Source organism: Longicatena sp., assembly GCF_982403165.1.
The window spans coordinates 1-49,479 of the sequence record NZ_CEVYEL010000016.1; the positions used below are offsets into that span (position 1 = coordinate 1).

Annotated in this window: 46 protein-coding genes, 1 tRNA gene and 2 pseudogenes; 12 read left to right on the plus strand and 37 right to left on the minus strand. The window is 36.8% G+C overall.

Annotation, left to right across the window (positions count from 1 at the left end):
- Positions 1-40: 40 nt before the first annotated feature.
- From AC1VS3_RS05170 to AC1VS3_RS05180, 3 genes are all read right to left on the minus strand, one after another.
- Complete coding sequence (locus AC1VS3_RS05170) at positions 41-448, minus strand: PTS transporter subunit EIIB (RefSeq protein ID WP_481275540.1); 408 nt, start codon at positions 446-448, stop codon at positions 41-43.
- A gap of 72 nt (positions 449-520) precedes the next feature.
- Positions 521-1,381: a PRD domain-containing protein gene (locus AC1VS3_RS05175; RefSeq protein WP_008688183.1), complete on the minus strand. Its 861-nt coding sequence runs from the start codon at positions 1,379-1,381 to the stop codon at positions 521-523.
- A gap of 5 nt (positions 1,382-1,386) precedes the next feature.
- Positions 1,387-1,878, minus strand: coding sequence for a PTS sugar transporter subunit IIA (locus AC1VS3_RS05180; RefSeq protein WP_008688181.1), 492 nt, complete (start codon positions 1,876-1,878; stop codon positions 1,387-1,389).
- Positions 1,879-2,489: 611 nt separating this feature from the next.
- On the opposite strand from AC1VS3_RS05180, the pseudogene AC1VS3_RS05185 reads away from it, so the two are divergent.
- Positions 2,490-3,430: pseudogene (locus tag AC1VS3_RS05185) on the plus strand (M20/M25/M40 family metallo-hydrolase).
- A 57-nt stretch (positions 3,431-3,487) separates the two neighbouring features.
- On the opposite strand, the gene sigK reads toward AC1VS3_RS05185, so the two are convergent.
- The 16 genes from sigK to sufC all read right to left on the minus strand — a co-directional run bounded on the left by sigK (position 3,488) and on the right by sufC (position 18,056).
- A complete protein-coding gene (gene sigK / locus AC1VS3_RS05190) occupies positions 3,488-4,222 on the minus strand; it encodes an RNA polymerase sporulation sigma factor SigK (RefSeq protein ID WP_008688178.1) in 735 nt (244 codons plus the stop codon).
- 588 nt (positions 4,223-4,810) lie between these two features.
- Positions 4,811-5,863, minus strand: a complete 1,053-nt coding sequence (locus tag AC1VS3_RS05195) for a hypothetical protein (protein ID WP_008688175.1) — start codon at positions 5,861-5,863, stop codon at positions 4,811-4,813.
- A 3-nt stretch (positions 5,864-5,866) separates the two neighbouring features.
- Positions 5,867-6,505 (minus strand): GNAT family N-acetyltransferase, encoded by a 639-nt coding sequence (locus AC1VS3_RS05200; RefSeq protein WP_008688174.1) that lies wholly within the window; start codon positions 6,503-6,505, stop codon positions 5,867-5,869.
- 469 nt (positions 6,506-6,974) lie between these two features.
- Entirely contained in the window at positions 6,975-7,700 is a 726-nt protein-coding gene (locus AC1VS3_RS05205; RefSeq protein WP_119957456.1) for a SigB/SigF/SigG family RNA polymerase sigma factor, read from the minus strand.
- A complete protein-coding gene (gene spoIIAB, locus AC1VS3_RS05210; protein WP_008688038.1) occupies positions 7,681-8,115 on the minus strand; it encodes an anti-sigma F factor in 435 nt (144 codons plus the stop codon). The genes AC1VS3_RS05205 and spoIIAB overlap by 20 nt, the downstream gene beginning before the upstream one ends.
- Positions 8,112-8,429 (minus strand): anti-sigma factor antagonist, encoded by a 318-nt coding sequence (locus tag AC1VS3_RS05215; RefSeq protein WP_008688037.1) that lies wholly within the window; start codon positions 8,427-8,429, stop codon positions 8,112-8,114. Before AC1VS3_RS05215 ends, spoIIAB begins: the two co-directional genes overlap by 4 nt.
- A 129-nt stretch (positions 8,430-8,558) precedes the next feature.
- Entirely contained in the window at positions 8,559-8,720 is a 162-nt protein-coding gene (locus AC1VS3_RS05220; RefSeq protein ID WP_008688036.1) for a hypothetical protein, read from the minus strand.
- Positions 8,721-8,799: 79 nt separating this feature from the next.
- Complete coding sequence (locus AC1VS3_RS05225) at positions 8,800-9,978, minus strand: D-alanyl-D-alanine carboxypeptidase family protein (RefSeq protein ID WP_008688035.1); 1,179 nt, start codon at positions 9,976-9,978, stop codon at positions 8,800-8,802.
- A gap of 86 nt (positions 9,979-10,064) precedes the next feature.
- The gene (locus tag AC1VS3_RS05230; protein WP_008688034.1) at positions 10,065-10,694 is read right to left on the minus strand and encodes an SGNH/GDSL hydrolase family protein; all 630 of its coding nucleotides are present in this window, start codon (positions 10,692-10,694) and stop codon (positions 10,065-10,067) included.
- A gap of 347 nt (positions 10,695-11,041) precedes the next feature.
- Positions 11,042-12,499, minus strand: a complete 1,458-nt coding sequence (locus AC1VS3_RS05235) for a GntR family transcriptional regulator (protein ID WP_226906207.1) — start codon at positions 12,497-12,499, stop codon at positions 11,042-11,044.
- Positions 12,500-12,840: 341 nt separating this feature from the next.
- Entirely contained in the window at positions 12,841-13,371 is a 531-nt protein-coding gene (locus AC1VS3_RS05240) for a 5-formyltetrahydrofolate cyclo-ligase (protein WP_008688031.1), read from the minus strand.
- Positions 13,368-14,765: a Fe-S cluster assembly protein SufB gene (sufB, locus tag AC1VS3_RS05245; RefSeq protein ID WP_008688030.1), complete on the minus strand. Its 1,398-nt coding sequence runs from the start codon at positions 14,763-14,765 to the stop codon at positions 13,368-13,370. The genes AC1VS3_RS05240 and sufB overlap by 4 nt, the downstream gene beginning before the upstream one ends.
- A complete protein-coding gene (gene sufU, locus AC1VS3_RS05250) occupies positions 14,762-15,208 on the minus strand; it encodes a Fe-S cluster assembly sulfur transfer protein SufU (protein ID WP_008688029.1) in 447 nt (148 codons plus the stop codon). The genes sufB and sufU overlap by 4 nt, the downstream gene beginning before the upstream one ends.
- 14 nt (positions 15,209-15,222) lie before the next feature.
- Positions 15,223-16,455 carry an aminotransferase class V-fold PLP-dependent enzyme gene (locus AC1VS3_RS05255; protein WP_008688028.1) on the minus strand — a complete coding sequence of 411 codons (1,233 nt, stop codon included), beginning with the start codon at positions 16,453-16,455 and terminating at the stop codon, positions 15,223-15,225.
- A complete protein-coding gene (locus tag AC1VS3_RS05260) occupies positions 16,448-17,236 on the minus strand; it encodes a SufB/SufD family protein (protein WP_008688027.1) in 789 nt (262 codons plus the stop codon). The genes AC1VS3_RS05255 and AC1VS3_RS05260 overlap by 8 nt, the downstream gene beginning before the upstream one ends.
- A gap of 1 nt (position 17,237) precedes the next feature.
- Positions 17,238-18,056, minus strand: a complete 819-nt coding sequence (sufC, locus tag AC1VS3_RS05265; RefSeq protein ID WP_008688025.1) for a Fe-S cluster assembly ATPase SufC — start codon at positions 18,054-18,056, stop codon at positions 17,238-17,240.
- A 191-nt stretch (positions 18,057-18,247) separates the two neighbouring features.
- Here sufC and AC1VS3_RS05270 point away from each other — a divergent pair, with 191 nt between their 5' ends.
- The 3 genes from AC1VS3_RS05270 (at position 18,248) to AC1VS3_RS05280 (ending at position 20,614) form a co-directional block, all read left to right on the plus strand.
- Positions 18,248-19,249: a peptidylprolyl isomerase gene (locus AC1VS3_RS05270; RefSeq protein ID WP_008688023.1), complete on the plus strand. Its 1,002-nt coding sequence runs from the start codon at positions 18,248-18,250 to the stop codon at positions 19,247-19,249.
- Between the two features lie 12 nt (positions 19,250-19,261).
- Complete coding sequence (locus AC1VS3_RS05275) at positions 19,262-20,146, plus strand: peptidylprolyl isomerase (protein ID WP_008688021.1); 885 nt, start codon at positions 19,262-19,264, stop codon at positions 20,144-20,146.
- A gap of 69 nt (positions 20,147-20,215) precedes the next feature.
- Complete coding sequence (locus AC1VS3_RS05280; RefSeq protein ID WP_008688019.1) at positions 20,216-20,614, plus strand: HIT family protein; 399 nt, start codon at positions 20,216-20,218, stop codon at positions 20,612-20,614.
- 123 nt (positions 20,615-20,737) lie between these two features.
- Here the strand turns inward: AC1VS3_RS05280 and AC1VS3_RS05285 are convergent, their stop codons facing one another.
- From AC1VS3_RS05285 to AC1VS3_RS05300, 4 genes are all read right to left on the minus strand, one after another.
- Entirely contained in the window at positions 20,738-21,619 is an 882-nt protein-coding gene (locus tag AC1VS3_RS05285) for a hypothetical protein (RefSeq protein ID WP_008688017.1), read from the minus strand.
- A gap of 233 nt (positions 21,620-21,852) precedes the next feature.
- On the minus strand, positions 21,853-22,344 hold the full coding sequence (coaD, locus tag AC1VS3_RS05290; protein WP_008688011.1) for a pantetheine-phosphate adenylyltransferase: 492 nt from the start codon (positions 22,342-22,344) through the stop codon (positions 21,853-21,855).
- A 188-nt stretch (positions 22,345-22,532) separates the two neighbouring features.
- Positions 22,533-23,129, minus strand: coding sequence for a 16S rRNA (guanine(966)-N(2))-methyltransferase RsmD (gene rsmD, locus AC1VS3_RS05295; RefSeq protein WP_318250316.1), 597 nt, complete (start codon positions 23,127-23,129; stop codon positions 22,533-22,535).
- 25 nt (positions 23,130-23,154) lie between these two features.
- Complete coding sequence (locus AC1VS3_RS05300; protein WP_008978507.1) at positions 23,155-24,390, minus strand: FtsW/RodA/SpoVE family cell cycle protein; 1,236 nt, start codon at positions 24,388-24,390, stop codon at positions 23,155-23,157.
- 168 nt (positions 24,391-24,558) lie between these two features.
- Between AC1VS3_RS05300 and def the strand changes: the two genes are divergently transcribed.
- From def to AC1VS3_RS05320, 4 genes are all read left to right on the plus strand, one after another.
- Positions 24,559-25,116 carry a peptide deformylase gene (gene def / locus AC1VS3_RS05305; protein WP_008688008.1) on the plus strand — a complete coding sequence of 186 codons (558 nt, stop codon included), beginning with the start codon at positions 24,559-24,561 and terminating at the stop codon, positions 25,114-25,116.
- Between the two features lie 141 nt (positions 25,117-25,257).
- Entirely contained in the window at positions 25,258-27,099 is a 1,842-nt protein-coding gene (gene rnjA / locus AC1VS3_RS05310; protein ID WP_008688007.1) for a ribonuclease J1, read from the plus strand.
- A gap of 78 nt (positions 27,100-27,177) precedes the next feature.
- Positions 27,178-28,044 carry a metallophosphoesterase gene (locus AC1VS3_RS05315; RefSeq protein ID WP_008688006.1) on the plus strand — a complete coding sequence of 289 codons (867 nt, stop codon included), beginning with the start codon at positions 27,178-27,180 and terminating at the stop codon, positions 28,042-28,044.
- Positions 28,045-28,088: 44 nt separating this feature from the next.
- Entirely contained in the window at positions 28,089-28,976 is an 888-nt protein-coding gene (locus tag AC1VS3_RS05320) for a DUF3658 domain-containing protein (RefSeq protein ID WP_213540024.1), read from the plus strand.
- A gap of 395 nt (positions 28,977-29,371) precedes the next feature.
- On the opposite strand, the gene pheT is transcribed toward AC1VS3_RS05320, so the two are convergent.
- The 8 genes from pheT to AC1VS3_RS05360 form a co-directional block, all read right to left on the minus strand.
- On the minus strand, positions 29,372-31,777 hold the full coding sequence (gene pheT, locus AC1VS3_RS05325) for a phenylalanine--tRNA ligase subunit beta (RefSeq protein WP_008688002.1): 2,406 nt from the start codon (positions 31,775-31,777) through the stop codon (positions 29,372-29,374).
- Positions 31,778-31,789: 12 nt separating this feature from the next.
- Positions 31,790-32,833, minus strand: coding sequence for a phenylalanine--tRNA ligase subunit alpha (gene pheS / locus AC1VS3_RS05330; RefSeq protein WP_008687999.1), 1,044 nt, complete (start codon positions 32,831-32,833; stop codon positions 31,790-31,792).
- Between the two features lie 275 nt (positions 32,834-33,108).
- Positions 33,109-35,229, minus strand: a complete 2,121-nt coding sequence (gene feoB / locus AC1VS3_RS05335; RefSeq protein WP_008687998.1) for a ferrous iron transport protein B — start codon at positions 35,227-35,229, stop codon at positions 33,109-33,111.
- Positions 35,219-35,461 carry a FeoA family protein gene (locus AC1VS3_RS05340; protein WP_008687996.1) on the minus strand — a complete coding sequence of 81 codons (243 nt, stop codon included), beginning with the start codon at positions 35,459-35,461 and terminating at the stop codon, positions 35,219-35,221. The genes feoB and AC1VS3_RS05340 overlap by 11 nt, the downstream gene beginning before the upstream one ends.
- Before the next feature lie 181 nt (positions 35,462-35,642).
- Entirely contained in the window at positions 35,643-36,761 is a 1,119-nt protein-coding gene (locus tag AC1VS3_RS05345) for an aldo/keto reductase (RefSeq protein WP_008687995.1), read from the minus strand.
- Positions 36,762-36,825: 64 nt separating this feature from the next.
- A complete protein-coding gene (locus AC1VS3_RS05350; protein ID WP_008687993.1) occupies positions 36,826-37,746 on the minus strand; it encodes a homoserine O-succinyltransferase in 921 nt (306 codons plus the stop codon).
- Between the two features lie 11 nt (positions 37,747-37,757).
- Positions 37,758-39,023: an O-acetylhomoserine aminocarboxypropyltransferase/cysteine synthase family protein gene (locus AC1VS3_RS05355; protein ID WP_008687992.1), complete on the minus strand. Its 1,266-nt coding sequence runs from the start codon at positions 39,021-39,023 to the stop codon at positions 37,758-37,760.
- Between the two features lie 64 nt (positions 39,024-39,087).
- The gene (locus AC1VS3_RS05360) at positions 39,088-40,056 is read right to left on the minus strand and encodes a Gfo/Idh/MocA family protein (protein ID WP_008687991.1); all 969 of its coding nucleotides are present in this window, start codon (positions 40,054-40,056) and stop codon (positions 39,088-39,090) included.
- A 111-nt stretch (positions 40,057-40,167) separates the two neighbouring features.
- On the opposite strand from AC1VS3_RS05360, the gene AC1VS3_RS05365 reads away from it, so the two are divergent.
- The 3 genes from AC1VS3_RS05365 to AC1VS3_RS05375 all read left to right on the plus strand — a co-directional run bounded on the left by AC1VS3_RS05365 (position 40,168) and on the right by AC1VS3_RS05375 (position 41,470).
- Complete coding sequence (locus AC1VS3_RS05365) at positions 40,168-40,845, plus strand: TIGR00266 family protein (protein ID WP_008687990.1); 678 nt, start codon at positions 40,168-40,170, stop codon at positions 40,843-40,845.
- Positions 40,846-40,972: 127 nt separating this feature from the next.
- Positions 40,973-41,046: transfer RNA gene (locus tag AC1VS3_RS05370), tRNA-Gly, on the plus strand.
- A gap of 127 nt (positions 41,047-41,173) precedes the next feature.
- Positions 41,174-41,470, plus strand: a complete 297-nt coding sequence (locus AC1VS3_RS05375; protein ID WP_117547522.1) for a hypothetical protein — start codon at positions 41,174-41,176, stop codon at positions 41,468-41,470.
- A 42-nt stretch (positions 41,471-41,512) separates the two neighbouring features.
- On the opposite strand, the gene AC1VS3_RS05380 is transcribed toward AC1VS3_RS05375, so the two are convergent.
- On the minus strand, positions 41,513-43,225 hold the full coding sequence (locus AC1VS3_RS05380) for an oleate hydratase (RefSeq protein WP_008687988.1): 1,713 nt from the start codon (positions 43,223-43,225) through the stop codon (positions 41,513-41,515).
- 250 nt (positions 43,226-43,475) lie between these two features.
- On the opposite strand from AC1VS3_RS05380, the gene AC1VS3_RS05385 reads away from it, so the two are divergent.
- Entirely contained in the window at positions 43,476-44,156 is a 681-nt protein-coding gene (locus AC1VS3_RS05385; protein WP_008687987.1) for a peptidoglycan-binding domain-containing protein, read from the plus strand.
- A 247-nt stretch (positions 44,157-44,403) separates the two neighbouring features.
- Here the strand turns inward: AC1VS3_RS05385 and AC1VS3_RS05390 are convergent, their stop codons facing one another.
- From AC1VS3_RS05390 to AC1VS3_RS05410, 5 genes and pseudogenes are all read right to left on the minus strand, one after another.
- Positions 44,404-44,817, minus strand: a complete 414-nt coding sequence (locus AC1VS3_RS05390) for a DUF3788 domain-containing protein (RefSeq protein ID WP_008687986.1) — start codon at positions 44,815-44,817, stop codon at positions 44,404-44,406.
- Between the two features lie 66 nt (positions 44,818-44,883).
- Positions 44,884-45,942: a type IV pilus twitching motility protein PilT gene (locus AC1VS3_RS05395; RefSeq protein ID WP_008687985.1), complete on the minus strand. Its 1,059-nt coding sequence runs from the start codon at positions 45,940-45,942 to the stop codon at positions 44,884-44,886.
- Between the two features lie 8 nt (positions 45,943-45,950).
- Positions 45,951-47,624, minus strand: coding sequence for a GspE/PulE family protein (locus tag AC1VS3_RS05400; RefSeq protein ID WP_008687984.1), 1,674 nt, complete (start codon positions 47,622-47,624; stop codon positions 45,951-45,953).
- 82 nt (positions 47,625-47,706) lie between these two features.
- Positions 47,707-49,176: a PulJ/GspJ family protein gene (locus tag AC1VS3_RS05405; protein ID WP_008687983.1), complete on the minus strand. Its 1,470-nt coding sequence runs from the start codon at positions 49,174-49,176 to the stop codon at positions 47,707-47,709.
- 24 nt (positions 49,177-49,200) lie between these two features.
- A pseudogene (locus AC1VS3_RS05410) lies at positions 49,201-49,479 on the minus strand (pilus assembly FimT family protein); the annotation flags it as partial.

Sequence of the window (49,479 nt, forward strand, 5' to 3'; positions counted from 1 at the left end):
CCCCACAATAATTTAGAGCCTTTTTTCGCTCAACCCCACGTTAATTTAGAGCCCCAATGAAACCGGCTGCCAACATTGCCGGTATAATAGGACTGACAATTCCGGATAATAATGCTATCAGATTTTCAATGAATTTACTTTTTTTAGGAACATCCGCATCTAAATTTTCCTGAATCATTTCTTTATTTACATCTACAGTATCACCAACTAGTGTACTTGCTTCTGCAAACACCTCATCTACAATTCCACCCAATACGACTTGATATTGTCCACCTATGACGACAACCCGCATCACACCCTCAATTTTTTCCAATTCATTCTTTTTAACTTTCGCATCATCCTTCAAATTAAGACGTAGTCGTGTCATACAATGTGACATTTCTTTGATATTATCTACTCCACCAATACAATTCAAAATTTCCTTTGCCATGTTTTTAAAGTCTGCCATGTTTTTACACCTCTCTCTTTCTACTGCTAACCTTTTTATGACATCAACATATAAACATACTGTATAATTTTTTTATTTTCCTCCCTTCTGTTTTAAAATGGGGACGATGTGCATTGTCAAATATGCCGCTTCTTCATCACTTACATTTAAGTGCAGTTCAGATTTCATAAAATCAGATATCTTAGCAGCATATTCCCATTCTTCCCCATGTGCTATCTTTAAAGAACGTGAAACCTCATCCATAAACGTCCTGTCGAATGTTTTCTTCTCATCCGTAATAAGACGATTGAATAAACATTTTAAATGAATCAATAATCTTCCATATAAATATGAATTTTTATCAAGTGTATAATCTGTTAATGTATCAATATAATTTACCGTCCTTTCCAAATCCTTCATAATTGTTTTGTTTTGCAAACTGCTTAAATTAGATAACGCATTGATATAGTGAAAAGCAAGAAAGGCTGCTTCATGTTCATCAAAATCTGTATGTAACGCTTGATTGATGATAGCAATGGAATGTAATGCGGCATGAAACTCATTCGTATGAAACATCTTAATTTCATTTAGCAATGGATTCTCTATTTTCTGTTTATCTTGCCATGTCGTATAGGCGAAGTATATGTGATCTAAAAGCGATAGATACAACACGTCTTTAAATTTCGTTTGTAAATCTTCTTCCGCTGTTTTAATGACTTTCTCAACGATCATAAATAATGCATAAGGCATTTTATTCAAAATGGTTTCGATATATTTTTTATTACTAGTATCACTAACAAAGATACGCTCGATAAGTTGTTTATCCACAAGTGAATGGATTGTTCGATTACATTTAATACCTATTGCTTTCCCTAAGATAATCACTTCGTGATGATGTTCATCCATTGCGCTAATAGCATTATTGTTAATCGATTTTAGATAGAAGTATTTCATTGTAATTACCTCCTAATACATTTCAATACAACATCCCCCTCATAAATATCCTGTTCTTCTCTAATTGCTTTGATATCATATTCAGCACTGTTTGTGACAAATACATAAACATCCGGTAGTATCCCCAATTTTTTAAATGTGATAAGATCTATCTCACATATAGGCTGCATTTTTTTTACTACGTCATGTACCTGTAACCTACTTTCAATCGTATTTTTCTGTAGTTTTACTGTATCTACACCAATATGTAACATTACATCCATTCCATTCTTTGTTTGTATTCCGATGGCATGTTTAGTCGGAAAGATTGATGTAACAACACCTGAAACAGGAGCATAAATCTGTGAATCACTGGCTCTTACAAAGAATCCTTCGCCAAGTGTTTTTAATGCAAAAACTTCATCATTAGATGTTTCTAAACGTTTTAACTTACCTTCACACGGTGAAACGATTTCTGTTTCGTTTACTTTTTGATTTTTAAATATCGAAATTCGCATTCTTCATACCTCCAGAGAACAAAAAAAGGCTACACTACATCAAATATATGATGTGGTCTAGCATTAAGTAAATGGATTGATTCCTTAATTCGCTAACCTTTATACATGTATAGTATAGCAAGGTATGGAAGCGTTTGCAACACCTATTTTTTATTTTATGAAATATCCAAGAATACAACAAAAATAATCCTATGATCACTTCTATATCACAGATACTGATATAGTTAATACATGGCTTTTTCATGGTGCTGCTTTTAAGCATATGGCAAAAGCTTATTCTATTGCAATATACATACATTAGACTACTATTTTCAGGATCAAAGCTCCCCTGTGGTTTTAACAAAAACTTACCTTTTCTTTCCTAAGGCTCTCTTATCAAACTACGTAGTTTCACATTGAGAAAAATTGGATATCGCGTAATTTTAACAATTGTTAATAATCACCATCACAGCTTTCAGCTTTACTTGTATCTCCTCTGAAAAACTGTTAAAATAATCTTCAGAAAAGAGGTAATCTGTATGGAAATTAATAAGAAAACAATTGAGCGTGTAACCAAAAAACTGATAGAAACGCCAAGCCCTGTCAGCTATTATGAAGAAATCACACCCGTCATGGAAGCCTTAGCTACAGAATTTGGCTATGCGGTCAGTTATGATCGCAAGCGCACCATCTATATTAAAGTAGAAGGTGAACATCCAGAAAAAACCATATGTGTGGGTGCACATTTAGATACCATTGGTTTGATGATACGTCATATAAATGAGGATGGTACATTGGCACTGCGTAATTTAGGTGGCATTAACTATAATAACATTGATGGAGAATGTGTGCATGTTCATACTCGCGATGGCAAATGCTATAGCGGATTGGTTGCTTGTACTTCACATTCCACACACGTATTTGATGATGCACGAAGTGCTGTTCGCGAAGAACGTAATATGATGGTCGTATTAGATGAGCATGTCAAGTGTGCACAAGATGTTCGTGCCTTAGGTATTGAACATGGTGATATCATCTCCATTGATCCAAATTATCATTATACCGAAAAAGGGTTTATCAAGTCACGCCATATAGATGACAAAGCGGCAGTAGGTGCTGTCTTTGCCGTACTGGAGAATTTACAAAAAGCGCAGAAAAAGCCATATTACAATGTGCTCTTTGCTTTCCCCTTTTATGAAGAAATCGGACATGGTGGTGCTTGGCTGCCTCCTGAAGTTGAAGAATATGTAGCTTTGGATATCGGCTTGATTGGCCCAGATCATTTAGGAGATGAATATAGCGTATCCATTTGCGCAAAGGATAATTATACACCCTATGATCGCGGCTTGACCAGTAAGCTTATCCAATTAGCAAAAACAAACAATATTCATTATTGTGTGGATGTTTTTATCATTATGGAACAGATGCCAGTGCCGCAATACGTGCTGGTAATAATGTATATGCTGCCGCCTTTGGCATGGGATGTTTTTCAAGTCATGGATTGGAACGCTGTCATATTGATAGTGTTGTTGAAACGGCAAAATTATTATATGCCTATCTGTTAAGCAAATAAACTATATAAAAACCTGAGAACAGAGACATTTCAAATGTTATACTGTTCTCAGGTTTTTTATTCTTTAAATATATTAATCCGTGGTTCTTTTTCGCCATGCTTTGCTTCTTCTTTTTGAAACTCACGATACAATTTCATAAAAGCTCTTTTTTCAATACGTGAAACATATGATCTGGAAATATGCAATTGCTTGGCAATTTCTCGCTGCGTTTCTTCTTCTACACCGTATAAACCAAATCGTTTCGTAATGATTTCCAATTCCCTGGAATCTAAAACATGTAGAAATTGTTTTAGTTTACTGATATTATCTTCAACGACCATATCTTCAATGATACTTGTTTCTTGCGGAGAACTGATTGCATCAATCAGCGTAATCTCACTTCCATCCTTATCCGTTGCAATAGGATCATTAAGCGATACATTCTGAAAATAATTTTTAGAACTACGTAAATACATCAATATTTCGTTTTCTATACAACGCGAAGCATACGTAGTTAATTTATGCCCTTTTTCTGGTTTAAAAGAGTCAATTGCTTTGATTAAACCTATAGTTCCAATGCTTATTAAATCTTCTGTTTGTTCTTTTTTGATATCATACTTTTTTACGATATGAGCTACTAGTCGCAAATTATGTTCAATTAATTTATTACGACATTCCTCATCCTGCAAGCTTAAGCCGGCAATACAATGTGCTTCTTCTTCTTTATCTAAAGGTTGTAAAAAAGAATTTGAACGTATATAGCCGACATATCCAAGAGCACTGCTTAAAATCTCAAATATCGGAAACAGCATTTCCATCACCTATTGTCAGTATATGAAAAATCTTATCAAGATATGTCTAATCAAGATTCGTGATAATGTGTCGTAAGTATGTAAGTAAGCTATTTGAAACAAGCTTTTTATACTATTGCAAAATATAAAATAGAAACGCTGATATCGCTTAAACGCTTGGTTTTAAGTAATACTTACCAAGCTGCTATCCTATCTCATAGCTGCTTTTTGTAATTTCATAAAAATTCACTGCAGCTTTTTCCAAAAAATCATTACTTCATTTCCATTTCAAGAATATCAAAACTGATGTTCTTTTACATGATCTTTTGTACTGTTTTGTTAATAAGTTTGCTTTCATCCCCTATGTCAAAGCTAGCCTTTTTCATTTATCCCATACAATAAAAGATAATAAAAAGTCTTATGGATAGATAACAAACTCGATAAACGATCCATCCTTAAGACTTATATGCTTTGATAAACCACAAAAAATTACAATTAGGTATCGTATTTACCATATACGTTACGCATCAAATAACTTAATGGTCTGTCATTTTCTTAATACTTACTTATTAAATGAAAGTTCCATGATCAATACCCATTACATGTAGCTTATTTCAAAAAAGGTTGATAATAAACTTTAAAATTCATCTTTTCATTGATTTTTGCTAATGCGATAGCAAAAGCATCTTTATCAAAAATAGCTACATCAATATAAGAATAATAAATACCAACAGCGCCACCCATCGTTCTGGCAATCGACATCTCATATAAAAGTTCATTTATTTCCTTTTCCAGTTGTTGACGAACCAATGCTTCTTTTTCATCCTCATATAGCTTTTCATAATAGAAGTATCCATATTCTCCACCACAGTCTTTGAACTCCTTACACATTTCATAGCTATCGCTTAAGAGTTCTTCTTGTAGCTGTGGATTCGTCGTTACGATTAATTTCATATCTTTTCGCAATGTTTCGCTAACTGGCTTTTCATCAAGTTTATAAGCCATGTAAATAGATAATGGATCATGATATTCCATCCAATCTTGATCAATGATAATATCACAAATATCTTCATACAGGTTTGGCAATAAACAGAAATTTTCTGCCTCTTCATCTGGTGTATCTATGATTTCGATGCTTGATATGCGTGCTTCAAATTCTAACTCACCAATGAATAACTCCAACATAAAAGCAACCATCGACTCACGACGCTTTTCCTCCACATCTTTTAAAGCCTCGCAATATACTTTGATATCGAGCGTTTTGCTTATTTCATTTATCGTATAATAAACATGAAAATCAGCACCAGTAACTTCTTTATCTTTTATACGTAATATCGTATGCATAGCACGCTCACTTAATGGTGGTCGTACGGCATTAATGATCCAATCTTCACTTAATGCTTGCGGAGCATCCTTTTTTAATAATGCTGTGGCAAACTGCGCATTCTTATTTCCTTGTGGTGTAAAGGTCATTTCATAAAAACCTGTATCACTCATCTCAACTTCCATGCCACACGCACAAATCGTTTTTAAATGTTCATTTAAATCTTGTAAGAGATGTGTAATCTCATGGTGATCATTTTCTCGTAACGCATGCTCTAGTTCTTCACGGTTTAATATAAAATATTTCCAAAAGTTTTGTACACGATGTTTGATATACATAAGCTATTCCTCACTTGTCCTAAGCAGCATACAATACTGCGTTAAATCATATTCCTCATGAGTAATGGTACTCATCAGATGAAAACCAATTTGTTCATATAATGGTAAATTATCTTTATGATGTGTCTCTAACGTGATATCGCGATGTTCTTTGATTGCTTCCTGTTTTACTTCCTGTAAGAGATGTCCCGCCAAACCATGATGACGCATTGCTTTATCTGTGTATAATAAATCCACATGATAATATGCACCATTCACAAATTCTCTCGTCCATTTGCTAGTGAACATATCCATACAATCAAGAGCATGATGAATACTGCGAATAGAGTGAACACCTACAGCAATTGGTATAAGCTTTATAATTAGATGTAATAATCGCAAACGATATAACAGCGTTTTTTCCAAAGTACTGTCAAAGAGAACCATAACACAATTCAAGTCTTTACTATCCGCTATAAAATAACAATATGGTCTTACTGCCTGTAAATAATGTTTCAGCAGATATGGCAAAGCCCATCGACGTGATGGTTCTGAAGGAAAAATCGTCCGATACAAGTCATCATGAAAGAAATTATCCGCAAAACTATGGTAAATTTCGCTGATTTCATCATCACTTAAATGATATACATGTTCCAAATTCATCTTTTCACATCCATTTCTGCTACCGTTTATTATATCACAGGTGTTAAAACCAGCACAAGTAAGGATAAAGAAAAGATCTTGCGCGCAACAAAACAAGAGCTTTCTTTTTATATTGAGTAATCAATCATGCTACATATGATCAACAGATAAAATGAAGTCTTACACGATAAGATGATGTAAAAAGCCTAAGTCCTCTACTTAATTTAAGCATCAAACGCTAAAGCTAACACACGCAAAACATAAGAAAAAACTTTTATAGCCAAAGACTTATAATAAGAACACCGAAAATGCCATAAGCCCATATACACATTATGTTTTTTGCAAAAAGAAAGATACTGTCTTTGGTTGCTACCGTAAAAGCATAACCAATTAAGATTCGTTTCTTTCATCAATACAAAAACCAAAAGACGATGATCAAACCATTACATTCTCTATCCATCAACTCCTTTTCTTTCGAAAAGGAATTTCATCATGTTACCATAAGGCGCTCTTTTAATTTTAATAATATCTTTTTTTCTAAACGTGATACTTGTACTTGAGATATCTGTAATTTTTTGGCAATTTCTTCCTGTTTCATTCCCAGATCATATCGATAGTGCAATAACAATTGTTCCCGTTGTTCTAAATGCGCAATCTCATTTTGCAAAGACACCTTCATAACAACATCTTCTTCTTTGCGATTACTCACCTTATCCTCTAGCAATATCGGCGATCCATCGTTTTCATAAATAGTTTCATCTAAAGAATAAACAAACTGATTCGCTTCAAAGGCTAAGATAACATCTGCAACATCCATTGACAAAGCGTCGGCAATTTCCTGATAAGTTGGTTCGCGATTCAATTTCTGCAAAAGTTCTTCCTTCTTTTTTGACATTTGCAAATAACCTTCTTTTAATGAACGCGATATGCGCATATTTCCATCATCACGAAAAAAGCGTTTGATTTCACCCATGATGATGGGCACTGCATATGTTGAAAATTTAACTTGATAACTTGTATCGAAATTGTTCAAAGCCTTCATTAATCCAACACATCCAATTTGAAACAAATCATCAATGGCTATGCGTTGACGAGAAAAACGACGAACTATAGAATATACTAACGGTGAGTTCTTTTCTACAAAAATACTTTTTGCTTCTTCATCCCCATCTTTGATTCTTTGAATCAATTCTTCATTATTCGCTGACACATTCATGTTGAATCCGTTTACGTAATGTGACGACAGTCCCTTTTCCCTTTTCGCTTGTAATATGAAAATCATCAGCAAATGTCTGCATAATTGTCATACCCATACCACTTCGTTCTAAGTGTTGTTTGCTGGTGAATAATGGTTGCATAGCTTGTGATATATCGTCGATTCCACAGCCTTCATCTGCAACGATAATTTCGATCTGATTTTCATCATAAGATACATGCACACGAACAATCCCTTCATGATTTCCCTCATAACCATGAATCATCGCATTGACAACAGCCTCTGCCAGCATCGTCTTGATTTCCATACAATCTTCCATGGATAAATTTAATGGCATTAAAAAAGCGATAGCACTCGTTCTGATAAATGCCTCATTTTCCAGATGCGCCAAACATTCCAATGTCATCTTGTTCATAGTTTTACCCCATTTCTTTCCTCTTTCATTAACTGAAAAATTCCACTCATCGCAAAAATGCGATGATTTACTTTTGATAAATTACAAATAATCAACTCACCATGATATTTTTGCAACTGCTTATAGCGAGCTAAAACAAACCCTATACCCGTGCTATCTACAAAACTCACTTCTTCAAAATCCAGTTTGACAGTTTTTGGTTGATACTGATCGATTAAATCGATACATATTTGCTTCAAATTACAAACTGTCAGATTATCCAGTTCCCCATAAAAATAAAAATATAGGGTACCATCTTTAAATTGATGTTTCATCTTTTATCCCTCCGCAGCTCATCTTAGCATGAATTCTCTTATCCTTGGGGATATTCGACAAAGGATGTTTCACTTCGACAATTAGTAATTATTCTGTCACACGAAAAAACGGATATATCTTATCCGTTTTTAATACATATCATCTTCTTGTTCATCAAAGAAATCACTTGCATATTCTTCATCATAATTAGGCATATGATCTGATTGTGCTGCTGATCTTACAACAGCAAATATTAAGAATAGAAATGCTAATATCGCTATAAATCCAATAATGGTCCACATAACACTCATCAATTATCCCTCTTTTCAGAAGTAGTATGCCTTTAATTAGCATCGTTATGATGAGCGTAGCAAACCTTTTTTTGGATATTTACGCAAAAACATCTTTTAAGGCTTTCATAAATAAATCAGTATAATCTAGCGCGGCTACATCATGTGCAGCTTTCAATGCCGTTTCCATAGTATAACCATCACTCATTTTAATTTGCACCTTACCAATAATTTCTCCCTTTTTAAAAGGCGCATGTGTTTTACGTAAGGAAATTTCTTTCGCCGTTTCCTTTGGCTCACTGCCTTTTTCAAACACATAAACTAAATCTTTATCCGTTAACACATCTACTTTTTGCGGCTTTCCATTTTCAATTGGTATTGTTTTCATCTTAGTACCTGCTGCATATAATAAGCCTTGCTGATATTGTGAGAAACCATAATCTAGCATTTGCTTGATTTCCCCATTGCGAACTTTTGAACTAGGCTCTCCCATAACGACCGCTATTAATCGTAAATCTTTCTTTTTTGCGGTAATAGTGATACAGGACATCGCTTGTGAGGTGAAGCCTGATTTCAAGCCATCAACGCCAGGATATTGTTTTAATAATTTATTTGTATTTACCAACCAGAAAGCTTTTTCACTATCTTCGCGAATATAGGCATCATATGTTGAAGTGATTTTTAACAAATCATCTCCGCCTTCCTTAATTAAAGCTTTCCCAACAATTGCCATATCTTTAGCACAGGTATAATGCTGTGGATCATGTAAGCCAGTAGGATTCATGAAATGGGTGTTACAAAGATTTAATTTTTTGGCTTTTTCATTCATCATCTCAACGAAATGTTCAGCACTTCCTCCTACTTTTTCGGCCATGGCAACCATAGCATCGTTGGCTGAGGCAATACAAATACTTTTTATCATATCTTTTACACTCATGGTTTCATTTTCTTCCAAGAATACCTGACTGCCTCCCATGCTAGCAGCATATGCACTCGTAGTAACCTCATCTTTCCAATCCAGTTTACCATCGTGCAAAGATTCAAAAATAAGTAATAGACCCATCATTTTCGTCATACTAGCTGGATATAATTTCGCCTTTTCATTTTTAGCATAAATAACTTTCCCACTTGTATATTCCATTAAGTAGGCGGATTTCGCGTTCTGAGCAATTTGGGGATCGTTTTTTGTCGTTTGTTTTGTTTTCTCATCTGCATGTATACTTGTCAGCATCGTCATGCTCAACACTGCCACCATACAGCAAAGTATCATTTTTTTCATGGTATCAACCTCAATAAAGCCTATGTGAAAGAATAGAAAGATATACCTAAACCCCCTGCAGAAAATAAAAACCGCAAAATATGCGGTCATATAATAAAATTTCTTTTTAAAAGTCCCAAGATGTCAGCCATATGATACAGCCATTTGGGATAGAATGGATATTTGGGATGAATACCATCAAATTCAAACAATTCATCTTTCCATTCGATTAATGCTGTGTTGTCAATAAATCCTATACCCTCTTTTTCACACATCAATTGTAATAGACTATTACACGTTTTAAATACTTCCAGACCACCAATGCGTTCTAATTGACATTGTCCCATAGGAATTAAAGAGTTGACATATAATGTTGTTTCCGGCAATTCTTCCTTTAATGTATGGATATGCTTACGATACAAGGTAATAAAAGAAGTAAAATTATCCCGAAAATGTAGGATATCATTTTTTCCATACTCCAAAATAATCATTTCCGGAGCCATACAAATGGCCCGCTGAATATCCCCCTCAATCATATCCACACAGCGCCCTCGCTTCGCTATAACATTTTTCTTTCGTAATAATCGATAATCCAGAATTGACTCTGCTAATGAATCCCCTAAGATGATGACATTTTCATAATAAGGCAACATCGCATAAATGGCCTTATTTCGTTTTTTTTCTGAAAGATAATTTACATATGTTTTTTCTTTTTTTGCAGTTGTTGTTTCATTCATGCCACCATTCACCTCAATTCTCCCTAACAACGCACCTTGAACTATATAGTACTGCTTAAATTATATAATATATAGTTGAATTTTCAAGCAATTTGTAGATTTTTGACCGTAAAAAGCAATTATATATAAAAAACATAACAAGAATTCTAAAAACAAATGGTTATATTTTTACCAAATAAATTCTTTTTGTTGTATGATATACTGTTGTTATAATTTAACAAAGCAATATAAAAACAGATGCTTACTAACATCTGCCTTTCACATAATATAAAATATCGTAATGTCTACTGCCGTTTTGGAGTTATGAGTATCATATTATTCTAAATAGTATTTCAAAATAAGGTGTCTTATTGGAACGCTTTTTGACAAGCAGCAATTGCCATATCTGCCATTTGCAAGCGTATTGCGAAAACCTGATGCATGATTTCATTCATCTTATGAAAATGTCGTTTTCGTAGATGCTCACAATAAAGTGGTTGCAGGGCTTTAATTTCATTAATCATCTCCTGTTTATCAGCCATGATACAAGCTATCAAATTCCAATTCATAGGTTTATTCAGCTCTTCATAAATTACCCGCAGGCAATCATTTTCTTCTGTGAAAAGAAGCTGGAAGTATTCATCGAATGTAAACACATCCAATTCACCTATTTTATCAGCTAATGATTGACAACGTTCTTTATTAAATTGATTTTGTACATGCGGAAATATAAAACCAGCAAATAAATCCAACAGCTGCAAACTATGGCGATAATGCTGTAACCCATTCAACATATGATCATCTGCACTCTTCATGAAATCTTTAATCGTTTGATCATCGAGTTGAATACGACTGCCAATGCCGTTTATTGTATTGACAATATGAAATTCATTCAGTTTTTTGACCGCTTTACGGCTTGTCCGCTCACTGACTTCATACAGTGTCGCAAGCTTTGCCAAAGATGGCAATAAATCCCCATTATGATAAATACCTGTTTTGATATCGTTCATGATGTCCGTTACTACACGTGTGTATAAATATTCTTGTGAGCGATTGCTGACCCAACTGAATTTCGCCTTTTCCTTTATCGTCATCCCCTGAGTCAAACGTTTGGTATAACTTAAAGTAATATTCTTTATTCCTTTACATAATGCATAGATTAATTTACGAAGCATGAAATCATTTCCCTTTAATACAAAACGCAGAGCTATCGTAAAGGTTTTCTTCATAGCATCAAAATTGTTTGTTAATTTTTTATGCTCTTCTTCGTTTTGAACAAGCGGTAAAGTAAGAGAATTCATTAATGTTAAAAACAAATCATTTAATATCGGATTATCTAAAAAAGATAATACATAAAGATAAAGATCATATAGGTACTCATAGACGTCAATTTCATTCACCAACTGACGTTGTGATAACGCAATGACCTTTTCTTCTAATCCCTTTATTTGTTCTTTGCTTGCATTACGCATACAAATAACACTAATATCCGGCATGATCCATTCTATTACCGTGAAAACATCATAAATCATTTGATAAGAGTCTAGCATAGTCTGGCGATATTGTACATTGTTATCAAAATCATTAATATCAAACAACACTTTAGCCGGGCTGCCTTTTTCAAGCACAACATAACCATGACTTTGCAATTTTTGTAATGCTGTGCGCATGGTATTACGCCCAACACCATACGCTTTACATAAGGTGTTTAAAGATGGAAGTTCTTCATTATAACGATATTTTCCATTATGAATCGTATGCAAAATCATGCGGTAAACATACTCATATAATGTCTTTTCTTGTTCCATCTCTACACCTCTTTCCATATATTTCTAATTGTTATAACATATAGTAATATATACCACTCATTTCTATAAAAAGCAACACAGAAACATAACATAAAATAAAAATTACATATTCTGTAAACACATATTTGCGATTACTGCCTTTTCTTTCGTTTTATATTGCTTTCACATGGTATTCCTTACTACCTTTTGTCGTATAACTATATATAATTTTTTAGTAATGTATGGTTGAACATTTGATAGTTTCTAAACATGTGTATGTCGATTGATAATAAGTCTTGCATCAAACTTGAAAATGAAGAAAACTTAAAGTCTAGCATAGCACTGCTATGTATGCTTTGTCTTTTAGCATGAAAAAAAGATCATAAGTGATCTTTCTTACGTATGCATGTTTCTGTAATAATCATATCCAAACACACATCATGTGGTTCTATTGGTACTTTTTCAACCTGTTGACAGTCAAAAGCCACACCAATTTTAAGAGCCCTGCATTGTTTCAAATAACGATCATAATATCCTTTTCCATGTCCCAAACGATATAGATGTTCATCAAAGGCTACAATTGGCACGACGATCACATCCAGTTCATCAGCCAAAAGCACTTTTCCTTCGATTGGCTCTTGAATTCCATAAGCTCCTTTTTTCATTTTACAACCTTTATACCACATGCGAAAACACATGGAAGTATCGTGTAATACTACTGGAAGCCCATAGCTCTTTAGATGTACATCATCTATGCAAACTTCATTGCCATAACTACGATATAAGGCAATGGTACCTTTTAAATATGGTTCTAAGCGTTGGACAATGGCTTTACTTTTGCATGCTATCTCCCTTTGCGTCAAAGCATTACGACGAGCAAGAGCAAGCTTTCGCACAGTTTCTTTCATCATCCGATAGAATCACTCATATCCAGTTTTAACAGCTGGTTTAATTCAACTGCATATTCCATTGGTAATTCTCTGGTAAATGGTTCTAAAAAGCCCATTACAATCATCTCAGTTGCCTGTCCTCGTGATAAACCGCGGCTCATGAGGTAAAACAGCTGTTCCTCACTGATATTAGAAACCGTTGCCTCATGTTCAATCTGACTTGTCTTATTCTTTGAAACATTCGTTGGAATCGTATCACTGCGAGATTGTTTATCAAGAATTAAGGTATCACATTCCACTTTGCTTTTCGCCCGTTGTGCCTTTGGACCATGGAATACCAACCCGCGATAATTTACTTCACCGCCATTTCGTGATACGGATTTTGAAATAATGTTGCTATACGTATCTTCTGCCAGATGTATCATTTTCGCACCAGCATCCTGGATTTGCTTTTTCCCAGCTACAGCAATAGAAACACAAATTCCCTTTGCATATGGTTCCGCTAATATACAAGCAGGATATTTCATATTGACACCTGATCCGATATTGCCATCGATCCATTCCATACTGCCATTCGCAAAAACTTTTGCACGTTTTGTAACTAGATTGATAATATTATCACTCCAATTTTGAACAGTGGAATAGCGACATCTGGCATTTTTATGAACGAAAATTTCAACAACCGCCGCATGCAATGAATCTTTTGAATAAATCGGTGCTGTACAGCCTTCTACATAGTGTACATCTGCACCTTCATCTACAATGATCAGCGTACGTTCAAATTGCCCCATACGTTCGGTATTGATACGGAAGTAAGACTGTAGCGGCTTTTCTAAATGAACGCCCTTAGGCACATAAATAAAACTTCCTCCGCTCCAAACGCAACTATTCAAAGCTGCAAATTTATTATCGGTATACGGTACGAGCTTACCGAAATACTTTTTAAAAAGATCAGGGTGTTTTTTTAAAGCTGTATCCGTATCAAGAAAAATCACCCCTTTTCTCTCTACTTCCTCTAACATGTTATGATATACAGCTTCGGAATCATATTGTGTTGTCACTCCGGCTAAGAATTCCTTTTCTGCTTCTGGTATTCCCAGCTTGTCAAACGTTTCCTTAATCGTTTCTGGTACATCTTCCCAACGTTGCTCTGTTTTATCACTAGGCTTGATATAATATGTATATTCATCAAAATTCAGTCGCGAAAGTTCTGGTCCCCAATCCTGGATTGGCATTTCCATAAATTTAGCGAATGCTTGTAAACGATAATTCAGCATCCATTCTGGTTCTTGTTTAATACGAGATATTTCCCGTATTGTTTCCTCTGTTAATCCTTGTTTCGTTTTATAAAGGCTTATATCTTCATCATGAAAACCATATTTATAATCTTCACTAGGTATCTGCATATCACTCATTTTTTAGCCTCGCTTTCCTCAATCAGCTCTTCCATTGCTTTCCAGCCGATCGTAGCGCATTTGATGCGATTTGCTTGCTTTCCTACGTTATGAAAGGCAATCGCCTCCTGTAAAACATTTTCATCAAAATCTTTGCCATCAATCATCTGATAATAATTAGCAATTATTTTTTTTGCCTCATCGATGGTTTTCCCTTGTAAAAGCTCACTCATGATGGAAGTTGAGGAAGTTGAAATGGTGCATGCCACACCATCAAAACGTATATCCTCAATGATTCCATCTGTTATCTTGCTTTGCACATAAATATCATCGATACAAGATTCACTGGCCATATGTTTCTGTAGATAGCCATCCTCTTTCTTCAATTCATGATTTCTGGGATATTCGTAATGATCCATGATGATCGAACGTAGCATCATGGGATCGTTCATGAAATTATTCATCTTACTTCCTCCTGCTAGAAAAATACATCTAAACATGTTTCCATAGTTGCATTTGCGCATACAGCTAAGAAACGATCAATCTCTTCTTTGGTATTATAGAAATACAAACTGGCACGAATCGTCGCACTTGTCTGTAATACTTCATTTAATAATTTAGCACAATGTTGTCCACTTCTTACGGCAATACCATTTGCATTAAAGAAGGTAGCCGCATCTTGTGCAAACACCCCTTTCACATTAAAGGTGATGATGCCGGTATCATTGTTTTCATTGTAAAGGATAATATTATCCATCTGTTTCAATCTGGCTACAGCATACGCATGCAATTGTTGTTCATAACGATGGATTTCTTTCATCCCAATTGCCTGCAAATAACGTATGGCTGCATGCAATCCAAAAATACCTTCGATTGGTTGTGTACCACTTTCAAATTTATAGGGGGCATCCTTTAACTGGATATTTCCACAAACATCAAAACGTGCATTACTGTCACCGCCCAACAGCATTGGTTCCATTTGCGCAAGTAATGCTTTCTTGCCATATAGGATACCAACACCAGTAGGTCCACACATCTTATGCGCAGAAAACGCCAGAAAATCACAATCCATATCTTTAACATCGATTGGCATATGAGGCGCACTTTGTGCAGCATCAACAACAACGATAGCTCCATAACGATGGGCCAGGGCGCAAATTTCCTTCATTGGTGCGATATAGCCAAGTACATTGCCAATATGTGCTAATGCAATAACCTTGACACGCTCATTCATCATTTGTTCCAGCATGTCCATATCGATGCGTCCATCTTCTTGTAAAGGGATGTAGGCTAAGCTAGCATGACATTTGGTAGCCACACGCATCCACGGCAATACACAAGAGGCATGCTCTGCCTCACTGCTTAAAACGATGTCGCCTTCTTGCAGCAAACGTTCTCCAATACCGTAAGCCACCATGTTTAAGCCAGCTGTAGCACCTGATGTGTAGACAATTTCTTCACTTTCCGCATGTAAGAAAGCTGCCACATCTTCTCTTGTCTGCTGATATTCCTGATCTACAAAATAACTGAGATCATAATCTCCACGGTGTGCATTGGCACCATACTCTTCATAATATTTAACAACAGCATCAATCACAGCACGTGGTTTTAACGTCGTTGCTCCATTATCTAAATAAATTAATGGATGTTGTTGCATCATTTTTCCTTGCAACATTGGAAAATCCTGACGGATGTTTTCTACATTAAGCATGCAATCCCACCCTCTTTTCGATTTCATTTTTCATTTCATCATGATATGTCGCATCATCAAACAAATCACTGATAGGCATTAAATAGCCGACTGTCAAAAGACCTAATGCTTGTGAACGGCTTAATCCGCGTGATTGTAAATAATATAATTGATTTTCATCCGGTTGCCCAAGCGTCGTCGCATGACTTGCCTTTACATCATTTTCATCAATGTAAAGCACAGGCACAACTTCACTGTTGTGATGATCACTCAAAGTCAAAACGCGTGTTGTCTGATGCGATTCGCTGGCATGTGCACCCTTAACGATCTTACCAATAGCTTCCATGCGATAATTACCTTCATCTTCGACGATCGCATAATGCTCCATTTGACTTTTCGTATGTGCTACCTCATGATGACATTTCACATAAAAGTCTTTTTGTTCTTTGGCAATACAAGCGCTGCGCACCATTACCTGCGCACCACTTTCCATCAATTGTACATCCAGTCTAATCTGTGATGCCCCATCCTCAATTTCCCAATAGGCGATTGTTAATATTGCATCTTTATGTAAAACAGCCTGCTGATTCAACATATTCTTTTGCTGTTTTACATTCTTCATCAAGATCGTAAGGGAAGCTCCTTCTTCTAATTCAATACAAGAGGTTCTTAATGCCTCTATACCACCATATGGAATTGCCAGTTTTACGTTCAGGTGTTTGTCTACATGAAGATTAAATTGTGTTTCGTTATCATCAAGCGTTATCACCTGAAAGCCAGATGTTGATACATGCAGTTCCATATTAAACACCTTTGGTTCCTGCAGCACATTGCTGCAACAACGCAACTTTTTTCTTTTCTTCCTTTACGACCTGCACATGATATTCCTTTTCAATCCAGTCATAACCTTCTTGATCGATTTTTTCTATTAACTCACTGCCACCGCTGACCACAATAGCACCATCCACTAAAACATGGGCGTGTGTTGGCTTTAATAAATCCAAAAAGCGTGCATAATGACTTACTACGACCAATCCCATGCCTTGTTCGATTTGCATTTCATGGATCATTTTAGCTACCAATTTCAATGCATCGACATCTAAGCCTGAATCTATTTCATCAAGCATTGCAATTGATGGTTTCAACATCTTCATCTGAACAATCTCATTACGTTTCTTTTCACCACCAGAAAACCCTTCATTTAAGAAACGATGTGCCAAATCCGGTTTCATTTCCATTTCTTTTACTGTTTTTTCCATTTCACGGATAAACGTGAATAAAGGAATCGGACGTTCTCTTCTTGCATTCATTGCCGCTCTTAAAAAATCAGAATTCGTAACACCGCTAACCTCACTTGGATATTGCATACCTAAAAAAAGTCCAGCTTTACTACGTTCATCTACTTCCATGGCTAAGACATCCTGACCATCTAACGTAATACTACCACGTGTTACATGGTATTTGGGATTTCCCATAATGGCAGCTAACAATGTACTTTTTCCATTCCCATTTGGACCCATCAACGCATGTGTTTCATGCTCATGTATTTCCAAATTTACACCTTTTAATATCTGTTTTCCATCCACATCTACATGCAGATCATCTATTTTTAAACAACTCATGTATATCATCCTTTCAAACAGTATTATCATACCAAATTTTCTTTTGATTCACAATTGTAACGATTATAAAGTCTTATGCAATGTGAACGATAAGTGAAGGTTTATGGGAAATTGTCGTAATCCTTTTGAAAAAATTGCAATTTATCTCCATATTTATTATAATAAAACAGTATGAGTTTAGGAGGACCTATATGATAGACACATTAAAGAAGCAATGGTTCGTTGTATTGATTGCACTTATTTTCATCGGATTTACCGTATTTATCATCTATGATACAAATAAGGGCAAGCTCCCTGGTAAAAGCGAAAATGGTAAAGATGTCATTGCAACGATCAATGGAAAAAGTATTTCAGCTGATGATCTGTATGATTCCATGTACAAATCAAACGGTGGTAATACCCTTTTATATCTGCGTTTCCAAGCAGCTGTTATTGATGAAAGCGTCAAATCTACAGATGAAATTGAAAAAACTGCAGATCAATTAAAAGAGTATTTGAACAGCAATGCGCAAAATCAGGCGAGCAGTTCTGGTCAGAGCGCTGAAGAGTATTTGAAAACAGAATTAGCAAAATATGGATTCCAAGAAGATGAATTAGATTATTTCTGTAACGTACAAGCAAAAATGTCAAAAATGCAGAAAGACTACATCGACAAACATATGGAGGAATTATTTACACCGCTCTATGAGAAAAACAAGGGACGTACGGTTTCTCATATCTTAGTGAAAATGAAAGATGCTAACAATCCTACTGAGGAAGAGATGAAAACCGTCAAAGCAATTGAAAAAGATTTAAAGACCATGAGTTTTGCCGAAGTCGCTAAGAAATATAAGGATAAAGGCGACACATCAAGTGCTGAAAAAGGCGGCTATCTTGGATACATGGACTCTACAACAGGCTTTGTAGACAGCTTTAAGAAACAGGCGTTGAAGATGAAAAAAGGTGAAGTTAGCAATTGGGTCAAAGAAAGTAATGACAATTACAATGGTTGGCATATGATCAAGGTAGAAGAAACCGATAAAGATGCTATCCTAAAGGATAAAAAAGCAAAAGACTCCATCTATAGCGCTATTGAAAACGCAAATAGTGATTTAGCAAGCAAATACATCAGTGAAGCCATGAAGAAATTAGATGTAACATATGGTAATGATGATATCAAAAAAGACATCCAGGCATCCCTGGAAAGCAAATAAGGAGGCATGGAAATGAAAAAAGCAGGACTTATCGTATGTGCATTCGCCATGCTGGCAACTCTTACAGGATGTAAGGATGCCGTTGCGGATATATCGAATGGCAGTGAAAAATTAGTAAGCGTTGGCGATACGACAATAACTAAAGATAAATTGTATAATCTGCTAAAAGGCAGCAATGGTGGCAGTGCTACAATAGAATTAGTACAAAATAAAATATATGAAAAAGAAGGTATCAAGCTTAGCGAAGATATGAAAAAAGAGGCCAAAAAGACATTGGCATCCACGAAAAAAACGTTTGGCGGCGAAGAAGCCTTTCTAAATGCTATTAAAAGTTATGGATTCAACAGTGAAGAAGAATATTTAGAAAAAGCGAGCTACCCTTCTTTATTAAACAAAGAATTATTAAAGAAATATGCAAAAGACAATCAAAAAACATTATTTGAAAAATACCATCCGGTAAAAGCGAATGTGATTCAGATAGAAAAGCAAGAAAATGCCGAAAAAGCACTTGCTGCCTTAAAAAAAGGCGATAGTGCGAAAACAGTAGCTAAAAAATATGGCAAGACAGGAACCTATGATGGAAGTGAAAAAATCTACTTCAGCGGATCTGGACTTCCTGATGTTGTTTTCAGTAAAATTACTGCAACATCCAGTAAGGGACTTATCAAAGAAGTGATTGAAGATACAGAAGGTAAAACCTATTATCTTGTCAATTTAACAAATATTGATCCTAGTAGTTTTGCTGATGAAGCAAATGACGCTTTAGTTGCTGGTGTTAGTGATTTATCAAACACCATGATGGAACATTATTTGAAGAAGTATAACTTTACAATCTATGATATTGATATCTTAAATCAGATTAAGAGCACAAACGAAAGCTATATTACCCAGAAATAAGAGCGTTGCCGCTCTTTTTCTTTTATCTGAATTCTGTTATAATGACGTTACAGAAAGGATGATCATAAGATGTGTATTTTTTGTAAGATTGCCGCAAAGGAAATTCCCTCCTATTGCCTTTATGAAGATGATGAGGTCATGGCTTTTTTAGATATCTCACAAGTAACCAAGGGCCATACTCTGGTAATTCCTAAGCAACATTATGATAACTTTTTAGAATGTGACAGTAAAACCTTGAAACACATGATGGAAGTTGCTCAAAAGCTGGCTAATAGAATATGTAAAACATTGCAAGCAGAAGGAATGAACATTCTTAGTAATGTAAATGAAGTGGCTGGACAAAGCGTTCCGCATTTCCATATCCATTTAATTCCACGTTATTCAAAGGAAGATGCTTGTGTCATTCAATTTCATGAAAGTGAAAAACAAGATCTAGAGGCTTTGGCTGAACTCTTAAAGACTGTATGACTTTGTTATCACGATAGCACTTAATAAAGGTATAAAAAAGGATCCATTAATTGTGAAATGAATCCTTTTTTTATTACGCTTCGTATCATGCCATTCCATATAAGAAGCTATCCATGGTCATTGTTATTTGTCATCGGTATACACAGGTAAATCTAAAAATGTTATATGGAATTGTTTCCCATATTTATTCTGAATGACTTTTTCAAACACTTTTTGATTTGTTAAATCTTTTGTACCACTATAAATCAGTTTTTCACCATAGATATTTTCCTCACGTAACATGAAAGAGGTATTAATTTCATTATATGTAATCATATAATAAATCGTACTTTCCTTCTCTTCTAGCTTTTCACCTTTTGCGGAAACATTGACCTGACCTTTTGCCGTTATGGCATAAATATCTAAGATTCGGTCTTTATTACTTTTCTTGTTTGCATCCATAAAAATACGATACATTAATTTTTGCTCTTGTAGTTCTGGTTTCGAATTAATGTAGAAATCAGTGAAATCTTCATTTAAAATCTGTTCCATATTCTTTTTTAAATAACTGGTTCCTCTTTGATTGATTTCTTTCAAAAAAGCTGGTTGCAATTCATCGACACTGCTTAAACGTTCCGGTAAATTTTCTACTGTTATCTTTCGTATCGTATGAATGGGATGAATATGGTATTGATCCGCCAAATCTTCATCATAGGTGCTGCTTATCAAAAGCGTATCGCCATTTTGCAAATTCTTCTTAGGTGAAACCTTATACGCAACGGAATCCATAAATTCTTGTTTCCGTTGATTGTAATCCGTAATACTATTAAAAACCTTAACACTGGCAGAACCACTTTCTCCATCATATACAATAGAAATGTCCTTTGTTAAATCAACATCAACTGTTCTAAAAAACAACATATAACAAGTCGCATACAAGCTGATGATAATTGCCAGCATACAGATTGAGGTAATGGTTTTACTTTTCATTGCCTCTTTTCCAGGCGGTTTAAAGTGTGTGCTCATACACTCATCCTTTCTGTTGACTTCCTATTTAGTATACCATTTTTTATGAATCGTTACCATGCTTTCTTCTTACGTATTTCTTACTTATTACGTATCGCATATTTGATTTCTCCTTTATCAAGTCTCAACAAGACCATCTTTTTATATAATCATACGATGTTGATGAATATATGAAATAAAAGAATCCAACACTGCTATGATCAATCCTAAGCGTGTTGGATTTCTTCCCTTTTCTATTTACCTTCTTCATCTTTTAAACGTTGTACACATGCCTTCCTTACTTCATCATTCACAAATGCGGAAATATCTTGACCATAGCGTACCATTTCCCGAATGATGGTACTAGATACAAAAGATTGTGAAGGAGAAGCAAATAAAAGGATTGTTTCAATATCTTCAGCCATATGCTGATTGATACTAGCAATATCGCGTTCGTACTCATAATCCTTCACACTGCGAACACCGCGAATGATGGCAGAAGCTCCATGTTTTCTTGCATATTCTACCGTCAGACAGGTATCGTGATCAATGCGTACGTTCGCTAATTTCGCACAGGCTGCTTTCATAAACTGTAGGCGCTCTTCTAAAGTGAACGCAGAACGTTTTTCTGAATTCTCTAATATGACAACAATAACTTCATCAAACAAATGGCTAGCTCTGGTGATAATATCCAGATGTCCATTGGTGATTGGATCAAAGCTGCCGGGAAAAATGGCTTTTTTCATAATGGCCTCCATTCTTTCGCTACATGCGGGCACAAATTTTCTAAACACACTTACCACTAGTTGTTTTATAGTTTTTAGGAAAGAACACTATAGAGCATGTGGAAGTAAATGGTATTTCTTATTTGCTTAATTTAAATAAGTACCTTTGCCGTATTTTTAAGTTCCCCATTTTTATCAAGTTTTCACCCTTACCTCTTCTTATAATATGTAATACGCGTAATGCCATAGGTGGCATCTTTTACCTGCTCTAATGTTCCATAATACTCTTTAAAGGAATCCTCTTTAAGACTTTCGCAAACAACATCAGCTCCTGAAGAAAGCAGATCATGTTCCTCCAAGTAAGTTAAGATCCAATCAATCTGTTGTTTTTGATAAGGTGGATCTAGATAAACAAGATCAAATTTTCTTCCTTGTTCACTAGCAGCTGCTAGAGCTTTCTTGTAATCCATCTTCCATATTTCACAATTTTGCTGAATGCCTAATGTTTTAATATTCCGACGTATAGTCGCAATCGCCTTGCCATGAATATCACAAAGGATGGAATGGGATATGCCACGACTGATAGCTTCCAAAGACATATTTCCACTACCACCAAACAAATCCAGCATCTCACCACCATCAAAATATGGTCCAATTCTTGAGAATACTGCCTCTTTTACTTTATCTAAAGTAGGCCGTGTCGCATCCCCATCTACTGCCTCTATAACACGAGAACGAAATTTTCCTGCAACTATTCGCATTTTTTTCAACTCCTTATGTATAAACCAAAATTGGATGGGCATCATACTAGTGCAACCAAGTAAATGGTTGCTACCCCCCAATCTTTGTTTCTCCTCTTCCCTTTCTTAAAGAGTCCCTACCCCTTGGGGCTCTTTTTTTATCTACGCCTACTTTCACACTGCCCTGACGTCGAATGCGTGAGATGACCCCCTGAGATATTCCTATGGCACTCATGATAGACATCAAAGAACTACCGCCACTGGATATAAACAATAATGGTACACCAGTCAACGGTATCAATCCGCTGACACCACCGACATTCAAAACAAAATGTACAAAAATATACATGCCGGTACCAATCAAAATAATTTTATAGCCTTCACTTTGCGTATGAAAAGCATAATAGAATAAGCGTTGTAAAATAAGCAAGTAGCCGATTACTACGATACCTAATCCAAACACGCCTAATTCTTCTACAACGATAGAGAGGATGAAATCATTATCGGACTGTGTAAGATATCCATATTTTTGAATAGAGCTACCAAAACCTACACCTGTGATACCGCCTCTGGCGAAACCATATAAGCCATTAATCAATTGATACCCTACACCATGCGGATGTTGGAAAGGATCGATGGCGATATCCACACGACTACTTACATGTTTAAAAACAGGCAGTTTTGCTACCATCGTACTTCCGGTTTCACTCATAAGGAACAATGTACATACTGTGCCAACTATGAGTAACAGTTTTACCGTACGCTGTGCTTTTCTTAAACTGCGATGGGAAGGTATTAAAAAGCAGATTATCGTGATCATCGTCAATACCAACATCGTACCTAAATCACGCTGAAATAAAATTATCACAAAGAAAACAATAAAGAATATGACTGGAATGCGCACAATTGTCCAAAAATCATAGTTTTTGCGACCTGCCAATTCTACATACACAGCCATGATAACCACCATGAAGATTTTAGCAAATTCCGAAGGCTGCAAAGTGACCTCCATTCCAGGAATCGGAATTTGAATCCATGCTTTAGAACCAAACGTTTCTTTTGATACTAAAGTAAATGCCAATAAGCCTAATAGTATTAAACCAGCATAAAGATAAAGCTTCTTTGCCCTTGTCATCGTAAAGTTATTAGCAAAAAAAGTCATTAAGACATATGAGAATACCACAAAAGCCATCTGTTTGAGGATAACTTTCACCAGAACCAGTAAGCCACCGGCCTTTCCGGCATTCGTTGAAATGATCATTAAAGTACCAAAAGCAATTAGGATCAACACAGCTGCCTGCAGCGCCACATCAAATTTCTTTGGCATCTTTAAAGATACAATTATATTTTTTATCCGCAAGTGACATTCTCCTTTCTTTCATGTACTCTTAATGATATCATATTCTATATCATTTTTTAATATTTATTTAGCAAAACTCTTCCATTCTGAAAGAAAAGCGTATAAAATAAAGAACGAAAGAAAAGGAGTCTGTATATGAGCTTTAATTATGATAACATCGTTAAGGATAGTGATCCTATCGTTAGAGAAAAAAGCGTCACCGTACCAATTCCGATGCATGAAGAAGATAAAGAATTGTTAATGGACATGTTGCAATATGTTCGTGACTCACAAGACAGTGAACTGGCAGAAAAGCAGAACCTACGCCCAGCCGTCGGCATAGCGGCGATTCAATTAGGAATTCCTAAAAAAATGCTTGCTGTTGTTGTTCCTAAAGATGAAGAAGAAGATTATGAATTTGCTTTAGCAAATCCTAAGATTATTTCTGAATCAATTCAAAAAGCATATCTGAAAAACGGTGAAGGCTGTTTATCTGTAGAAGAAGAACATGAAGGCATCGTTCCTCGAGCTGCCCGCATTAAGGTCAAAGGCTTTGATTTATTACGTAATGAAGAAATCGTAATTTCAGCTAGCGGTTATCTCGCCATTGTATTACAACATGAAATGGATCATTTCAATGGTACTTTGTTTTATGATCATATCAATGTTACGAATCCTTGGCAGGAAATTCCAGACGCTAAGGTTATTGAATAAATGCTCATTAAGAGCATTTTTTATGCCCAAAACAGGTAGTTAAATGAAAAAAAGATACAGAAGCTGATTATTTTCGCTGATTTATGTTATAATAGAAAAAGATATAGGGTGCATATCAAATATAGTAAGAAAGGAGTTATTATGATAAATCATCATACAACAAATAAAAATCGTGCACCGAGAATCAGTCAGGATACAACGAATAAAGACAGTTATAATAAAATAAATACCGAACGAGGCGATACGCTAATTTATGCAATGGGCGGATTAGGCGAAGTCGGAAAAAATATGTACTGCTTTGAACACGAGAATGAAATCTTAATCATTGACTCTGGTGTTCGTTTTCCTGAGGACGATCTTCTCGGTGTCGATTATGTCATTCCAGATTATAACTATCTGGTGAAGAATAATCGTAAACGTAAAATATTAATTATCACGCATGGTCATGAGGATCATATTGGAGGAATTCCCTTCCTTTTAAAAAGTGTTGATATCGAAGCTATTTACGCACCGGCTTTTGCGGTAGCGTTAATCAATAAAAAATTAGAAGAACGTAAAATGCTAAGAGGCGTTAAAATCGTAGAAATCAATGATCGTAGTTCGGTCAAGATGCAACATTTCACATGTGGTTTCTTCAACACGACACATTCGATACCTGATTCTTTGGGTATTTTGATTAATACGCCAAATGGGCGTATTGTTGAAACTGGTGACTTTAAATTTGACTTGACACCGGTTGGCAGCAATGCTGATTATCAGGTCATGGCTTATATGGGACAGATTGGCGTAGACTTATTAATGAGTGATTCTACCAACTCTGGTGTAGCGGATTTTTCCATTTCTGAAAAGAAAGTGGCAGCAGAAATTTTAGATACCATGAAAAAAACGGATGGACGTTTAATTGTAGCAACCTTTGCTAGTAATGTCTATCGCGTTTCGCAAATCTTAGAAGCGGCTGTTGCTTGTGGACGTAAGGTCATTATCTTTGGACGTAGCATGGAGAATGTTGTAACCATTGGACGTAAAATGGGTAAGATCAAGGTTGGTGAAGAACACTTCTTAAAACCGGAACAGCTTTCTCATACACCAGCATCAAAGACATGTATCGTATGTACCGGCAGCCAAGGAGAACCACTTGCGGCATTGTCTCGTATTGCGAATGGAACACATCGTTTCATCAAACTGATTCCTGGTGATACCGTAATTTTCTCTTCTTCTCCGATACCTGGTAACGGAGCTAGTGTCAATCAGGTTGTTAACAAATTATTTAAAGCCGGGGCAAATGTCCTGACAAAATCAATTTTAGGTAATTTGCATACGACCGGCCATGCCTCACAGGAAGAGCAGAAATTGATGCTGCAGTTGATTAAGCCGAAATACTTCATGCCTGTCCATGGGGAATATAAAATGTTGAAACAGCACAAAGAAACAGCTATGGAGACTGGTATTCCTGAAGAAAATATCTTTACTTGTGCAAATGGGGATGTATTGATTTTGCGTAATCACCATGTATACGAAAGCAGCTTCCGTATTGCGGCTGATGATATTTATGTTGATGGCAATGATATCAGCGGTGTATCTACTGCCGTTTTAAAAGATCGTAAGATTTTGGCGGATAATGGATTAGTTGCAGCTATCATAGCGATTGATTCAAAAGAAAATAAAGTGTTATGCAAACCTGTTATTGTATCTCGTGGATTTGTCTTTATTAAAGATAGTCAGGGCTTATTGAAAGAAGCAGAAATGATTGTATACGATGCATTGAAGGAAAAAATGAAACAGCGTACAACCTTTTCTGATTTAAAGAATTGCGTGCGTTCTACTTTGGAACCGTTCTTATACAATAAGACACATCGTAATCCTATCGTTATTCCTGTTATCATTAATTCAAAAGCGGCTATGGCAGCCATGGCACAAGCTAGAGCCACACGCGTCAATCAACGAAAAACGCCACGAAAACCAACAACACATGAACCATCTTAACCGAAGGAAACCTTCGGTTTTTATTTTCTTATCCTCTTCTTTATGGTAAAATAAATGAGAATATGAGGTGTAAACAGCATGGTGAAAAAACTAGTAAAAATTGTTTCTGTATTATTACTTTTTGCCCTTCTAATTGCAGGTGTTTTCTTTTATTCTATCTACTATTCTGTGGATCATGTGAAGCTTGTAAATGAAACAATCAGTAGTACAAAAATCCCCACTTCAATGAATGATATTAAAATTGCTTTTATAAGCGATATCAAATATCATGGGTTTATGAAAAAAGAAAGACTTTCTACCATGATGGAAACCTTAGAAACCGCAGGGGCTGACATTGTTATCTTTGGCGGCGATGTCTTTACTTCCTTTGAAGAACAAAAACCCGATTCACAAACCGTGCGTGAAATTACTTCCCTGTTACAAAATATTAAAGCTCCATTAGGTAAATTTGCTGTATTAGGAGATGAAGATCTAGTAAGCAAAGAAGCCAAGCAAAAAGTCACCACTATTCTTTATAACAGTGATTTTGAAATTATCACCAATAAGAAATTGCAAATTCGCAACGGCAGTAAAGATAGCATTACACTCATTGGCTTAGATTCCATGATCAATGGCAACCCAAATGTATCCAAGCCTTTTGATAACATTAGTTCTGATGAATTTAATATTATGGTAACGCATTGTCCTGATATCATTAATAATAATGAAATTAACACAAAGTATTTAGATATCATCCTCAGTGGTCATTCTCTCGGTGGTCAAATTTATTTGCCATTGATAGGAGCTTTACAGAAAAGTGAAGGTGCTGATACATATTCACATGGTAAATATAGCATCAATGAAACTAAGCTCTATGTTTCCAATGGTTTGGGGACTGTTAATATGGATATGCGTTTGTTTGCCAGACCACAAATTTTGATCTTTCGTTTGGTGCATGAAAATTAACATGCACCTTTTTACAAACATCACTTCTAAAAGGAGGTTCTTTCATGATTGAAATCACATTTACAGAAAGTGCCGGTGGCGGTTTAAAAATGGCTCATGCCCTTTTGCACAATCAGCAATCTTCTTCACAAACCACCTTGCCAACAGAAATCCCACCTTCTTTTCAAGCATATGTAGGGGAAAATGTGTTTTGTTTTTCCCTTATGTTAACTGTTGGAAAGATTTCTGAAGAGCTGTTCTTTTCCCAACGTCAAGATATACTGCAGCAGCTTTATCATGATTTACCAAAAGATCTTCCTAGTGGAACACAAATGGCTAAGGATTGCATAGAACAAACCAAGCAGCAAATGACGATGTTAAAGAAACGCTTACAAGAAAAAGAAACAATCCGTATCTGGTACAGCCAAACACCGGATGATATTTGTGGATTTTATTGGTTTTGTCATCTATTACAGCAATGGCAGTTTTCAAATACTGTATATCTTCTGAAACTACCTGATTGGGAATATCATGATGGAGATCATGTTAATGTGAACCATCTTTGGAGTGAAGTTGCCCCAGAAGCCTTCTTCTCTTACCTTCCCCTTCAACAAGTTGCTCCCCCATCGCTGATTCAGTATTATGCACAATGCTGGCATACATTGCAAGAGGAAAATGGTAGTTTACGTGCCATCATCAATAATAACTTACTTACTGTTCCACTTACTTTTTATGATTTCCTCATCATAAAAACTTTTGCTAAATTTCATAAACCGGTTGTTGAAGCCTTTGTAATAGGAAAGCTTCTTAGCAAAGAAGCTGTTGGAATTCATGATACTTTTTTACATGCACGCATTCAATTTCTCCTACAAAAAAAACTATTGAAATGCATTGAAAAAGCTGAAGATAAACCTTATTATGATAAACTTCTCCTTAGCGACTATCTGATGTAAGCATATTTCAGCTATGTACTAGTCTTTTGTTTACGCTAAATTCAACAGATAATTATGAAACATACATAAAATAGTACGAAATCATAAATTTATGGAAGTTACTATAAGAATCATATCACAGAAGGATGTCTAGCTGGCATAGTTTATCGTAAAGCCAGCGCCTGCACAAATATATTAAAGCATCCCTATTTCATGCAATAAGGAGAAGATTGCAATTGCTGAGAATCGAAAAAAATGATTTATAATGATACTAATTCCTTTTCCATGCATTTACTAATCCTCTTACATACTATGAATTCATTTTATCGTAAACATACATACAAAAAGAAAAAATCAGGCAGTGTTTTGCCTGATCTTTTTACTGTATCTACGCTTTGATTCTAATACTTTTTTGTCTATGCGCGTAATTGGGCATCAACATCATGTTTCAAAGTTTCCAGGATTTTATCAAAGATTTCATTGATTTCCTTATCCTTTAAGGTACGCTCATTTGACTGGAAGTTGATGGACAATGCTATTGATTTATGTCCTTCTTCTACATGTTCACCGGTATAAACATCAAAGACTTCTACGTTTTGAATGATGTTTTCTTTACCCAATTTACCATTTTTACGAATGCTGTTTAAGATATCCGCAACCTTTACATCTTCTTTAACAACCAATGCCAAATCGCGTGATACACTAGGATATTTGCTGACTTCGATAAATTTAACCTTACTTGCTTTATTGTTTAACAGCACTTCAAGATTTAATTCCATGCCATACACATCATCAATCGCATATTCTTTTGCCATTGCCGGATGAATTTCTCCAAAAATACCCAGTAATTCTTTACCCAAATATAACTCTGCACTGCGATATGGGTGGAAATGTTTCGTATCTAATTTATTTTCTTGAACACGAATACGATTATTACTAAAGCCTAATGCTTCCAGCATGCTTTCAGCCAATCCTTTTAACGTGTAGAAATCAACATCCACACTGAATTTCTGCCAACGGTTTTTCTGCAAAGCACCACTTGCCGCAACAGCTAAGCGTTCTTCTACATGATGATTGCCATACACATTACTGATTTCAAACAATGCTACATCATGCTGATTTCTTGCCTGATTATAAGCAATACATCCCAACAAGGATGGCAGTAAGCTGTTTCGTACATAACGGCGATCTTCACTCATTGGTGATGCCATTTCTACGATATCCTGACTGCATGGAAGGATAGCATCTTCGATATGTTTTTTACTTACCAAAGAATAGCTGACAGCCTCATTATAACCAAGATTACTTAAAATATCGCGTACTCTTCTACGCATTCTTTGACGATTATCTAAAGCCCCTAAAGTTGCTGGCATATATGGCAAAGTACTAGGCAAACGATCATACCCTAAAATACGAATGATTTCTTCTGCAATATCTGCTTCCATACTGATATCGGTACGATAGCTAGGAATGCAGACATGAATGTTTTCCCCTTGTTTGCTAGGAGCAAAGTGCAAATCCTCTAATACTTGCATAACTTCTGCTTCGGCAAAGGTTGTACCTAGCAGTTTGTTGATGCTGTCCAGATTCACATCAAAGGCAACCGGTGTATAGTGATTATCCCCATACTGAACAGTTTCTTCAATACCATCCGCATCTGCATATTCACGTAATAAAGCAACTGCTCGATCCATTGCCTTGAAGGTTGCCATCGGTTCAATGCCTTTTTGGTAACGCACACTGGCATCGGTATTCAGATTCAAACGGCGTGCCGTATTACGGATTGCCACATGATGGAAGATGGCTGCTTCAATGATAATTCCACTTGTTGTATCTTCAATCTTAGAATCATCACCGCCCATAATACCAGCAATACCAATTGGTTTTCCTTCGGTGGTAATTACGATATCATCATCAGTTAAAGCATAATCAACACCATCTAACGCGGTATATGTGCATGCTTGATGATCTTTTACCGTGATTTCCTGAGCCGGAATCGCATTGATATCATAGAAATGCAAAGGCTGTCCAGTTTCTAACATGACGATATTGGAAATATCTACCACGTTATTGATCGATTTCATACCGGCTGCCATTAACAGCTCTTTCATCCATTTTGGTGAAGGTTTGATAGTCACATGATTGATAACCTTCCCTAAGAATAATGGACATTTTTCTGTTTCACTGGAAACTTTTAATTTCGTAGGTGTTCCTATATTAGCACTGCCTTCTTCATAGGGCAATGTCACTTCTTTATGTAAGATAGCCCCGGTTTCCAAAGCCATAGACCAAGCAGCCATACAATCGTTACGATTTGGTGTTAATCCAACATCCAAAATGGCATCATCCAAGCCTAGATATCCTAATGGATCTTCATTGCCAACAGGTGCATCTTCATCCAAGACCTCAATTCCGTTTTTACTTTCTTCACTCAGCATATGTGCATCAACACCAAGCTCCAATAAAGAACAGATCATGCCATTAGAGGCTTGTCCGCGAATCATACCGGCTTTGATTTCACCATCAGGTAACTTTGCCCCAACACGAGCAACGATGACCTTTTGTCCAGCGGCAACATTTGGTGCCCCACAAACAATTTGCTCACTTGTATCCCCTAGATCCACCTGACAAACATGCAAATGGTCACTATCTGGATGTGCTTCACAGCTCAATACCTTACCAATCACCAATTTACTGCCACTTGACATATGCGCAACGCCTTCAACTTCCAAGCCAGCATCGGTAATGCGTTCGGCCATTTCTTCTATCGTAATATCGGACAGATCCATGTACTGTCCTAACCATTTTTTACTTATTATCATGCCAACATCCTCCTACTCGAAACGATTAAATGTCTTCAAGAAGCGAAGATCATTTGTATAGAAATTACGTATATCCGTAATGCCATATTTCAGCATAGCTACACGTTCAATACCGACACCAAACGCAAAACCGCTGCATTTCTCAGGATCATACCCAGCCATACGTAGCACATTTGGATGCACCATGCCGGCACCTAAGATTTCAATCCAACCGGTTCCTTTACAAACCGGGCAGCCCTTGCCTCCACATACATGACAACTAACATCAACTTCCACGCTAGGTTCTGTAAACTGGAAATAGCTTGGACGGAAACGAATCGTACGGCTTTCACCGAACATTTTCTGTGCTAAGAATTCCAAGGTTCCCTTTAAATCAGATAAGGTGATGCCTTCTGCGACAACCAAACCTTCACACTGCATAAACTGATGAGAATGCGTTGCATCATCATCATCACGGCGATAGACCTTACCTGGGCAGATGACCTTGATTGGCAGATGGCAATTTTGTTTTGCATAGTATTCCAATTGGCGCATTTGTACGGCAGTCGTGTGGGTACGTAGCAATTCTTCTTCATTGATGTAGAAGGTATCCTGCATATCTCTGGCAGGGTGATCCTTTGGTATATTGGCACGTTCAAAGTTATAGAAGTCTTCTTCTACTTCCGGACCTTCAGCTACCGTATAGCCTAAACCAATAAACAAATCTTCAATTTCCTGCTGGATGAGCATCAAAGGATGTAAATTGCCCAGGTTCGGCTTTTGACCATCTAAAGTGATATCAATTTTTTCCTTTTCAATCTTTTCTTCCATTTCTTTGATTTCCAACACCTGCTTGCGTTCTTCTATCGCATCCGCAAACATTGTTTTGACCTCATTGACCTGTTGGCCAAAGGCAGGGCGTTCTTCCTTAGGAAGATCTTTCATTGATTTCATAACTTCCTGAATCGGACCTTTTTTACCAAGATACAATACACGTAATTCTTGCAGATCATGCAAACTTTCACAGGCTGCAATCTTAGCAAGGCCTTCTTCTTTGATACTTGTAAGCTTTTCCATACTTTCATTCCTTTCTGCTTATAAAAAAAGCCGCAAGCTACAGGAACCCATGCGTATGGGCGGTACCATCCTGTTTCATCTTGCGACACACTTACTTACAATACACAGATAACCGCTGTGTGATACGGGGGATCATTACTCCCACTCCTAGGTGAATTCATAAAGGCTTTTCACAAAAAGACTTTCAGCTGGTGTCTTTTCTCTCTGGGTGAAGGCATTTTACTACTAGTCCTCATCAACGTATTCTTTATTATTATAAAGAACTTATGCTGAAATTACAAGGGGAAAATCAGAAGAATCAGATGTGCAACAGCATTCACACTCATACACAACAGGATTCCTAATATTGTAGGAATCAGAAATGCCAGCCATGTCCATTTCCAGCTTTGCGTTTCTTTATGAATAGTCAATAATGTGGTAGCACATGGAAAATGCACAAGGGAGAACAGCAGCGTACAAATGGCAGTGATCCATGTCCAACCATGATCAACAAATAAACTCTTAAGTAAGGTCAGATTACTTAGATCATTCATAGAACCACTTGCCATATAAGCCATAATCATAATAGGTACGACAATCTCATTTGCTGGAAATCCTAATAAGAATGCTAATAGAATTACCCCATCCAATCCCATCAATTTCGCAAAAGGATCTAGAAAACCGGAGACATATGCTAAGATCGTAATTCCCTGCACCTCCACGTTGGCGAACAACCAAATGATGATGCCGGCTGGTAACGCCACACTGATGGCCCTTCCCAAAACAAATAAAGTACGATCAAAGATAGAACGAAGGATGACCTTACCAAACTGTGGGCGGCGATATGGCGGTAGTTCCAGAGAAAAACTAGAAGGTATACCCTTTAATAAGGTTTTCGATAAGACTTTTGATACCAAAAAGGTCAAAAAGATACCAAACAAGATGACAAGAGTCAGCAGGAGCGTAGCAAATAAACCATTCCACGGTGCTGCAAACATACCGGCAAAAAACATGGTGATAATACTGATAAGCGTAGGAAAACGTCCATTGCACGGCACAAAGACATTCGTCAAAATAGCAATCAAACGCTCTCTAGGGCTATCAATGATGCGAGCACCGCTAACCCCAACTGCATTACACCCAAAGCCCATTGCCATAGTCAATGCCTGTTTTCCACACGTACAAGCCTTTTGAAAAAAGCCATCCAGATTAAAGGCAATACGCGGAAGATAGCCAAAGTCTTCTAATAAGGTGAATAAGGGAAAGAAAATAGCCATAGGTGGCAACATGACGGCAATGACCCATCCTGCTGTCTTTACCATACCATCCACGAATAAACCTTCTAGCAGTTTTGCCACATGCAGCTGCTCACAAGCCTGATGTAGCCATGCTTCCAATTGAACAAAGAAGGCACTTAGATAAGCACTTGGAACATTGGCACCGGCAATTGTGATCCAAAAAATCAATGCCAATAACACGATCATACACAAAAAGCCCCACACCTTATGCGTAACGATACGATCCATACGCATATCCTTTTCTAAATAGGATCCATCCTCAATCTTGACACACTGATCACAGATCATCTTCGCTTTTTTTTGTAAGGCATTCACTATGATATCCTCAAATTGTTCATAGCAGCCACTTCTTTTTAGATGTTCCTGTTCCTGTCTGACCATAGTCTGAACTTCCTCTTTATTCGTCAAGACGGCATAAAATTTTTCGTCCTCTACTTGCGGATCAAGTAATTTTAATGCCAGAAAATGATGATTCCATCCAGGCGCATGAATAGTCTGTGCCAGTCTTTCGATTGCCTGTTGCAATTGTGCATCATAAGACAGTACACACCACTCACGCAGTGGTTTTTGAGCTGTTTTTTCAATGGCTTCCTTTAAGCTGCGAAATCCTTTTCCATTACGAGCACTCATGCCAACGACTTCAACCTGTAATAAGTTAGCTAATTTATCAAGATCCAGATGGATGTGTTTCTTTTCGGCTTCATCCATCAAATTAACAATTACTACAACACGATTCGTAATTTCCATGGTTTGTAAGACTAAATTCATATTGCGTTCTAACATCGTCGCATCACAAACGACCAGACAGACATCACATTTCTCAAAACAAACGAAATTGCGTGCTACCTCTTCCTCACTAGAATGTGCTAAAAGTGAATAAGTGCCAGGAAGATCGATCATTTCATGAATGCGATCATGATGTGTAAAAGTGCCACTAGCCAGTTCAACAGTTTTACCAGGCCAATTCCCCGTATGCTGTTTCATGCCTGTCAAACCATTAAACACTGTACTTTTTCCGACATTTGGATTTCCCAACAAGGCAATTGTATAGCCCTTTGTTTCTTTTTCATATAATTCATTAATTTCCTCATTCATCTGCATTAATTTCTCAAACAGCACGAAACTCCCCCTTTTCGCGAACTTCGATGTTCTTTTCATCGCTCGCACGCAAAGCAATCTTACCACCTTTTACAATATATGCCCGCATACCTTTGGAGGGTGAGGAAAGAATAGGTTCTACGATATTACCCACAACAAAGCCCAGATCCATCAGCCGGCGTTTCATATGTGCCTCATGATGTAATGCTATGATTTCCACCTGTGTAAGCAAAGGCACCTCCTGTAATGTCATCCTTAAACACCTCCTATGTTAGTATATTGAACCTGGTAAAAATAGCTGATGGCAAATACCTAGACATAGAATAAGATATGTACAAATGCAGCTAGGTTGTATAACTTAAGACAAAAACATAGAGAATTCGTATATAATAAAAAAGATATCTGCAAGAGATGTTTGCAAATATCTTATCGGTTTATAAATTAGTTAATTCCTCATCTAAACATTTTAGATCCTTACGAATAGTTAAGGCTTGCGGACATAGCGTTTCACACTTTCCACATTGTTGACAATGACTAGCTTTTTCTTCTTCCTTCATACTAGTATACGCATCTTTGGTTTTTTGTGCAAAGGCATATTTAGCATACTCATTCCACAATTTGAAATTTTTAGGAATATCTACACCGAAAGGGCAAGGCATACAATAACTACATCCGGTACAGCCATTGCGGGTACGCTCTTTGATCTTCTTCGCTGCTCTTTCAACCAACTGACGTTCTTCCTCTTGCAATGGTGTGAATTGCTCGAAGGTGGAAAGATTATCCAAGACCTGTTCCATGCTAGACATGCCACTTAAGACAACCTTCACATTTGGTTTGCTGGCAACCCAACGCAATGCCCAAGAAGAAATGCTTTTTTCTGGAGCGTATGCCTTCATTTCGGCAGCGATATCTTCTGGCAAATAAGATAATGAACCACCCTTGATTGGTTCCATAATGACCATTGGAATCCCTAGCTGCTCAGCTAAAGCATAGCCACGATCTCCGGCCTGTACATCTGTATCTACATAATTATATTGAATCTGACAAAAATCCCAAGCACGATAAGTTAGAATTTCTTCAAAGACCTCATAACTATCATGAAAAGAAAAACCAAAATTGCGAATCTTTCCTGCTTGCTTTAATTCCTCACAATAGCTCACAATACCTAATTGTTTTGCCTTTTCCCATTTTGCTTTGTCTAAGGCATGTAACAAATAAAAATCAACATAGTCTACATCTAAACGCGCAAGCTGTTTCTCAAACATTACCTTTGCATCATCTAAAGAAGTAAGATCCCATAAAGGAAGTTTGGTTGTCAGGTAAAAACTATCACGTGGATATTTTTTCAGCACCCTGCCCACAAAAGGTTCACTATCACCATGATGGTAAGGAAAAGCCGTATCAATATACGTCACTCCATGGGCAATGGCTGTATCCAACATTTTCGTTGCTTGTTTCTCATCAATGCTGCCATCCTTGTTCGTTGGAAAACGCATACAGCCAAATCCTAATAAAGATGGTGTATATCCATGTTTCATCTCTCTATATTCCATGTGAAAATACCTCCTACTTTTTTTATCATTATACTATGAAATTTTAAAAGAAAACAGGACTATTTCATCCTGTTGTCAATTCCTTTAGGTCAAATGGTGTCATTTGGTATACATAATTCAGCCAGTTGCGATAAAGCAAATTGGCATGGGCACGCCATTTAAAAAGCGGCTCTTTGCTAGGATCATCTTCAGGAAAATAATTATATGGAATCTGAATTTCTTTGCCCTGGTTCAGATCACGGAAATACTCCTGTGCTAAGGTATCCTTTCCATATTCTAAATGCCCCATAATGAAGATACGGCGAAAATCACGTGTAGCAATAATATTAGAGCCTGTTGTATTAGAGCGTGATAAAACTTCCAGTTCCTTGACCTCTGCTAAAGCTTCTTCATCAATCGCTGTATGGCGAGAATGCGGTGTCATATGTACCTCATCAAAGCCATTGGTCAAAAAGTTATATTCATCACACAAGAGCTGCGGGAAGATACCAAATACTTTATGTGGAAGTAAATGCTTTTGGATCCCATAATGATAATATAAGCCTGCCTGCGCACCCCAACAGATATGCACGGTGGAATAAACATGGGATTTGCTCCATTCCATGATCGTACAAAGCTCTTGCCAATAATCCACATCTTCATATTCTAAATGTTCTACCGGTGCTCCGGTAATAATAAGACCATCGTAATGGTTCTCCTTCAACATGGAAAAATCATCATAAAATTTCAATAAATGATCGGCACTGGTATTCTTAGAAACATGGTTGCTGACCTTCATAAAGTCAATATCTACCTGTAAAGGTGATTTACTGATCAAACGCAAGATCTGCGTTTCTGTTTCAATCTTTTTCGGCATCAGATTTAAAATAGCAATGCGCAATGGACGAATATCTTGTTTTCGGGCAACATCCTCTTCTAAGGCAAAGATTTTTTCACTTTCCAAAATCTCCTTAGCAGGCAATCCATTTAGTATATTAATTGGCATACCAAATCACCCTAAATTTGCGCAAAGGCTTGTTTCAGATCATCTAAGATATCTTCCACATTTTCAATACCGCATGATAAACGTATCAAGCCTGGGGTAATACCGCAATTTACCAACTGTTCATCACTTAACTGACGATGTGTTGAGCTTGCCGGATGCAAGACACAGGTACGAATATCGGCTACATGGACTTCCAAAGAAGCGAGTTGTAAATGATCGATAAAGGCAGCGGCGCGCTCCCTTCCCCCTTTAATGGAAAAGGAAATAACTCCACAACAGCCATTTGGCAGATATTTCTGTGCCAAAGTATAGTATTTAGAACTTTTTAAGCCTGGATAGTTTACAAATTCAACAGCTTCCTGACTTTCTAAATATGCAGCCACTTTCTGGGCATTTGCACAATGACGCTCCATGCGCAAAGCCAGTGTTTCTAAGCCTAGGTTTAATAGGAAAGCAGAATGGGCAGCTGGATAGCAACCTAAATCACGCATCAGCTGTACGCGTGCTTTGGTAATATAAGCAGCCTTACCAAAGCTTTCGGTATAAACAATACCATGATAAGATTCATCCGGTGTGCTTAAGCCAGGAAATTTTCCATTATCCCAAGGAAAGTTCCCACTATCTACGATCACACCGCCTACCTGCAAGGCATGTCCATCCATATATTTTGTCGTTGAATGGATTACGATATCGGCACCCCATGCAAATGGACGGCACAAAATCGGTGTAGCAAATGTATTATCAATTAATAAAGGTACATCATGGGCATGTGCTAGTTTGGCAAACTTTTCAATGTCCAACACATTCATGGCCGGATTCGCCATGATCTCACCAAAAACGGCCTTGGTATTCGGACGAAAAGCAGCTTCAATTTCGGCTGGCTGTGCATCCGGGTCAACAAAGGTAACTTCAATGCCAAACTTCTTCAAAGTAATGGCAAATAAATTCACCGTTCCGCCATAAATCGTTGAAGAAGAAATCACATGATCTCCGCTTTCCAACAAATTCATCAAAGCTATGAAAGAAGCACTCTGTCCACTTGTTGTACATAGTGCACCGATACCGCCTTCCAATGCGGCAATCTTTTTTTCTACTGCATCTACAGTAGGATTGGAAATACGTGAATACATATGCCCTTCTGCTGTTAGATCAAATAATTGTCCTACAAAATCAGTTGAATCATATTTATATGTCGTACTTTGATAAATGGGCAATACACGTGGTTCCCCATTCTTTGGTTCATACCCTGCATGTAAGCATTTTGTTTCTATTTTCATAAACGCTCCTCCAATTTTCATATGTTTAATTTTACTATCATTTCTTTCATTATTCAATCTATTTTTATTTCACTCCTACACAGGTTCTTCCTTTGATCTGATCCAATACCCGCATGACCTCCATACTGGCTGCCTGTGACATTAGCGGACTTTCCAATAGTCCTTGTTCCATGCAATCTACAGCATGTTCGATTTCCGGTGTAAAATCACTCTCCATACAAACTTGAATCTTCTCTTGCCCATCCTCTTTCACAAGAAGTGCCTCGGTGTTCTTCCAAAAATTCTCACAAACGATATAGCCGTTATCTCCATATAAAAACCCCTTATTTTCAACTGTCATATTCCAACAGCTGCGAATACTAGCCATGATGCCATTTTCATATTGTAATAAGCATTGCATAAAATCATCATACCCTTTTTGCGTAAGATGGACCATATCTTTGCAGGATACAAGCCTGCTATTGGCAAAAAAGTTTGCATAAACCAATGGGTATACACCGACATCATAACTACAGCCCCCATCCTCTTGACGATAGCCCCAAAAATCATCCGGCATATTTTCCTTACCAAGATCATAACCATAACTTGCCTCAATATAGCGCAATTGCCCGATTGCTCCATCCTGTATCATTTGTTGAATGGTCTGATTTAAAGGAGTAAAAATCGTTTTTTCTGCCTCCATTAAAAAACATCCTTGTTTTTTCGCAAAGGTAAAACACTCCACTACTTGCTCATGATTAGCAACAAATGGTTTTTCACATACTACATGCTTATGATGCTGTAAGCATGCCATGATATGTGTATAATGCAAATAATTAGGGGTACAGATATACACCATATCTACCTGAGGATCATGCAGCAATTCCTCATAGCTCCCATAGGCTTTGGGGCAAGGATGTTGTTTTTGAAAATCTTGAGCGTGTGCGATATTTCGCGATGCTACCGCATATAGCTGTGCATTGTGTGCATAGGCAATCCCCTTTGCAACACGATGTGAAATCTTTCCTAATCCCATGATACCGATATTTTTCATAGACGTTACCTTCCTTTTCCTTTATTGTAACGCAAGGAGATACAACTCGTAAAGAAGTCATTTTCATATGTTTGATTCTTTGTTATAATGAAAAAAAAGGAGGCTTTTAAAATGGAATATGAAATCAAAGGCGGGCAATTACCGGTTGTTGTTTGTCATTTACAAAAAGATGAAAAAGTATTTACCGAATCCGGTGGCATGTGCTGGATGGATGATGGATTTGAAATGTATGCGAATACACGTGGTGGTTTACTAAAAGGATTAGGCCGAGCTATGGCTGGTGAATCCATTTTCTTAACAACCTATACTGCCGGCAACGATAATAGTGAAATTGCCTTTGGCTCTAGTTTCCCCGGTAAGATCTTACCCATTACCTTATGTGATGGAGAATGCATCATCATTCAGAAAACAGCCTTTCTAGCTGCGGAAGACAGTGTCACCTTGCAACCATTCTTCCGTAAACGTTTAGGAGCCGGTTTCTTTGGCGGAGAAGGTTTTATCCTACAAAAACTGATAGGACCGGGAACCGCCTTCTTAGAAATTGATGGCGATATTGTGGAGAAAGAGTTACAACCAGGACAGCTGTTAAAGATCGATCAAGGCTATATCGCGATGTTTGAAGAGCATGTAGATTTTGATATCACAACAGTAAAAGGTTTAAAAAATAAGTTTTTAAGTGGTGAAGGTTTCTTCTTGGCAACCTGTAAAGGTCCGGGCAAAGTATGGTTACAAACCATGCCATTCTCAGTCTTAGCTGATCGTATCATCGATATTGTACCACATCAATAAAACAATGCTTCCTTTCAAAGCCATCTATCCTGATGGCTTTTTCTTTTGCGAATATAGATGGTTCTTTTTTACAAAAAGGTATTGTCAAATTCACAAAAATATTGTATATTATTAACGCAATCAAGATGCGGGTGTAGTTCAATGGTAGAACTTCAGCCTTCCAAGCTGACTACGTGAGTTCGATTCTCATCACCCGCTCCATTAAGAACGATAAGCGATGATTCCTATCATCGTTTTTATTTTCTACTTTCATCATATTTCTTTTGCTTCATCGATTTCATCATAGTATTTTACCCTTATTTGCGATACAATAGGCATGGTGATAAAGATGAAAAGAAAACAGACTTGGTTTTATATAGGCGTTGGTGTTGTCCTATTGTTACTAATCTATATGATTGGTGTAGGTGCCAATGGGAAAGCTTTGGCTGCCCGCCAAAAAGTTTTTACCTTTCATAAAGGTGAAGTCTTGCCAAAGAAAGCAACTTATTATGTAAAAGGCATCACCAATCCCAAAAAAGTAGAAATGGACATGTCCCAAGTCAACACAGATAAAACCGGCAACTATATCCTACATATCAAACAATCTTCACATACCTATGATGTAAAGATTCAAATCATTGCATGAGAAAACACCGATAAAGGTTAGCTTCACCGGTGTCTTTTTTTATTAACGCAACATTGTTTTTGCTGCTACTGCTAATACTTTGGGATTTCTATTGTATGGTGTTACCGGACATATCTTCTTATCAATGCCTAACAACGTATACACAGCAATACGTGCTGCACGGACGCTGTATTCTTCAGTAAAGACCATATCCTCTGGAATCTCAACAAACTGAGAAATCATCGCAAAGTTTGTAGAACCTTCAGGCACAACCAGTGGACGATCAGATTTCGCACGTGGTTGGAATTGGGAATCAATGTATGGCATCATGCAAGGAATGACATTCACTACAGTTTCAAGAATATCCTTCGTATCCTTTTCAAAATGCAGATGTCCTAATAACTCAAGCAACAGTTCTTCTCCTGTACATTCCCGCATAGGTTTTTTAACATAATCTCCAATTGCCTTGGTATAGAGACCATAGCCCCAGAAAATCGTGGTATCCGCATCTTGTGCTTTAAAATGCGGTTGTGCGGCAACTACAATGCTCATCAGCCAGCTAGAGTCTTTAAATGTCATTAACGCTCCGCTGCCTGGGATATTCCCTGAGAATTGCTCAATCATCTTTAACAGCTTATTACCTTTCATCGTGACTGTGAAACTTTCCCAATTTGTTTCCTCAGGTTTGCCAAAGAATGGTGTTGGATCACCTAGTGAAGGTTTCTTTTCAGCAACCTTACGCCATAATTCTCCACTCATAGGGGCATCCGGGGTAAACGCTGGAGCGTGATGATAGTCGCCTAAAGTAGCATTATCAGTCATACAGCCATTGGTCATGATACAAATATCTTCTTCATTTAGATGAATGGTACGCTCTCTGCCATTTTCATTGAGATGAATGTCAGTAACTGTAATGGCATCCTCTTTAAAATCAATATCCTTCACAACTGCCTTGATGCTAAAATCAACACCAAAGCCATCCAAATATGCCTTTAAAGGAAGAATGACGGATTCATATTGGTTATATGGTGTACGTGTAACACCTTCTAAGGTTTCAATACGTGGGAATTCTAAGATCATGCGGTTCATGTAACGGCGGAATTCAAATGCGCTTGACCATTTCTGGAAAGCGAATGTTGTCTGCCACATATACCAGAAATTCGTTGTAAAAAAATGAGGACTGTTCGCAAACCATTCTTCAATGGTCACATTATCCAATTTTTCCTCAGGGGTTGCCAGAAGTTTTGTCATCAACACCCGATCAGTGTTGTTGAACTGCATGCTGGTAACATCCTGAATTACTCCATAGCGATCTATTAAACGTGCTTGTGCATGCGTAGGATGCAAATGATCAAAGTTTAAAATTTCTTCTGTAACGCTTTTCCCTTTCCAATCGAGAGATGGAATCGTTGAGAATAAATCCCAGAAATTTTCATAAGTTTCTTCATTCAACATTCTACCGCCACGACAAACAAAACCGTTTTGCATATTGCCGGCACCATCATTACTGCCGCCAAGGATCGGTAAACCTTCTATGATATGAATATTTTCTCCATGAAATCCACCATCCTGCAGTAAATAGGCAGCTGCTGCCATCGTTGCCAAACCTCCACCAATTAAGTAAGCTTGGCGCTCTCCTTCACGTCCTGATGAAACTTTACAACGAGCAGTTTCCCTATTTCTTTCTTGCATACGTTTTACAACGCCTGCGGCTACACCGGCGCCGGCTGCCACACTTGTTGCGATAATGAGTTTTTTTACATTTTCCTGTTTCATAATGATATTCCTCTCTTCTGTATGTTTATCTACAATTTAAGTATAGTCATTTCCATTTGGAAAGTATCTATACATATATGTTTTTTTGTATGATTTGTTTATGATACTTAAATATAGCAAGTTCAGAAATCACCAATATCTGCATAAGCTAATATTTTTGCTTTGTAACTGTTTTCAAGGAAGTTTGTGGATTTACCCCATACCATTTGTCCAGAAATTTCATAAAGTGGAAAGAAAGGAGGTTCTTCATGTGGCAAAAGTTATCGTTTATGATGTATATAGCGAAGCTTTAGAAGTTTTTGATTTGAGTGAAAATGACACTATGCCATATGTGTATGGTGATACCATGCGGGTAAGTGAGTTCCGTGGTTCTTCACGTTCTAATGTTTTATGGACGACGAATGCTGCCATGGAATCCTGGAACGCGACAAGACGATCTTATGGCGCTCCCATTCCCTTTCGTTATGCCTTTAAACGTATATGGGAAGGCGGGCATGGCAGACAGTCCCAGCATTATGCAGGGGTATCCTTTGATGTCGGTCAGGCATTGTCGCAAACACAGCGAAATCGGATATGGAATGTCGCAAAGAATCTAGGTGTTTGGGTATATGTAGAGCCTATTTCAATGACACCGACATGGGTTCATTTCGATAAACGTTATGGCACTCCTGCGTGCAGTGCTGGTTATCCTACCCTGCGACAAGGCAGTCGAGGTGTGTATGTGCTTATTTTACAAGATGCTTTAAATGCTTTAGGTTATAGCACACAAACATTGGATGGCGCCTTTGGAAGTAATACTCGCGCCGCTCTTATCGCTTACCAACGTAATAATGGATTAACAGCAGATGGCATAAGTGGTTGCGGAACATGGACACGTCTTGTGAATGAAGTAGTAGGTATTGGCAGAACACCTACAGTTATTGATCCTTAATAAAAGATTTTTTATCTTAGTATTTTTTCATGAGTAAAGGGCGATAACATCGCCTTTTTATAAATTATGAAAGCATTTAATTATAGAATAAAACGCAAAACTACTCGTCTAAACCAAGATAGTATTTTAATGTCAATAACTTTTTGCATTCTATATTTAACAAGTAGCCTTATCCAGCCTATTGCATTTTACATTAATCGAACGTTTAGATATAACATCTTCCCATTATATTTAAAATGTGGTTATTCTAGATGTGACACTTACTTTTTACTAATTTCTTTATATCCTCTACATGGACCTCACTTAACACACGGTAATGTATCCAACCACCATCTCCACAGGCATATTTTTGATCAATATAGGCTTGTGTATATGATTCTACCTTATCATAAATGGATTCAAATTGTTGATTCGTAAGACGAATCATTACAGTAAAGGCATCTTTTTCAGGAAAAATATTACAAATCAACTTGTTCTTTTTCCGAAATGCAATTCCCCATCCATAATGATTTCCATAAGGAAAAACGATATCATAGGTTATATCAGAATATTGCATTAACCATGAATGCAATATTGTGAATAAGGAAGATGCTTCTCCACAATATGCTTTCATTGCTTCTATAGTAGGTTTATTTTGTTTTTCTAGCATTCTTTCATACATAAAATCAGTTCCTTTATCATTTTTATATTATCCCTGCATTCATAATTATAAAAAGCACATGATTTCTCACATGCCTAAATACTGACGTAATTCTTTTGCATCATCACTATATTTCTCCGCAATATCCAACCCAATTTTCTGTGTACGCACAAGCTTAGCTAACGCAAAATTCAATGTCTGCATGCCATCTTTTGCCCCTGTTTGAATCTGCGAATTGATCTGATGTACCTTATTATCACGAATCATACTGCTAATCGCATCATTTCCAACCATAATTTCCAAAGCAGCTACTCTGCCTTTTCCATCTAGTGTTGGAAGTAATTGCTGTGTGATTACCGCACGTAAGATTCCTGATATCTGCATACGGATCTGTTCCTGTTTATGAGGAGGAAACACATCAATGATACGATCAATTGTTTTAGCTGCACCAATCGTATGTAAGGTGGAAAATACTAAATGTCCGGTTTCCGCCAAAGTAACTACTGCTGCTATCGTTTCATAATCACGCATTTCTCCAACTAAAATAACATCCGGATCTTCACGCATTGCACTGCGTAATGCCGTATCAAAGGAATCAACATCACGTCCGATTTCACGTTGATGAATCAAAGCTTTCGAGCGTTCATATAAATACTCTACTGGATCCTCAATCGTTAAGATATGACAATCTCTACGCTCATTGATATACTGCATGATAGCTGCCAATGTGGTAGATTTCCCACTTCCGGTAGGACCTGTCACTAGTACTAAACCACGTGGTTCCATTGCTAACTTCTTAAGAACATCCGGCAGCATCAATTCCTCTAAAGAACGAATACGATTATCAATGATACGTATAGCCGCTGCTAACTTATCCTGTTGTCGATATACATTTACACGTTGACGTTCATGCTTTTGATCAACATACGTAAAGTCAATATCTTTTCCCTGTTTCAACTGTTCCATTTGCAAATCATTCAACATGGATAAGATCATTTCTGTTGTTTGTGCATTATCAAACTGTTTAGGAAATTCAATCAGCTTTCCATTTTTACGAATCATTGCCGGACCATCTACATTCAAATGTAAATCACTGCATCCATTCTCACGCGCATATTGCAAAGCTTCTTCAAGTAATTGATTCATAAAGCCTCCTAATCAGAGTATACACTGATTTTACGTAATTCATCAATCGTTGTTAAACCATCTTTCACAAGCTGTATTGTTTCTTCACGCAGCGTTCTTAAATTTTGACTTTTTTTCACATAAGCATAAATATCATCAATATCTTTATGACTGGATATCATACGTCGCATTTCTTTATCAATCAAAATAATTTCATGCACTGCGGTTCTGCCTTTATACCCTGTCTGGTTGCATTGATGACATCCTGCTCCACGATACATATATTCGACATCTTCACCAAGTTCTTCACGTTCAAGCGCCGTTGTTCGTATCTTTTCTTTACAATGTGGACAGATTGTTCTAACCAAACGCTGTGAAACACTACCAATTAAAGAATTGGCTACCATATACGGCTCTACCCCCATATCCTGCAAACGAACAATCGTACTAATTGCATCATTGGTATGTAAAGAGCTTAATACCAAGTGTCCGGTGATTGCTGCTCTGACAGATATAGAAGCGGTTTCTCCATCACGTGTTTCACCAACCATGATAATATCGGGATCCTGTCGCAATAATGCACGCAATCCCTTTTCAAAGGTCAAGCCTGCCGCATTATTAATCTGCATCTGATTGACACGTTCAATGTTTTTCTCCACAGGATCTTCGATCGTTGAAATATTTACCTGACGTTTTGCCAAAGTTTCCAAAATCATATATAACGTCGTTGTTTTCCCGCTTCCGGTAGGCCCGGTTAAGTATATGATACCATGCGGCATTTCCATCATCTTGCGCATCTTTTGATAATTTTCTAAATTCATACCATATTGAGTATCATTCAGAATTGGCGTATTGCTATTTAAAAAACGTAAAACGGCCTTTTCTCCATACACTGTAGGAATGACAGATACACGAAGGTTCATCTTCGTACCTTCTAAGGTCGTAACAAAATGACCATCCTGAGGAACACGTTTTTCAGCAATATCCATATTTGCCATGATCTTGATACGCACAATAAGAGATTGATGTAGATTCTTTGCCAGCTGAACATAATCAATGATCATTCCATCAATACGCATACGTACCATGGTTTTATCTTCAAATGGTTCAATATGAATATCACTTGCATTTGCATTATACCCTCTTGTCAGCAAAGAGCTAAACAGTTTAACAACCGGTGTATCATCTTCTTCAGAATTAAATAATTCACTTTCATCAAATTCAAAAGAAACAACATTTTCATTTGCCACACTGGCAGCTTCACGTGCCTTGATTTCCGCATAATAATAATCAATCGCTCGTAGAATTTCTTTCTTTTCACTTAAGCATATAGCAAGATTCATACCTGTAACTAATCGTACATCTTCAATGCCATAGAAATTCAATGGATCACTGGTAACCACCGTTAAGCGTCCATTATTCTCAGAAATCGCAATCAGATCATACTTTAATGCTAAAGTCTTTGGAATCTTTGCTACGGCATCGACTTCGATTTCTACATTGTTCATATCAACCAATGGTTCATTTAACTTATCACTCAATGCTTTTAACATCTGTTTTTCGCTGATAAAGCCTAAATCAATCAAATGCTGACCTAAACGTTTTGATCGATCTTTCTTCTGCTCGGCAAGTGCTGTTTGAAGTTGTTCTTCAGAGATATAACCATATTCTTTTAATACTTCACCTATTGGTATATTTTTCATAAGAGTGCGTCCTCCTTATTATTTATGATATTGTTATCTTCTTATACTAGAAGAAAAGTAAAGAACAGGAAATTGAAAAGAATTACCACCAAGTTGTTCTACATGCTGGAGCGCTGATAGTATCATTATTTATGTCAATTAACTCCCATCCAGCTTGTCCTTTTGCAACCATATCTTTAGGATGTTCTCCAGTACTTACCCAGGCGATATTCACACGGTAATAGTTTCCATCAACATCTTTAACAATATCTCCCTCAAAATAAGAACTATATTCATCAAAATCCTCACTTATTTTTTTCCAGTAATTACGACTATTTGCATTTGATCCAGGAGGATCTTTTTGTAAATGACCCCAATTTAATTCCACATGATATATAAAACGATATATTTGACCCTCATAGTACACATATTCACCTGGATAAATCCATTGTCCACCTTCCCATTCTAGAAGTTTACTTGAGCAACGTTCATATTCACCCGCTACCGTTTTACTACTGTTATCTGTAGGAGTATCTTCTTCAATTTTACATGTTTTCCGTGGAATATCTTCATATTTAATATACTTCCAAGTTGCATTATCATTGGGTCCACCTGTCGGAGCATATGGTGTCCCTTTTTCAGTTGGAGAATAATCTCTAATCTTGATATAATAATAACCACCATTCGCAGGGTATTTCACTACATCACCTTTTTCATAAGCACTAAAAGTTTGCCATACGCTCGGTATACTAGCATAAATAATACTTTTCCATGCCCCATCGTCATTATGATTAGGATCACTCTGTGAGTTATTTATATCTACTATAGCCCTATACCAACTGCCAGAGCCCTGAGGAAACTCAACAAAAGTACCTTTTTTAAAATTCTTACCTTTACTCCAAGTATCAGTATTAGAGTCATTTTTACAAGCGATTTCCCCTCCAACAGTTCCATCATAATCTGTATCATCCGGTTCTTCTTCACCACCGCCACTAGATTCTTTATTTTCAAATTCACCATTGCGGTAATAAATAATATGGTCTGTCAAATTTTTTGTTTCCGCCTGTAAAGGATTTGCATTTTTATTATGTTCCATATTCAAAAGTTCTAATGTTGTTGAAGTTTTATATACTTCTTTTTTCTCGCTATCGTTATTCTTATAATAAATGAATTTCAAATCAAGTCGATTTTCATTAAAACCCTTAGCACTTATTTCTAATATTCGTCTATTATAAAAATCATCATTATATGCTTCACTATCTGTTGCGTCAACATGACCGAGCATTAATCTACCATCTTTGACATAAAGCCATTTCCAATCATTTCCCTCAGGTCTTTCTTCATTACTTTTTAAAACCTTTACATCACTTGCATATAACAGCTGATCTCTTACGAAATCCGCCAATAGATCTAAAGATTGTTTATCCGCATCTGTTGTGGCAGCTTTATTAAAATACCCTAGAGAGTTCAAAATTAAAGAACCAGCAATCATCATAACTAAAGAAGAAATAAGCAAAGTCACAATGATTTCCATTAAAGTAAAGCCTTTATTATTAAGTTTTTTTGACTTCATAGTTATTTCTCCTTCCTAACGTCATCACGAATTTACTGAAATCCAACAATCATCAATATTTTCACCATCATAGTTCTCATCAGGATCTAAGACATACCAACCTGAATTTTGTTTCTTCACTTCTTTATGTATAAAATCCTGAAAATCATCATACCTTTGTTCTGTTGCCCCATTTACAGATATATAAGTGTCATGATAATAAGCACCACTAAACATCTTATCATCATAAACAATCGCAACTGTAATATTGGAAGGCTTACAATACCATTTATTATCTAAATAATTATAAATAATTGAAATATT

What these genes read in the sequence shown, in the direction of transcription:
- spoIIAB (WP_008688038.1), bottom strand. Translation starts at nt 8,115, where the DNA reads ATGAACAAGATGACATTGGAATGTTTGGCGCATCTGGAAAATGAGGCA.
- AC1VS3_RS05320 (WP_213540024.1), top strand. Translation starts at nt 28,089, where the DNA reads ATGATTGAAATCACATTTACAGAAAGTGCCGGTGGCGGTTTAAAAATG.
- sufC (WP_008688025.1), bottom strand. Translation starts at nt 18,056, where the DNA reads ATGAGTTGTTTAAAAATAGATGATCTGCATGTAGATGTGGATGGAAAA.
- AC1VS3_RS05350 (WP_008687993.1), bottom strand. Translation starts at nt 37,746, where the DNA reads ATGCCAATTAATATACTAAATGGATTGCCTGCTAAGGAGATTTTGGAA.
- AC1VS3_RS05360 (WP_008687991.1), bottom strand. Translation starts at nt 40,056, where the DNA reads ATGAAAAATATCGGTATCATGGGATTAGGAAAGATTTCACATCGTGTT.
- pheT (WP_008688002.1), bottom strand. Translation starts at nt 31,777, where the DNA reads ATGATAATAAGTAAAAAATGGTTAGGACAGTACATGGATCTGTCCGAT.
- AC1VS3_RS05195 (WP_008688175.1), bottom strand. Translation starts at nt 5,863, where the DNA reads ATGTATATCAAACATCGTGTACAAAACTTTTGGAAATATTTTATATTA.
- AC1VS3_RS05345 (WP_008687995.1), bottom strand. Translation starts at nt 36,761, where the DNA reads ATGGAATATAGAGAGATGAAACATGGATATACACCATCTTTATTAGGA.
- AC1VS3_RS05340 (WP_008687996.1), bottom strand. Translation starts at nt 35,461, where the DNA reads ATGACATTACAGGAGGTGCCTTTGCTTACACAGGTGGAAATCATAGCA.
- AC1VS3_RS05405 (WP_008687983.1), bottom strand. Translation starts at nt 49,176, where the DNA reads ATGAAGTCAAAAAAACTTAATAATAAAGGCTTTACTTTAATGGAAATC.
- AC1VS3_RS05315 (WP_008688006.1), top strand. Translation starts at nt 27,178, where the DNA reads ATGGTGAAAAAACTAGTAAAAATTGTTTCTGTATTATTACTTTTTGCC.
- AC1VS3_RS05355 (WP_008687992.1), bottom strand. Translation starts at nt 39,023, where the DNA reads ATGAAAATAGAAACAAAATGCTTACATGCAGGGTATGAACCAAAGAAT.
- AC1VS3_RS05175 (WP_008688183.1), bottom strand. Translation starts at nt 1,381, where the DNA reads ATGAAATACTTCTATCTAAAATCGATTAACAATAATGCTATTAGCGCA.
- rnjA (WP_008688007.1), top strand. Translation starts at nt 25,258, where the DNA reads ATGATAAATCATCATACAACAAATAAAAATCGTGCACCGAGAATCAGT.
- sufU (WP_008688029.1), bottom strand. Translation starts at nt 15,208, where the DNA reads ATGAATAATTTCATGAACGATCCCATGATGCTACGTTCGATCATCATG.
- AC1VS3_RS05300 (WP_008978507.1), bottom strand. Translation starts at nt 24,390, where the DNA reads ATGCCAAAGAAATTTGATGTGGCGCTGCAGGCAGCTGTGTTGATCCTA.
- sigK (WP_008688178.1), bottom strand. Translation starts at nt 4,222, where the DNA reads ATGCTGTTTCCGATATTTGAGATTTTAAGCAGTGCTCTTGGATATGTC.
- AC1VS3_RS05375 (WP_117547522.1), top strand. Translation starts at nt 41,174, where the DNA reads ATGAAAAGAAAACAGACTTGGTTTTATATAGGCGTTGGTGTTGTCCTA.
- AC1VS3_RS05400 (WP_008687984.1), bottom strand. Translation starts at nt 47,624, where the DNA reads ATGAAAAATATACCAATAGGTGAAGTATTAAAAGAATATGGTTATATC.
- AC1VS3_RS05395 (WP_008687985.1), bottom strand. Translation starts at nt 45,942, where the DNA reads ATGAATCAATTACTTGAAGAAGCTTTGCAATATGCGCGTGAGAATGGA.
- AC1VS3_RS05220 (WP_008688036.1), bottom strand. Translation starts at nt 8,720, where the DNA reads ATGAGTGTTATGTGGACCATTATTGGATTTATAGCGATATTAGCATTT.
- coaD (WP_008688011.1), bottom strand. Translation starts at nt 22,344, where the DNA reads ATGAAAAAAGCCATTTTTCCCGGCAGCTTTGATCCAATCACCAATGGA.
- AC1VS3_RS05235 (WP_226906207.1), bottom strand. Translation starts at nt 12,499, where the DNA reads ATGGAAAGAGGTGTAGAGATGGAACAAGAAAAGACATTATATGAGTAT.
- AC1VS3_RS05205 (WP_119957456.1), bottom strand. Translation starts at nt 7,700, where the DNA reads ATGAATGTGTCAGCGAATAATGAAGAATTGATTCAAAGAATCAAAGAT.
- AC1VS3_RS05225 (WP_008688035.1), bottom strand. Translation starts at nt 9,978, where the DNA reads ATGAAAAAAATGATACTTTGCTGTATGGTGGCAGTGTTGAGCATGACG.
- rsmD (WP_318250316.1), bottom strand. Translation starts at nt 23,129, where the DNA reads ATGATGCCCATCCAATTTTGGTTTATACATAAGGAGTTGAAAAAAATG.
- AC1VS3_RS05180 (WP_008688181.1), bottom strand. Translation starts at nt 1,878, where the DNA reads ATGCGAATTTCGATATTTAAAAATCAAAAAGTAAACGAAACAGAAATC.
- AC1VS3_RS05200 (WP_008688174.1), bottom strand. Translation starts at nt 6,505, where the DNA reads ATGAATTTGGAACATGTATATCATTTAAGTGATGATGAAATCAGCGAA.
- sufB (WP_008688030.1), bottom strand. Translation starts at nt 14,765, where the DNA reads ATGAGTGATATGCAGATACCTAGTGAAGATTATAAATATGGTTTTCAT.
- AC1VS3_RS05255 (WP_008688028.1), bottom strand. Translation starts at nt 16,455, where the DNA reads ATGCTTAATGTAGAAAACATCCGTCAGGATTTTCCAATGTTGCAAGGA.
- AC1VS3_RS05170 (WP_481275540.1), bottom strand. Translation starts at nt 448, where the DNA reads ATGGCAGACTTTAAAAACATGGCAAAGGAAATTTTGAATTGTATTGGT.
- AC1VS3_RS05380 (WP_008687988.1), bottom strand. Translation starts at nt 43,225, where the DNA reads ATGAAACAGGAAAATGTAAAAAAACTCATTATCGCAACAAGTGTGGCA.
- pheS (WP_008687999.1), bottom strand. Translation starts at nt 32,833, where the DNA reads ATGGAAAAGCTTACAAGTATCAAAGAAGAAGGCCTTGCTAAGATTGCA.
- def (WP_008688008.1), top strand. Translation starts at nt 24,559, where the DNA reads ATGAGCTTTAATTATGATAACATCGTTAAGGATAGTGATCCTATCGTT.
- AC1VS3_RS05365 (WP_008687990.1), top strand. Translation starts at nt 40,168, where the DNA reads ATGGAATATGAAATCAAAGGCGGGCAATTACCGGTTGTTGTTTGTCAT.
- AC1VS3_RS05260 (WP_008688027.1), bottom strand. Translation starts at nt 17,236, where the DNA reads ATGGAACTGCATGTATCAACATCTGGCTTTCAGGTGATAACGCTTGAT.
- AC1VS3_RS05275 (WP_008688021.1), top strand. Translation starts at nt 19,262, where the DNA reads ATGAAAAAAGCAGGACTTATCGTATGTGCATTCGCCATGCTGGCAACT.
- AC1VS3_RS05285 (WP_008688017.1), bottom strand. Translation starts at nt 21,619, where the DNA reads ATGAGCACACACTTTAAACCGCCTGGAAAAGAGGCAATGAAAAGTAAA.
- AC1VS3_RS05390 (WP_008687986.1), bottom strand. Translation starts at nt 44,817, where the DNA reads ATGTATGAAAGAATGCTAGAAAAACAAAATAAACCTACTATAGAAGCA.
- AC1VS3_RS05280 (WP_008688019.1), top strand. Translation starts at nt 20,216, where the DNA reads ATGTGTATTTTTTGTAAGATTGCCGCAAAGGAAATTCCCTCCTATTGC.
- AC1VS3_RS05240 (WP_008688031.1), bottom strand. Translation starts at nt 13,371, where the DNA reads ATGATGAAAGAAACTGTGCGAAAGCTTGCTCTTGCTCGTCGTAATGCT.
- AC1VS3_RS05215 (WP_008688037.1), bottom strand. Translation starts at nt 8,429, where the DNA reads ATGAAACATCAATTTAAAGATGGTACCCTATATTTTTATTTTTATGGG.
- AC1VS3_RS05270 (WP_008688023.1), top strand. Translation starts at nt 18,248, where the DNA reads ATGATAGACACATTAAAGAAGCAATGGTTCGTTGTATTGATTGCACTT.
- AC1VS3_RS05230 (WP_008688034.1), bottom strand. Translation starts at nt 10,694, where the DNA reads ATGAATGAAACAACAACTGCAAAAAAAGAAAAAACATATGTAAATTAT.